Origin of the sequence: Parafrankia sp. EUN1f, from assembly GCF_000177675.1 — a bacterium.
Taxonomy (GTDB): Bacteria; Actinomycetota; Actinomycetes; order Frankiales; family Frankiaceae; genus Parafrankia.
Genome location: NZ_ADGX01000039.1, coordinates 1 through 57,671, shown reverse-complemented (window position 1 = coordinate 57,671; position 57,671 = coordinate 1). Strand labels below are relative to the sequence as shown.

The following is a 57,671-nucleotide window of genomic DNA, read 5'->3' as shown; positions in this document are numbered from 1 at the left end:
GGCAATCTGGACCTGGCCCGCTCGCTCGCGCTGCTGGCCCGACTTCCGGTGCCCCGGCTGGCGCAGTGGTGCGCGGTCTACCTCAACCACGAGGGCGCGAGCCCGACGCTGGAGGCGTTCGGGCACGCCGAGGAGTCCCAGACGGCCGCGCTCACCCGGGCCGCGGTCGACCCGGACGGCGCGCTGATGGCCGCGGTGCGCGCCGCGCGCGGCGACCAGGTCCAGATGGTGACCGCGTTCGGCGGGCCCGCGCTGGTCGTCGTCCTGCAGGCGCGGCGCCGCGTGCTCGGCGTGCTCGCGCTCGGTCGCGCCCCCGGCCACGCCTTCCTCGCGGACGAAATGGATCTGCTGGCGGACCTGGCCCGCCGGGCCGCGTTCGCGGTCGACAACGCCAGGCTGTACAGCCGCCAGGTCGAGCTCGCCGGCACCCTGCAGGCCGGCCTGCGCCCGCCCGCGCTGCCGGACATCCCGGGGATCGATCTCGGCTCCGCCTACGGGGCCGCGCAGTCCGCCGGGCTCGACGTCGGCGGGGACTTCTTCGACCTGATCCACGGTCCGAACGGCTGGACGGTGGCCATCGGCGACGTCTGCGGCAAGGGAGCGGAGGCCGCGACCGTCACCGGGGTCGCCCGCGCCGTGCTGCGGCTGCTCACCGGCCGGGGCGCGGCGCTGGAGGAGCTGCTGCTCGAGCTCAACCGCGCGCTGCGGGACACCGCCACCGCCGGGAACGCCCGCTTCTGCACGATGGCCGCCGCCTCGATGCTTCCGCTGGCGGGCGGCAACGCCCGGTTCCACCTGCACCTGGCCGGCCATCCCCAACCCGTGGTCCTGCACCAGGACGGATCAGCGTCCCTCGTCGGCCTGGCCGGCACCCTGCTGGGCGTGCTCGACGACGACGAGATCTCCTTCCCGGGCCTGGAGCTGCAGCTACAGGCGGGCGAGTCTCTCGTGCTCTACACAGATGGCGTCGTCGAGGCCAGGCAGGGGCGGGAGTTGTTCGGGGAGCAACGGCTGGTCGACGCGGTGGCCGGCTGCCATGGCCTTTCCGCACAGGGGGTGGCCGACCGGGTGCTGTCCGCGGCAGAACGGTTCGCGGGCGGCAATCTGCGCGACGACGTGGCGATTCTCGTCGCCCGGGTGGCCGACTGAAGCCTTCTCCATCGTCGCCGCTGCCCCTGCCCCTGCCCCTGCCACTGCCACTGCCCCCGCTGCCACCGCCCCCGCCGCCACTGCTTCTGAGCAAAAAATGAGGATTTTGGCTGCTTGAGCAGCCAAAATCCTCAGATCTTGCGGACCGTCAAGCGACTCAGCGTTTCCGCTTGCCCCTATTGCCCGAATTGCTGGCGCTGGGCGGCGGCGCGGGATCCCCGGTGGGTCGCCGTGCGACAGGTGGGCACGGACCGCCCGGCCACGATCGGTGGCCCCGGATCCGCCACTTTCTCGGGATCTTGCTACACGCTCGCAGAGGACCACGATCCTCGGATCCTGCCCGGCAGCAGACCCGGCCCTGACCCCGGCCCGAAGCCATAGCTCGAGGAGCCGGGCGTGGATGGTGCGATAGGAAGGCTCACTGACCCCGGGCGCCTGGATTGCGCTGCCGCCTGATGGGTAAACAGTGCGAGATGTCCCCGTTAAAGACGTGGTGATCGATGAGTTCTACGTCGGTTCCGATGAGTGTGGTCCAGCAGACGGGTTCGTGCCGTCCGCCGGCGACGCACATCGTCGCGGAGCTGCCCTACCTCCCGTCCGCCGTGCCGCAGGCAAGGCGGGTGCTGCGGGAGTGCCTCGGGCTGACCGACCTGCCGGACGACAGCCGGGCCACGGCCGAGTTGCTGGTGAGCGAGCTCGTCACCAACGCGGTCAAGTACGGCAGTCCGCCGGTGTGGCTGCTCGTCGAGCTACGGCCGGGCCTCGTCCACGCCTCGGTGTCGGACACGTCGACCACGCTGCCGCACCGCCGTGTGATCGACTCCGACTCCGAGGGTGGCCGCGGGCTGCTGGTCCTCGACGCGCTGGCCGGCAGCTGGGGCGCCGTCTCCGTGGAGTCCGGCAAGTACCTCTGGTTCGACCTGCCGGTCAACCGGTCGCAGTAGACGAGTCCCGGGCCGACCGATCCGACGCCGACAGATCCGGAGCCGACCGATCCGGAGCCGGCGGCGGCAGGACGATGCGGGCCGCGCGGGGGTGGCCGAGGAACTCGTGCATCGCGAACTCGTAGCCGTAGGCACCGGCCATCGGGAAGACCACGACGTCGCCGGCCCGCAGGCGGTCGACGGTCACGTCCCGGGCCAGGGTGTCCTCGGGAGTGCACAGCTCGCCCACCACGGTGACCGGGCCGGCGGCCACCTCAGGCCGGGGCCAGCCCACCGGCCAGCTCTCGCGGGGCACCACGGCGAAGTTGTGAACGATCTCCCAGGAGGTCGGCAGCTGAAAATGGTTGATACCGCCCCGAAGCACCGCGAAAGCCTCACCGTGCACCCTTTTGACATCGGTCACCTCGGCCGCGTACCAGCCACAGTCGGCCACCAGCATCCGGCCAGGCTCGAAGATCACTCGGACGTCCGTCGGCGGGCGCAGCCGGGCCAGGCCGTCACCGAAAAGATCGAGGTCGAACGGACGCTCGCCCAGCCGGTCCGGTTCAAAGGGCACACCGAGACCACCGCCGACGTCCACCACCCGCAGGTCGAAGCCGCCCTCGTGCGCCTGCCGGACGGCGAAGTCGAGACACCACCGCACGTACTCCAGGTGCGCGGCCGCGTCGAGGTTTCCCGAGACGGCATGCACGTGGAAGCCCACCAGATCAATCCCCGGCAGAGAGCGCGCCAGCTCGACCGCGCTCGGCACCTCCCGCTCCTCGATCCCGAAGGCGCTCGGACGCCCACCCATCCGCAACGAGCCGGCGAGCCCGACCCGGGCGGGGTTCACCCGCAGCGCGACCGCGGAACGGCGGCCGGCCCGGGTGGCCACCGCATCGATCCGCAACAGCTCCAGCGGGCTCTCCACGTTGACGACGTCGACGGTTCCCGAGCTCTCACCCGCGGCGGGGTCCAGGAGGGCCCGCAGCAGGCTCAGGGACTTTCCCGGGCCCGACGCCACCAGCCGGGGCCGGGACCGGGGCGGCAGCGGGGGCTGGAGCTGCGACTGCGACTGCCGCTGCGGTCGCGGCTGGGTTGGCTGGCCCGCGCGGGCCAGGGCATCGGTGGCGAGCGCGAGCTCACGCGCCGAGGAGATCTCGAACCCGTCGACCCCATGACCGCCGGCCAGCAGCGCGTCGAGCACCGGCGGGAAGGAGTTGGCCTTGACCGCGAAGTACAGGTGCGCCCAGGGCGGCAGATGGCGACGCAGGTCGACGGCGGCGCGCGCCGCCACGGCCGGCGCGTAGAGGTAAGCACTGAGCTCCGGCCCGCCACCGGGCTCCGGCCCGCCACCGGGCTCCGCGCTGACACCGGGCTCCGCGCTGACACCGGGCTCCGCGCTGACACCGGGCTCCGCGCTGACACCGGGCTCCGCGCTGACACCGGGCTCCGCGCTGACACCGGGCTCCGCGCTGATACCGGGCTGCGGCCCGTCACCGGGCCAGGCCCGCACGTGCTCGATCACAGCCGGGGGCAACCGGTCCAGACCGAGGGCGCGCAGCGGCGCCGCCGAGATCGGAAGATCCAGCACAGCCCGAAATGTACGACGCGGCGGCAGAACATGCGCGTTGCCCGAGCCTCGCCCGACCGGATCGCCAATCAGCCGTCATGCCCGGGCCAGGAGCAAGCACGCCCGGCGGCCCGACCGGGAAAAGAGGTCACGAAATAGAAATCGTGCCGAAACGATACGGACATCTCCGGAACCACTCCACTTCGCCCATCTGCGATCGTAGTATCACGGTGGGCAACAATCGCGCGCCGGGTCGAACGGGGAGCCACGGGCAAAGCCCGCACAGGAAACCCGCCGAGGAAGCCCACCCACACAAAGCCCACTCGGGGAACACGGCCAGCACCCCAGTCGCGCACCCGGCGGCCACGGAGGGGGAGCAACGGCCCGACACGAGGGGCCCACCGGAGTTCAACAGTGAGGAAGAGCTCGGCGCGTCCACTGGCCGGAGATCGGGACTCATTGAGGTTAGGCTTCCCTGATCCGGTCCCCGCACTCGAAGGGAAGTCGCCCTTGACGTCCTCCCCGTCTGAAGGCGGGGGATTCCAACTACACGAACAGGAGTTCGTGTTGCTGGGGTTCGCGGTTCGCGGGCAACCCCGACGGCGAGCCTCCCCGCGCAGTCACCGCACGTCCTGCGGCGATGTTGCGTGCTGCGTTGATGTCCGCGTTGGCCGTGTACTTCCGCCGGTCCGCCTCCCGGGCCTTCACTCGGGCTATCTGCGCTTTCAGCCGGGCACGCCGGTTCGACCCGCGTTGCGCCCTGGACAGACGCCGTTGCAGCCGGCGGAGCCGTTGCGCCTCGCCGGGCCGCAGACCCGGGCAGGTCAGCAGCTCGCCCGTGGACAGAGCGGCGGCCACCTTCACACCCCGGTCCACCCCGACGACTTCCTCGGTGCCTGGCGCGGGGATCGGGTCGGGGACGACGGCGAATGCCACATGCCGGGCTTCGGTCAGCTGCCGGTTCTGTTCGGCGTAGCCGGGTGCGGGGCCGCGGCGCGGGTTCCACCACGACTGCTGTTCGGCGGCAAGGTTCCAGACGTACCGGGCGTGCCTGCAGTGCACGAGCAGGGTCTCCTCCTGCCCCTCGTCGGGGTACAGCCGAAACCGGGTCAACCCAGCATTCTGCCCCTACATTGCGTCATGATCCGGTACACGACTGCGTATCCAGGACAAGCTATACGCCCAGGTCAAGGAGGCCACGACCCGCGATGAACGATCGATTCACGCTGAGAGCCTGTGGCTGGTCAAGCGCGGCCTGGCTGCCACAGACGGCGGTCCGCCCAGCGGCGAATCGCCCGCCCCTGCCCCGCTGCATGGGAGACCGGATCCGTCCCCGGCCTGAAGGCCGGGACATCCTCCGGAGTTACCCGTGACGACGATCTCACCGGCCGACATCGATGCCAGTACCGGCGAAGCAGGTCCCAACGATGCGGATCCCAACGCCGCGGCGGCGATCCTGGCGCGGCAGGCCACCCGTGAATCCGCCGCCCGCACCTACGCACGATCGCTCCCGATTGTGCCGACCCGCGCCACGGGGTCCTGGATCACCGGTGCAGACGGGCGGCGTTACCTGGACTTCCTCGCCGGAGCCGGCACCCTCGCCACCGGGCACAACCACCCGGCGGTCGTAGCCTCGATCGAGCGCGTCCTGCGTTCCGGAGCGCCCCTGCACGTCCTCGACATGGCCACCCCGCAGAAGGACGCCTTCACCGAGGAGCTGGCGAACACGCTGCCCGCCGGGCTGCGCGAGGACCCGAAGCTGCTGTTCTGCGGGCCGACCGGAGCCGATGCCGTCGAGGCCGCGCTCAAGCTCGCGCACACCGTCACCGGGCGCCAGAACGTCCTGGCGTTCACCGGTGCGTACCACGGGATGACAGCCGGAGCACTCGCCGTGACCGGCAAGGTGCCCGTCAAGGAGCCGCTGCCGACACCGTCATCGGTCGTCCGGCTTCCGTTCCCCTACCCGTACCGGTGCCCGTTCGGCGTGGGCGGCCCCGCCAGCGCGGAGATCTCCGCGCACTATGTCGAGCAGCTGCTCGACGATCCCTGCGGCGGCATCACGAGCCCGGCCGCGATGATCCTCGAGGTGGTGCAGGGGGAGGGCGGCGTCGTTCCGGCCCCTGACGGGTGGCTACGGGCGATGCGCGAGCTGACCAGCCGCCGCGGGATCCCGCTCATCGTGGACGAGGTCCAGACGGGTGTCGGGCGCACCGGCACCTTCTGGGCCTGCGAACGGGCCGGCGTGGTGCCCGACATGCTCGTGATGTCGAAGGCGATCGGCGGTGGGCTGCCGCTGGCCGTCGTCGCCTACCGCGCCGACCTGGACGTCTGGGCGCCGGGAGCGCACGCGGGCACCTTCCGCGGAAACCAGCTCGCGATGGCGGCGGGGCTGGCGACCCTGCGGCTGGTTCGGGACCACGGGCTCAGCGAGCGCGCGGCCGTGGTCGGTGACCGGCTGCTGGCCGGTCTGAACCACATCGCCCGGGGCACCGAGATCGTCGGCGACGTGCGCGGCCGCGGCCTGATGCTCGGCGTCGAGATCGTCGACCCGCACCGGGAGCCGGACCGGACCGGCGCTCGGCCCCCGGATGCCGCTCGGGCCGCGGCGATCAGATCCGCGTGCCTCGACCGTGGCCTGATCATCGAGCTCGGCGGCCGGCATGACGCCGTGCTCCGTCTGTTGCCGCCGCTGACCATCACGGACGAGGAGGCTGACCTCGCGCTGGAGATCCTGGCCGACGCCATCGCACTGTCCGGCTCGCCCGAACTGTCCGGCGCAGCGGAGAGGATGGGATGACGGGGCCGGGTCACCGGCCCGCGGACGATCTGCGCGCGCTGCTCCGGGTCACGCTGGACGCCCTCGACGCCGGCCGCCGGGACCGCAGCGGCCCGCTGCCCGCCGGTGGGCCGGCCGCCGTCCGGCAGGCGACGCTCGACGCGCTCGGGCCAGGGCCGCTCCTGCCCCGAACGGGCGACGGTGAGGCCGCGGCGCTCGGCGCGCTCACCCGCATGCTGACCGCGGGGTCGGCCGATCCCGCGGATCCGTTCTGCGCGGCCCATCTGCACTGCCCACCGTTGGCTGTGGCCGTGGCCGCCGATCTCGCGGTGAGCACGCTCAACCCGTCGCTGGACTCCTGGGACCAGGCCCCGGCCGGCACGACCGTCGAGCTGGAGGTGGTCGCCGCGCTGGCCGAGCTCGTCGGGTTCGACCCGGCGCACGCCGTGGGCACCGTGACCACCGGCGGCACCGAGTCCAACCTGATGGGTCTGCTGCTCGGCAGCCACACCACCGGGCAGGCGGCGGTCCGGTCGCGAGCCCGGGGCCGAAGCGGGCCGAGAGCCCACCATGGCCGGCCCGGGCCACGGGCCCACCTCGGGCGGGCCGGCCGTGGTGGCAGCACGGGTCCGGTTCCCGTCCTGTGCTCGGCGGCCGGCCACCACTCGGTTCGGCGCGGTGCCGAGCTGCTCGGGCTCACGAAGGTCGTGGCGGTCGCGGTCGACACCGCGTACCGCATGGACGTCCAGGCGCTGCGGGCCGCGCTGGCCCGGCACGACGGCCCCGTCCTCGTCGTCGCGACGGCGGGCACCACCGACGCCGGCGCGATCGACCCGCTGGCCGAGATAGCCGACCTGGTGCACAGCCATCCGGCACCGAGCTGGCTGCACGTGGACGCCGCGCACGGCGGTGGCGCCCTGTTCTCCCGCCGGCTCGCCGGCCGCCTCACGGGCCTGGACCAGGCCGACTCCGTCGCGCTCGACCTGCACAAGCTGGGCTGGCAGCCGGCACCCGCGGGAATCTTCCTCACCCCGTCACGGCGCGGCTGGAGCCGGCTGGAAGCCGAGATCGCCTACCTCAACCCGGCCGATGAGACCACCGCGGGATACACCAGCCTGCTGGGACGATCGCTGCGAACGACCCGCCGGCCGGACGCCTTCAAGATCGCGGTGACCTTCCGCGCGCTCGGCCGAGAGCGCCTCGGGGCGATGGTGGACGCCTGCCACGACCTCGCCGAGCACGCGGCGCGCGTCATCGCCGACCACCCTCGGCTGGAGCTCGCCGCGCCGGTCACCCTCAGCACCGTGCTGTTCCGGTACGTCCCGGCCGGCACCGGCGCCGGCACCGAGGAGGGCACCCGGCTCGATCGGCTGAACGCCGCGATCCGCAGCCGCCTGCTCGACGACGGCGCGGCGGTCGTGGGGCGGACGACCGCCGGCCCCGAGGCCGCCGTCCACCTCAAGCTCACGCTGCTGAACCCGGCGGCCACCGCCGCCGACGTCTCCGCGCTGCTCGCGCTCGTCGCCGCCACCGGAGACCGCATCGTGGCCGAGGCACAGCCTTGACCATCGCGAAGCGGCCGGTCGCCGACAGGACCGCCGAAGCCCCCGACCCCGGCCCGACCATCCCAGGCCCGACCAGCGTCGGCGCGGCCGGCCTCGGCGCGGCCGGCCTCGCAGCCGCGGGCCCTACAGCCGCGGACCCGGCCGGTGCCACGGCGGACGAGGCGGACGAGATCGTGACCGAGGTCCTGCTCCGGTGCTGGTTGAGGGAGCTGGGCGCCGAGGCGGCAGCGCCGACCGGCCCGGCGCTCCGGCTGCCGCTGCCCGCGACCGGCCTGGCACTGGCCCTCGACATCACCTACCGGTCTCCGACCGGCTGGCACCGCTTCGGCCCGCCGCGTCTGCACGGCACGCCGATCGACGCGGGCCGGCTCGACGCTGGCCTGCTCGCCGCACTCCTGACCCGGGAGGTGGCCGCCGGTGCGGCGCTGCCCCCCGGCGCCGCGCGCGGTGCTCTGGCACGCATCGTCGACTCGGCGGAGTGGATCAACCGGATCGTCGCCTTCCGCCGCGGTGAGCCCGCCGCCACGTCCGCGGCCAGCGCGTCGGTGGCCAGCGCGTCGGCGGCCAGCGCGTCGGCGGCCAGCGCGTCGGCGGCCAGTGAGCCCGCGGATCGGTCGGCCCGTGAGCCCGCCCGCGTGCCGGCCGGGGACGACGCGAACCGTGCGCCGTTCCTCGTGGCCGAACGTGCTCTGATCACCGGCCACCCGTTTCACCCGGCCGCGAAGAACCGGGGGGAGGCCTCAGCCGCCGAGACGGCGCGGTACTCGCCCGAGCTGCACGGGGCGTTCCGGCTGCACTGGTTCGCGGCGCATCCGGGCATCGTCCGCCACGGCGGACCCGACCCGGCCCGAACACTCGCGTCGCTGCGGGCCCAGACCGGGACGGAGACCGGGAACGGGAAGGGGACGGATACCGGCCCGGCGGCACCGTCCGGATACCTGCTGCTGCCCGCCCACCCCTGGCAGGCGCGCACCATCGGCGACCGCCCGGAGCTCGCCCGGCTGCTCGACGACGGACGGCTGGTGGATCTCGGTCCGTCCGGGCCGCCCTGGTTCCCCACGTCGTCGCTGCGCACGGTGTGGCGGCCGGACGCGCCGGTCATGCTCAAGCTCTCCCTCGGTATGCGGATCACCAACTCCCGTCGGGAGCTTCACACCGACGAGCTCGCCCTCGGCGCGGAGATGGCCCGGTACGCCCGGCTGGCCCTGGACGAATGGCTTGGCCGCCACCATCCGGACTTCCGGCTCCTTTCCGAGCCGTCGTGGGCCGCGGTGCTGCCCGGTGGGCTGGAGTGCGCGCTGCGGACCAACCCGTTCGGGGCCGGGGACCGGGCGGTGTGCGCCGCCGCGCTGATCGCCGACCGGCCCGACCTCGCCCCGGGGCGCCCGACCGGTCACGGCGGTCGATGCTCGCCGAGATCATCACGAGCCTCACCCGCCGCGGAACGTCCGCGACCCGCCCGGCCGCGACCCGCCCGGCGGCGGCCGGCTCGGCGCCGACCGGCTCGGCCGCGACCGGCTCGGCGGCGGCCAGCCACGCGGCGACGACGACAGTGGCGGGCGAGTGGTACGGCCAGTACCTGCGGGTGCTCATCCTGCCCGTGCTCGACCTTTACCTACGCCGTGGCGTCGGCCTCGAGGCGCATCTGCAGAACACCGTCGTCACCCTCGACGACCAGGGCTGGCCGGTCACCGGATGGTTCCGGGACAGCCAGGGCTACTACCTGGCCGCCTCCCGCGCCGAGGCCGCGCGGCACGAGGTCCCCGGCCTCGGGGACGGGCTGCCCGCCGTCTTCGACGACGCGCTGGTCGAGCAGCGCCTCATCTACTACACGGTGGTGAACAACGCCCTCGCCGTCATCGGCGCGCTCGGCGCCGCCGGGATCGCGAACGAACGCGCCCTGCTCGCACAGCTGCGCGCGGAGCTGGTCCGCGCCCGCTGCGGCCCGGGCGGGCGGGCACGGCGGGGCCGGGCGCTGCTGAACCGCCTGTTGGACGCCCCCACCCTGCCCTGCAAAGCGAACCTGCGCACCTGCGTCGACGGCCGCGACGAGCTGGTCGGCCCCGTGACCTCCCAGTCGATCTACGTGGAGATCCCCAACCCGCTCGTGGAGGTCCGTCCCTGATGTCACCCTCCGCCGCAGCCCTCGAGCCGTTCGATCTGCTCGGGGTGGGACTCGGCCCGTTCAACCTGTCGCTGGCGGCGCTCGCCGACGGCGTGCCGGACGTGCGGGCCGTCTTCCTGGAGCAGCAGGACGCCTTCCACTGGCATCCGGGGCTGCTGCTGGACGGCACGACGTTGCAGGTTCCCTTCCTCGCCGACCTGGTGACGCTGATCGACCCGACCAGCCGGTGGTCGTTCCTGTCCTACCTGCGCGAACACGACCGCCTGTTCCGTTTCTACTTCTACGAGCGGTTCCACCTGCCGCGGCGCGAGTACGACGACTACTGCCGGTGGGTCGCGCAGGCGCTCGGGTCCACCCGGTTCGGGAGCCGGGTGGACGCGGTGCGCTGGCGGCCGGGCAGCGAGCTGTTCGAGGTGACAGTCAGCGGCCCGGACGAGTCCGCGCCCCGCGTGCTCACCGCCCGCAACCTTGTGCTCGGCCTCGGCACCGAGCCGGTCGTCCCGCCGGCCTTCGCCGGTGCGCGCGGCCGGCGGGTGTTCCACTCGGCCGACTTCCGCGGGCAACGCGACCAGCTGGGCGGGGCCCGGCACGTCACGGTCGTCGGTTCCGGGCAGTCCGGCGCCGAGGTGTTCGCGGAGCTGCTGCGCGCCCAGCCTTCGACGGGGCAGTCGCTGGCCTGGATCACCCGCACCCCCGCGTTCGCGCCGATGGAGTACTCCAAGCTGGGCCTGGAACAGTTCACCCCGGACTACGTGCGCTACTTCCACGGGCTGGACCAGCCGACGAAGGACGCCACCGTGCCCGGCCAGTGGCAGCTCTACAAGGGCATCGACGCGCAGACCATCGGCGAGATCTACGACCTGCTCTACGAACGCAGCATCGGCGGCACCGACGCGGACGCACTGCTGCTGCCGAACGTGTCCGTGGAGGCGGTGAGCCAGCCCGGCGCGGATCACGCGCACGCCCTGCGCCTGCGGTGCCGACACCGCGCCCAGAACCGCGAGTTCACCGTCGACACCGACGCGGTCGTCCTCGCCACCGGCTACGCACCGCGCCGGCCGACGCTGCTCGACCCGGTCGGCGGGCTGCTGCACCTCGACCCCGGCGGCCGCTTCCGGGTCGACGACCGGTACCGCCTCGCGACCGCGGCCGAGGTCACGGGACGGATCTACGTCCAGAACGCCGAGCTGCACACGCACGGGGTGGGCGCGCCCGATCTGGGACTGGGCGCCTGGCGGGCCGCGGTCATCCTGGACGACCTGACCGGCGGTCGGGCACACCGGTTGCCTCCGCCCACCGCCTTCACCACGTTCGGCGCTCCCGAGCCACCGCGGGCCGCCGCGCCGGACGGAACGGACGGAGCACCCAACGGAGCGGCGGCCACGGGTGCGGTCCCCATCCGGCCCGTCCAGCCCTTCGAGGCCGGCGGAGCGGGCCGGTGATGGGCTCGACGCAGGCAGAGCCGACGCAGGCAGACCCGACGCAGGCAGAGCCGACGCAGGCGGAGCTGTGGCGCACCGCGGGCCGCGCGCTGCTGTCTCGGCTGATCGCCGAGCTGGCCTACGAGGAACTAATCGTCCCCACCACGCATGCCGCGCCACCCGCCGCCACACCACCCACTGCCACGCCACCCGCCGCGGCGCCGCCCACAGCTTTGCCGCCCACAACCTTGCCGCCCACAGTGGCCGTCGGGCGGGGCGCGCCGGCGCGTTACCGGATCGAATGCGGTCCGGTGACCTACACGTTCACGGCCCGGCGGGGCACGTTCGGCACCTGGTGGCCGGCGGCCGCGACCCTGCGCCGCGATGGTGAGCCGGCCGACGACCCGGTCCGGTTCCTGCTCGACGCGCAGGCGTTGCTGGGGTGGTCCGGCGATGTCCTCGCCGATGTCGTGCGCGAGGTGACGGCGACCCAGCGCGCGGATGTGGAGATCCTGCGCGGCGCGTTGCCCGCGGCGCGGCTGGCCGAGCTGTCCCACCTGGAGCTGGAGGGGCGCCAGGCCGGTCATCCCTGCCTGGCCGCGAACAAGGGCCGGCTCGGTTTCGGCGTGGCCGACGCGGCCCGCTACGCCCCGGAGTCGGGCGTTCCGTTCCGGCTGCGCTGGGTGGCCGCCGAGCCGGCTCTGGGGCTGCTCGTCACGCAGGCCGGGCTGACGCCGTCCGCCCTGTATGACCGCGAGTTGTCGGCCGCGACCCGGGCGGAGTTCACCGCGGTGCTCACCGCGGCGCTGATCCGCAGCGGGCGTGCCGGGGGCAGCGACCGTTCCGGGGGCAGCGGCCGTTCCGGGGGCAACGGAGGAGCCGGTTCCGCTGACAATGACGCCGCCGATTTCGACGCAGCCGCGGCCGCCACGGCCGGGACAGCCGACGCGCTGGCGGAGCGGTATGTGTGGCTGCCGGTCCATCCATGGCAGTGGGAGAACGTGGTGACCACGCTCTTCGCCGGCGAGCTGGCCACCGGGGCCCTCGTCGATCTGGGCGAGGCACCGGACCGCTACCTGCCGCTGCAGTCCGTCCGCACGGTGGCGAACATCGACACGGTGGGCGGGCGCGACGTCAAGCTCGCCCTGATGATCCGCAACACCCTGGTGTGGCGGGGGATGTCCGCGGAGGACGCGAAGGCCGGTCCCGTGGTCTCCTCGTGGCTGACGTCGCTGGCTCGGCAGGATCCGCAGCTGCGGGCCATGGGCGTGATCCCCCTGCCGGAGGTCGCCGGCGCGACCGTGGCGCATCCCGCCTTCGACGCGCTGGCGGACGCCCCCTACCGCCTGCACGAGCTGCTGGGCGTGCTCTGGCGGGAGCCGGTCACCGCCTTCCTCGCCCCGGGCGAACGGGCCCGGACGATGGCCGCGCTGCTCACCATCGGGTCGGACGGCCGGGCGCTGGCAGCCGAGCTGGCGCACCGGTCCGGGCTGACCGCCGCCCAGTGGCTCGCCGCGTTCCTGCACGCCCTGCTCCCACCGCTGCTGCACTACCTGTACGTGTACGGAGTGGCCTTCACCCCCCACGGCGAGAACGTGATCTGCGTGTTCGACGCCGACGACGTGCCGCGGCGCATCGCGGTGAAGGACTTCGGGGCCGACATCGACCTGGTCGAGGGCGACTTCCCGCAGCGCGCCGCCACAGACGGCGGTGCGGGCGCGCTGTGCCGCCACTGGCCGGCCCGGATGCTCGCCCACTCGGTGCTCTCCGCCGTGTTCGCCGGTCACTTCCGGTACTTCTCGGTGGTCGTCGAGGATCACCTCGGGATTGCCGAACCACAGTTCTGGGCGATGGTGCGGGAAGCCGTGCTCGACTACCAGCGGGCGCATCCGGAGCTGGCCGACCGCTTCGCGCTGATCGACCTGCTGGCCCCGTCGTTCGACCGGGTCTGCCTGAACCGCGAGCAGCTGTCGGGGGCGGGCTTCCACGAGCGTGCCGGCCGGGACGCTCAGTTCGACGTCCTGCACGGCATGGTCGCCAACCCGCTCGTGGCCATCGGCACATCCGGCGGCGGCGGACCGTCCGGCGCCGAGGAACCGCTCGGAGATGGGCGTTGACGATGGCCGGGAGTCCCCCGCCCCCTGCGCCCGAGGCGATGGCGCTGCTTGCCGACGGCAGCGTCGACGAGGTGATCGTCGCCGCACCCGACCTGCAGGGCAGGCTCCTCGGCACCGCGCTGTCGCCGGAGTACTTCCGTGAGCGGCTGCTGGGCGGCGACGGCGTCGGCGCGTGCACCTATCTCTATGCGGTCGACGTCGAGATGGAGACCGGACCCGGCTACGCCTACGACCCCTGGCAGGGCGGTTTCGGGGATCTGCGGCTGATCCCCGACCCGGCGACGCTGCGCCGCGCGCCGTGGCGGCCGCGGTCGGCGATCGTGATCGCGGACGCGCTCTGGCCGGACGGCTCCACCGTCGAGGTCGCGCCGCGAACGGTGCTGCGCCGGCAGCTGGACCGACTGGCCGGCCTGGGCCTGTGTGCGCTGGCCGGCACCGAGCCGGAGTTCCTGGTGTTCGAGGAGAACTACCGCGACGCGGCCCGCCGGGACTACACCCGGCTCACGCCGGCCAGCACCTACAACATCGACTACGCGCTCGCCGGCACCGAACGCCTGGACGACCTCGTCCGCTCGATCCGCACCGCGATGGCGGTGGCGGGCGCCCGGGTGGAGTCCGCGCGTGCCGAGGTGCATCCCGGACAGTACGAGATCGTCTTCGGCTACGACGAGGCGATGCGCACCTGCGACCAGCACGTGCTCTACAAGACCACCGCCAAGAAGATCGCCGGTGCGGCGGGCCGGGCTCTCACCTTCATGGCCAAGTACGACCAGGGCGAGGGGAACTCCTGCCACGTCCACCTGTCCCTGCGCACGACGCAGGGCGGTCTCGTCCTCGCCGCCGCCACGAGCGAGAGCGGAAGCGATAACTCGGGCGAACGCGGCGGCAGCGGCAGCGGCAGCGGCGGGATGTCGGAGCTGATGCGCTGGTTCGTCGCGGGGCAGCTGGCCTGCCTGGCCGAGCTCACCCTCCTGTACGCGCCGACCGTCAACTCCTACAAGCGGCTGGCTCCCGGCGCCTTCGCGCCGACCGGAATCTCCTGGGGGTACGACAACCGCACGTGCGCGGTGCGGGTGGTGGGCTCCGGGGGCTCGTTGCGGATCGAGCACCGGGTGCCCGGCGGCGACGCGAACCCCTACCTCGCCGTCGCCGGGATGATCGCGGCCGGGCTGTACGGCATCGAGCATCGACTGCCGCTGGAGCCGCCGCGGGTCGGGAACGCCTTCGCCGCGAACGACGTCCCCAGGCTGCCCACCTCACTGCGTGAAGCGGCCCGGGCGTGGCGGGAAAGCGCCGTCGCCCGGGCCGCCTTCGGGCAGCCGGTGGTGGATCATCTCGCCCACGCGGCGCAGGTCGAGCTGGCCGGCTACGAACGAACCGTCACGGACTGGGAACGCCGACGCTGCTTTGAGCGGTTCTGACGTCCTCCTCACCGGAGGGCGCCCGGTCGGCCGGGATCCGGTCGGAAGGCACCGTGGCGGTGCTGCCGGCCGGGCCGGCCTCGCTCAGCCCGATGCGGGCGTGCAGGGCGCGCAGCGGCTTCGGTGCCCACCAGTTCGCCTGCCCGGCGACCCGCATGAACGCCGGCACCAGCACGCCGCGGATCAGAGAGGCGTCCAGCAGGATCGCCAGCGCCGTGCCCAGCCCGAACATCTGCATGAAGCGGACCGAGGACGTGGAGAAGGCGATGAAGGTCACCGCGAGCAGGGCCGCCGCCGTCGTCACGAGGCGCCCGGTGCGGGCCAGGCCGGCGGCGACCGCCTCGGTGTTCGACGCGCCCGCGTCGTACTCCTCCTTGATCCGGGAGAGCAGGAAGACCTCGTAGTCCATGCTCAGCCCGAACGCGATGCAGAACAGCAGCACCGGCATCGACGTGTCGAGCGTGCCCGGGGTGAAGTCCATCAGCGAGGCTAGATGGCCGTCCTGGAAGATCCAGACGGCGACCCCGAAGACGGCGGTGAGCGTCAGCCCGTTCAGGACGATCGCCTTCAGCGGGAGCACCACACTGCCGGTGAACAGGAACAGCAGGACGAAGGTCGTCAGCGCGATGAGCCCGATGGCCAGCGGCAGATGGCTGGCGATCGTGGCCTTGCCGTCGACGAGCACCGCCGGCGGGCCGCCGGCCAGTGCCTCGGTGCCGGCCGGGGCGGAGAGATCCCTGATCTGGTGGACCAGCGCCTGCGCCTGCGCCGAATGCGGCTCCACCGAGGGCACCACCCGCAGGTAGGAGGCGTTCTCGGCCGAGTAGCGCTCGGTGGACGCACCCGGCGGCACCACGGTCCGGCCGTCGACCAGCACGCCGGCGGCGCTGTCGACCCGGGCGACACCGTCCATCTTCGAGATCGCGACCGCGTAGTCGGCGATCTCGTCCGGACCGGTGGCCTCGGCCGCGCCGGTCACCACCACCACGATCGCCCCGGCGTCGTTGGAGGAGAAGTCGCCGCGGATGACGTCTCCGACCGCGCGGCTGGAGTTGTCCGCGCGCAGCACCCGGTCGTCCGGCGTGCCGAACTCGACGTGCAGGAACGGGGCGCCGAGGACGAGGAGCAGGGCGACGACCGGCAGTCCGGCCAGCAGCGGGCGGCGCATCGTCACGGTGGCCACCCGCCGCCAGAACGGCGACTCGACGGTCTCCCGAGGCGCGCTTCCGGCGGCGGCACCCGCACCACCCGCACCACCAGTGGCATCCACGGCACCCGCGACGCCCTGGGACGTCCCGGCCGCCCGGCGGCGGCGCAGGAAGCCGAGCAGGCCGCCGACCCGCAGGGCGTTCACCTTCGGCCCGAGCAGCATCAGCACGGCCGGCAGGACGACCACGGCGGCGAAGACGGCGACCGCCGTGACCGCGATCCCCGCGTAGGCCATGGACTTGAGGAAGTAGGGCGGGAAGACCAGCATCACCGCGAGCGCGACGATCACCGTCGCGCCGCTGAAGAGGATGGTCCGCCCGGCGGTGCGAACCGTCACCGCGACCGCTTCGGCCCGGTCCCGGCCCGCGGCGAGCTCCTCGCGGAAACGGCTGACCATGAGCAGGGCGTAGTCGATCCCGAGGCCCATGCCGAGCGCCGTGGTGAGGTTCACCGCGAAGATCGACACGTCGGTGAGGCTGCCCACCACCGACAGCACGGCGAAGCCGCCCAGGATGCCCATGAGCCCGATGCCCAGCGGCAGCAGCGCGGCCACCAGGCCACCGAAGGCGATGATCATGAGCACGGTCGTGATCGGGATCGCGATCGACTCGGCCACCGCGAGATCGGCGCCCACCTGGCCGTTGATGTCCTCGCCGACGGTGGCCGCACCACCCGGGCGCACCGTGACCGGCGAGTCGGTGTCACCGCCGGGGACCCGGCCGGCCTCGTAGGCGTCCTCGTAGCGGGCGACCAGGTCGCTGGCATGGTCCTCGTCCACGCTGGCGATGACCAGCGCGGACCGGCCGTCATCGGATTTCAGCGGTGGCGCGTCGGTCCAGTAGGACGACACGTTGGTGACCCCGGGCTGGGCGGCCAGATCGGCGGCCAGCTCGCGCCCGGCCGCCGCCACCGCCGGATCGTCGACGGCCTGCCCGGTCTCGGTCTGGCCGCTCTGGGTCTGGCCGGTCTGGGTCTGGCCGGTGATGTCGGGACGGGCCGTGACGAGCAGGACGAGGTTCGGCTCCCCGCCGAAGCGCTCGTCGACGAGGTCGGCGGCCCGGCTGGAGGCGGACGCCGGGTCGTCGAAGCCCCCCGACTCGAGCTTGCCGAACGCGCCGAGGCCGAGCACGCCGGCACCGAGCAGTGCGATGAGGGTGAGCAGCAGGACGAGACGCGGCCGGCGAGTGACGATCTTCGCAACAGCGGTGAACACGGGACCCTCCCGAGAGAAGCGATCTCTTGAGAGAACAGTGTTCGCGAACACTGTTCTCTGTCAAGAGCTTCGTTCTCGAAAGTTGACACGGTTCACTGCCGGCCGCAGCATGGCGGCTGTGACTCGTCCACTCCCCCGTCGCGAGCGCCTCCGCCAGACGACGATCGAGGAGATCAAGAAGGCTGCCCACAAACAGCTGACCGAACACGGTGCGGCCGGCCTCTCGCTGCGGGCCGTGGCACGCGAGATGGGGATGACCCCGTCGGCGATCTACCGGTACTTCGACAGCCGGGCCGCACTGATCCACGTGCTGGCGCAGGACGCCTACAGCTCCCTCGCCGACGTGCTGGAGGCGGCCTTCGACGCCGCGCCGACGGACGACCACATGGTGCGCTGGCTGCTGGTCGCCCGCTCCCACCGGCGCTGGGCGATGCTGAACCCGACGGAATACACGCTGATCTTCGGCCCGCAGCCCGATGACCTCACCGACCCGTCGACCGCCGTGCTCGACGAGCTCGAACGGTCCGTCGCCGTGCTCCTGCGGTGCATGGCCGAGGCGATCGAGGCCGGTGTCTTCGACCCGAGCGGGTTGGAGGCCGAGCTGTCACCCAACCTCCGCCGGCAGTTCGAGGCGTGGGACTGTGACGACTCCGGCCTCGGCCCGGTCGCCGAGGCCGCCTGCATGCTGGTGTGGACCCAGCTGCACGGGCTGCTGGCGCTGGACCTGTTCGGCCATCTCCCGGAGCCGCTCAGGGGGTCGGGCGAGCTTTTCGACCAGCAGATGATCGGTGCGCTGGTGCGGGTCGGGTGCCAGATACCCGTCGACTTCGCCGAGGTGATCAACCGTGCCGACCGGGTGGCGGCCGGTATCGGTCAGGGCGCACCCGAACCCGACGCCGGCGCGGCACCGCCCGACCTCGGCGCCGCACCGCCCGGTGCCGGCCGAGCGGCGCCGCGAGTCCTCCCGCCCGCCTGATCACACCGCCTCGCGAGCGGCGCGGGCGGGATCCCTTCCGGCGGTGTCGCCACCGCCTGGCGACAGTGTCGCCACCGCCGGGTCAGACCTGCCGCCACCCTTTCAGGCGGATGTCCGCATCCTCCTACTCAGGGTGTCGAGGGCAGCACGGCGGGCGCTCTTGATCTCACCCAGCCGCGCCTGGTAGGCCGGCGAGGTCGCCAACGGCTGATAGAAGCCCAGCCGCGGAACAAAATCGGTCTCGTCGTACCCGGGTGGCCGGTAGAGCGGATAGGTACGGCCCGGAAATAGGAGGTCGTAGTTGTCGGCAATCTGCCAGACGGCGACATGCGGATCGAGGCGCCGCCGCTGGAAGTAGGCCTCGAGAACATCGATTGTGAAACTGATCTCATGGAACTGCTTGACCAGGTTGTGGTAGTGCTGACCAACCTGATACTTGATCGGCAGCTCGACCTGTAGACAGTCCGCGTAGTCGAGAAGGTCCAGAGCGAGAACCTTCAGGGAAGTCTCCACCCCGTAGCCACGGGAGAACGCGAGCGACGCAAAGACATCGGCGTCAATCACGAACTCCCCGATCAATGGCTGGATTGTCCGGGTGATGGACGGCACATGACGCGCGAGCTGCTTCGAGAGAAGCGAGCGCAGCATCTCGGTCGTACGCCCGCCGGGCTGCCCGTCACCGGTGACCCTACGCGAGCTTCCGTTCACGAAAAGCGGGGCGTTACCGGCGGTCGCCGCCGCCGCCAGAACGCCGACCGTGATCGGATCATAACTTTCAAGATCGGCGTCGTGAAAAATCAGCCGGTTACCGAACGCGAGGTACGCGAGGCTGCGCATGGCACCGGCCTTGCCACCGGCCGCGGCGTCCTCCGCCCCCGCGTGCCGTTCCATGACGGACTGGCCTCGGGCGACCCAGCTCGCCCCCGCCTCCGTCGCGATCCGCACCAGATCGTGCTCGTCACCGTCCGAGGACGGATCGACTATTACCCCGATCTCGTCGATGACGCTGCGTTCCTGCATCCACCGTTGCCGGTTGAGCGCGATGATGGTCCCGAGCGCCCGCGCCGCCTCAGGCCCGCGGGCGGGTATCAGCAGACTTAGCGTGACGCCTCTGTTGAGCTTGTCCACCTCGATCGCATCGAGGTCGAGGGTGGTGGGTTCGAGCGTTCGCACGGACGCCCCTCTCTCGAGACCTTTCTTGGCTTAAGACCCCCCCAGGTCCGACCACGCCCGCGCAGACGTGGCCGACATAACACCTGATGGTTCGCGTACCACGTGAACCACGTCAGGCGAAGCTTTCCGGGCAGGCGCTCCCCGGTCAACCGGACGCCGCTGGCGATCCTCCCTCTTCACACCTTTCCATACCTTTACCCGCGCGGATCCCCCTAGGACCGACCGCCGTGGAACACACGGCCGGCGTGCGGGGATCAAAGTATGGATGTTGCGCGACGGATCGTCACTCCCCCGGAGGAGTCCCCCAGAACATCACTTTCGGCCCGCTCGGCGCGCCGGCCCGGGCCAGGTTCACCGGCACCCGATCTCCCGGCCGCCGGCCGCCGCCCAGCCGGTGCGACGGGACACCAGACCCTTCGCCGGTGTACCCGGGAGCTGTCCGGACGACGCCCTGCGGGTCCGGACACGTCCGCGTGGATCCCGGCCGTCCCGGCTGGTCGGGCCCCGGTTGGGAAGGCCGGCTCGGCGACACGATGGCATGCTGAGGTGGTGGATGTCGTACTGGACCCGATGCGCCCGGACCTCCGGCTTGGCCGGACGCCGATCCCTGTCGTCGGCCGCGCCCGGGTCTATGTGTGCGGCATCACTCCCTATGCCGTCACACATCTGGGCCATGCGGCCACCTACCTGTGGACGGATCTGACAGCGCGGGTATGGCGTGCGGCCGGGGTCCAGGTGGAGCTCGCCCGCAACATCACCGACGTCGACGACGCGATGTTCACCGAGGCCCGCCGGCTCGGGATGCCCTTCGACCAGGTCGCGGCGATGCAGCGGTTCTCCTTCGACCGCTCGATGTCCGCGCTCGGGATCCAGCCACCGGACCACGAGCCGACAGCGCGCGCCGCGGTGACCCGGGTGATCGAGCTCACGACCGCGCTGCTGCGCGCCGGTCATGCCTACGAACGCAACGGCACCGTCTACGCCCGCACGGCCGAGGCCGCGGACCGCGCCGGCCTCGACCGGGCCGCGGCGATCACTCTCGCCGCCGAGTTCAACGACGACCCGCGGGATCCGGACCGTGACGACCCGCTCGACGTCGCGGTCTGGCGGGCCGACCCGGCCGAAGGCCAGCTCCCGAGCTGGCCCAGCCCCTGGGGGCCGGGTCGTCCCGGCTGGCACGCCGAGTGCGCGGCGATGGTGCTGTCGACCTTCGGCTCCAGTATCGATCTTCATGTCGGCGGCGCCGACCTGCGGTTCCCGCACCACGCCGTGGAGTCTCTGCTGGCCGAGCAGGCGACGGGCGTCCGGCCGTTCGCGCGGGCCTGGCTGCACCCCGGCACCGTCCGAGTGGGCGGGGTGAAGATGTCGAAGTCCCTGGGCAACCTCGCCTTCGTCGACGACCTGCTGACCCGGCACACGCCGGCCGCGCTGCGGCTGCTCTGCCTCGGCCGCGCGTGGGACGCCGACTGGGACTTCGACGAGTCGGCGTTCGACGCGGCCGAGGCGGCGCTCGACGGGCTCTATGCGGCCGCGGCGCGGCCCAACGGCGGTGGCGGTGGCGAGCGGGAGAGCCCGGCCGCGGCGGAGGTCGACGCGGCACTGCTCGACAACCTCGACACCGTCCGGGCACAGGCGGTGGCGTTGGAGGCCGGCGGTGACGCGGCCCGGCGCTTCATCTCCGTCCTGGGGCTGATCTGACAGCTCTGCGTTCCTGACAGCTCCGCGTCTCTGACAGCTCCGCGTTCCCGACAGCTCCGCGTTTCCGACAGCTCCGCGGTCGCGCCCCCCGGGACGGCCGCCGCCGGCAACGGCCACCATCACGGGCTGATCACCGGCTGACCGGGGAGCGAGCCACGACAGGACTGCGCACTCGCCCACACCGGGCGTACCGGGCCGTCCCCGCGACACAAGAATCAGACAAAAGCTCATACCCTGCGTCAAAGGATCGTGCACACTGAGCTACCATCAGGATGGTTCTGTTGTGGTTCAGGTCCGACCCAACGGGCTGAAGCTCTTCTGTCGGGCCATCTCCGGTACTCGGGCCATCCCGGGTACAAGGTGGCGTTGCGGGCCGCACCGGCGTCCCGGCTGCTGGGAGTGTGCCCGTCCAGCGTCTCCGGCGTTCGGATTCCGCGCTCCCCCGCACCACAACCCACGGACCCCGTTCCCGCGGACCCGCGCCCCTGCACCGGCGCCTCCGCAGCTTCAGGCATTCGTATTCGGAGACGCTGCTCATGCCCCGGTCGCTTCCGCCCGGCACCCGGTCGCCGGCGATTCCCGGTGATCGGTGACCGCACCCCGAGCCATGCGGCCATCGTCCGACTGCCGCCGGGCCTTGGCGCTGGGCGGCGGGATCGGCCTGCTGATCGTCTTCTGGGCGCTGTCGGCAGCTGGCATCCTGTCGGCCGGGCGCACCGCCGTCGAGCTGCTGGCCGGCGTCTGCGCCACGGCCGCGGTATGCGTGGGGGTACGCCGGCACCGCCCGGCGGCCACGCTGCCGTGGTGGCTGTTCGCCGCCGCCCAGGCCACGGCGACCCTCGGCGACTCGCTGCTCTACGGCATCGGGAGCCTGCTCGACCGGCACCGCTTCCCGGGGCTCTGGGACGTCTGCTACCTGGCCCAGTACCTACTGCTGGTGGCCGGCGTCGTCGTGCTGGCCCGCCGGTGTGGCCTGCCCGGTGGGCTCACCGACGTGCTGGACAGTGCGACCATCGGGGTCGCGGGGGCCCTCGTCGCCTGGGTCTATGTGATCGCCCCAGGTCTGTCGGCGGAGCATTCGTCCACGTTCGCGACCCGCGTCACCGCGCTGGCCTACGCCGCCTCGTTCCCGGCGCTGTTCGCGGCCGGCCTGCTGCTGGTGCTCGACCGCGGCCGGCGCGGACCGGCCGGCTACCTGCTCCTCACCCACCTCTCGGCGGTCCTGGCCGCATCGCTGCTCTACCTGCCACGGCAGATCGACGGGACGGACCAGAACGGGGGCGGCGCACAGCTCGTCGCCCTGCTCAGCGCGCTGGGGCTCGGCGGCGCCGCCCTCCATCCGAGCATGCGCGAGCTCACCACCGCCCGGAACCGGAGCACTGCGGTCCTGTCGACGTCCCGGCTGCTGGCCCTCACGGCGGCGGCGCTGGTCGCGCCGATCGTGCTGACGGTGCAGAGCGTTCGCGGCGAGACCGACGGCCTGGTGGTCGTCGCCGTCTCCAGCGGCGCGATGTTCGTCCTCATCATCTTCCGGATGGCGGGTCTGGTCGCGGACCAGCACCAGGCCGCGATCACCGACGGCCTGACCGGCGTGCACACCCGCCGCCATCTGGACGGTGAGCTGTCCGCGGCGGTCGACCGCGCGTTGCGGGAGGGCCACCGCCTCGGTCTGTTCCTGATCGACGTCGACCACTTCAAGTCGATCAACGACCGGTTCGGGCATCCGGTCGGGGACGACGTCCTGGTCGAGGTGGCGCGCCGGCTGCGGGCGGCGACCCGGCCCGGTGACGTGCTGGGCCGGTACGGCGGTGAGGAGTTCGCCGTCCTGGTCACGGACCTGCCCGAGATCGACCTCGCGGCCGTCGGGGAACGGCTGCGCCGCCAGGTCTGCGCCACGCCGATCCGGGTCGGCACCCGTTCGCCGGGCGGCCAGCTCGACCCGCCGGGCCGGCGCACCGACCCGCCGCGCCCGGGAGACGGGCCGCGTCCGGCCGGCGAGCAGCTCGTCGCGGTCACGGTGTCGGTGGGCGCGGCCGCCATACCGACCCATGCCGCGGACACGTTCGGCCTGGTCGCGGCCGCCGACAGCGCGCTGTACGCGGCGAAGAGCGCGGGGCGTGACCAGGTCGCGGTCAGCGGGACCATCGGGGCGCCCGCGGACGGCGACCAGCTCGCGGTCAGCGGAGCAGCCGAAGCACTCTGAGGCCCGGCACCGACAGGCCTGATGAGGCACCGACAGGCACCGGGTTTCGTCGGCTACGCGACATGACAGGCGTCCGACGTGCCGGCACGCGTCATCGCCAGGACGCACCTTGAGTGGTATGCGCGATTTGCCCGTTTAGGGCGCCTTTCGCAACGTAATCTCCGCGGAGAGCTCGAGCCTTCACCTCGAACGAAGAAACCTCGATCCTCCCACCGGCGTGTAGCGCCGAACACACCACCCCCCTCCCTCCCCGCGACACCCATCCGAGCGTCCCGCCCGAACAGTCGGACGAGGCGCTCTCGACGCCGTTCCCCGCTCCCCCGCTCCCTCTCCCCCGCAGGGGAACAGCGCCCAGCGGTGCACCACCCCAACGCCCACATCCACGCCCACGTCCACCGCCCACGTCGGCCCAGCGGAGTCGAGGAGGACTGATGTCCGGGTTGCTTTACCGGATCGGAGCTGCCGCGGCCACCCGGCCGTGGCGGGTCATCGGGATGTGGCTGGCCACCCTCGTCGTGGCACTGGGGCTCGCGGCCGGCTCCGGCGGCGAGCCCCACGACGACTTCAGCGCCCCGATGACGGCTTCGCAGCACGGGACGGACCTGCTGCGCGCGAACTTTCCGAACCTCGCGGGCGCCGACGCCCGGGTCGTGGTGCACGATCCCGACGGCGCCCCCCTGGACGCCGGCCTGCTGACGACCGTGCGAACCCGGCTCGCCGCCCTGCCGTCGGCTGTGGTGGCCAGCCCGCCCCAGCTTTCCCGGGACGGCGACACCGCCCTGCTCACCGTGAACTACACGGATCCGGTCGCCGACATGGACGCGGAGCAGGCGCTGGCGGACCTGTTCACGGCGGCCACCCCCGCCACCCAGCGGGGACTGCAGGTGGACGTCGGCGGCCAGATCTCGGAGAACCTGCAGAAGGTCGACGGCCGGGCGGAGGCGACCGGCGTCGTGCTGGCCCTGCTGATCCTGCTGATCGCCTTCGGGTCGCTGGTCGCCGCGGGAGTGCCGATCGCGGTGGCCATGATCGGCCTGGGGATCGGGGCGTCATGCATCACCCTGATCGCCGCGGTGACCACGGTGAGCTCGATCGCGCCGTCGCTGGCCTCGATGGTCGGCATCGGCGTCGGCATCGACTACGCGCTGCTGCTCGTCACCCGGCACGTGGAAGGACTGCGGGCGGGTCTGCCGGTTCGGGAGGCCGCAGGCCGGGCGAACGCCACGGCCGGCGCCTCAGTGGTCTTCGCGGGCCTCACCGTGATCCTCTCGTTGACGGGGCTGCGGCTCGTCGGGCTCAGCACCTATGTGACGACGGCGTTCACGACGGCCGCTGTCGTGATCGCGGTCGTGCTGGTCGCGATCACCCTCGTTCCGGCGTTGTGCGGCCTCGCGGATCTGCGGGTTCTGCGGCGCCGCAACCACGCCGAGCTGCTGGCGGCCCGATCCGTCGCCCGTTCGGTCGCCGCGGCCGGCAGCGGCGCGTCCTCCCCCGGAGCCCTCCTCGGCTCGGGTGAGCCCTCCGTCGCCGCGCGACGCACCCTGACCGCCGTCTGGGCGAGGCGCATCGGTAATCGGCCGGGCCCGTGGGCCTTCGGGGCGCTCATCATCCTGCTGGCACTCAGCGCGCCGATCCTGACGATGCGCACCTGGCCGCAGGACGCCGGCAGCCAGCCGGTCGACGTCACCCAGCGGCGCGCCTACGACCTGATCTCCAGCGAGTACGGGCCCGGCGCGAACGGCCCCCTGCTGCTGGCCGTCGACCTTCGGCGGATCCCGCCCGAAGCCCTGGCCGAGCTGGGCTCGAAGGTCGCCGCGGTCCCCGGCGTGGCTTCCGTCACACCGGCGGTCGTCGCACCGTCCGGTACCGCGGCGGTGATCGAGGTGGTGCCGACGACCGGACCGAGCGACGCCGCCTCGACCGAGCTGGTCAACCGGCTGCGCGACGACGTCCTGCCACCCGGCGTGGACGTCACCGGCACGACCGCGATCTTCGCCGACCTGTCCGCGCTGCTGGCCGAGCGGCTGTGGTGGGTCGTGGGCTTCGTGGTCGGCGTGTCCATCCTGCTGCTGACCATCGTCTTCCGGTCGCCGGTGGTCGCCCTCAAGGCTGCCGTGATGAACCTGCTGTCCATCTCCGCGGCCTACGGCGTGGTGACCGCGGTCTTCCAGTGGGGATGGGGAACCGACCTTCTGGGGCTGCCGCACAGCGTCCCGATGTCGAGCTGGCTGCCCGTCCTGATGTTCACCGTGCTGTTCGGGCTGAGCATGGACTACGAGGTCTTCCTGCTTTCCCGGATCAGGGAGGACTGGGTGGTCACCCGCGACCCGCGCGGCAGCGTGGTGCGTGGCCTCGCCTCGACCGCCCGGGTGATCACGAGCGCCGCCCTCATCATGATCGCCGTCTTCGCGGGGTTCGCCCTCGACCCGGACGTGACCGTGAAGATGGTCGGCGTCGGCATGGCGGTCGCGGTGTTCGTCGACGCGACGTTGATCCGCCTGGTGCTGGTGCCGGCCACGATGGCGCTGCTGGGCCGGGCGAACTGGTGGCTGCCGCGATGGTGTGATCGGCTGCTGCCCCAGGTCGACGTCCATGGTGAGCGTTTCGCTCCCGGACCGGCCGCCGCCGCGGTGGCGCCGACAGACCGCGCCGGCGACGGCAGGACGGCCGGCCACGCCACCGTCGGGAAGGCCGGCGCCGACAGGAAAGGCGGCACCGGTACCGATGCCAGTGCCGGCACTGGACGGAAGGCCGGGGCGGGCGGCGGGGAGCCGACCGGCCGCGGGTCGCTGGGCACCGGGGGTGGTCCGGCACCCGACCCGCCGCCCGCCGACGGGGGTGGCCCCGACTCCGGGACCAGCCCGAAGTCGGGTGGGACAGATCGCCTTAAACCTCCTTCCGGCCCGGCGATGGCCGGATCGGGCATCCCCACACAGGTCTCAACCGAGCCGATCGACCATTCGGCGAACGGCCGCGAACTGCACCGATGAGATTCCGTTTCCGCAGGTCAGAGCGGGTGTCGACAGCTGGCGGTTAGCACTTTCGATCGGCCGGCTAGCCCCGATCTGGGTGGCGGAATGGGGGGATCTGTCCTGATTAGCTGAGACGCCACAGGCAGAAAGTCGCCCCAGGCGGCCCGGCGGAAGAAGGCGACGCGGCGTGGACGAGCTCACCATGGACGGGCTCACCGTGGACGGGATCGCGATGAAAACGATCTCCATGGGTGGGTTCACCATCGACGAGATCACTGTCGAGCGGATCCTGCCGCCCGGTGCGCAGGGTCGGGGCGCGACCCCGGAACGCGACGACGACCCGGTCCGGATTCCGGTCCGGAGCCCGAGCGCCAGCCCCGCCCGCGGCGGATGGCTCGCGGCACACCCACCGGCGGGCGGTCTTGAGCTCGGCGACTTCACCTTCGCCGACCTCGAACCCGCCGGCCTGGGCCGGCTCGGCCTCGACCTGCGCCGCCTGGAACTGCTCGCCGGGTTCGACGCGGCCGAGGAGTGGCTGAGCGGTCGTGGGCTCGCCGGGATCGACGTAAGCCGCTTCGAGCCGGACGACGCCGCGGTGGACCTGGTCACCGACCTCACGGGCCGGCGGACCGCTGCGGCCGGCACCCGGCTCGGCGCCGACGCCAGGGCGGACACTGTAAGCGTGACCGCCACCAGCAACGGCCTTGACCGAGGAACAGACCTGTCAACCGGCACCGACGCCGGCCAGCGCGGCAGTGCCACGTCGCCGGCGCCGGGGTCGGGGTCGGGGTCGGGGTCGGTGCCGGCCCCCGTCCCAGCACCATGGTCTTCGAGCGGGCGGCCCACGACTACGACGCCGACGTCCACGGGATACCGTTCTTCCGCCCGCTGGGCCGAACGCTGGTCAGCGCCGCCGGCGTCCGGCCCGGCGAGGACGTGGTCGATCTCGCCTGCGGCCGCGGCGCCGTCCTCATCCCCGCCGCCGAGGCGACCGGGCCCACCGGTTCGGTTCGCGCCTTCGACCTGGCGCCGACCATGGTGGCGCTGACCGCCGCCGACGTCGCGGCCCGCTCGCTGCCCTGGGCGACTGTGGCGGTCGCCGACGCGACGAACCCTCCGGTCGAGCCGGCCAGTGCCGACGTCCTGCTCTGCGGCATGGGCCTGTTCCTGCTGCCCGACCCGGTGGGAGCACTCGCGCGGTGGCGTGGCCTGCTGCGGCCCGGCGGGCGGCTGGCCGTCAGCGTCTTCGGTGCCCCGGACCCGCTGTGGAGCCGGCCCGACTACCCGCTTCGCCTGGCGACCGGCCTGGGCGCGGCCGACCGCCGGCCCGGGCAGGCCATCCTGGCGGAAGGCGCGCTGGCCCGGGCGCTCACCGCGGCCGGATTCGAACTCACCCGGGACGATCTCGTCGCCACCGACCTGGTCTTCCGCGACGTGGAGCACTGGTGGCACTGGGCGTGGGGCACCGCGGTCCGCTCGATGCTCGAGAAGGTCGACAACGCCGACCTCCCGGCGATGATCGATGACCTCACCCGCTGGCACGCGCCGTCGGTGGACGCCGGTGGGCTGCACTGGCGTCCGACCATCCGGATCGTCACCGCGACGGTGGGCGCGCCCCGCGGCTGAACCCACCCGTCGCACGGCGCATCGGTAGCCCGGTAGGGAGAGTCCGAAGAGTCGAGGACTTCCGTCGTTCTGACGACCACGACCCTCAGATCCTGCTCGGCAGCAGCGGCCGGGGAAGGCCTCAGGCGAGGTAGCGGACCACCGTCTCGGCAACGCAGACCGGCTTGGTGGCGCCCTCCATCTCGATGGTGACCTGGTTGACCGCCTGGACACCGCCGGGCACGTCCTCGACCGTCAGGTTGCGGACGATGCCGCGGACCCGGGAGCCGACCGGGACCGGCTGCGGGAAGCGCACCTTGTTAAGGCCGTAGTTCAGCGCCAGCTTGATCCCGGTGACCTGCGCGACGTCAGCGGAGATCACCGGGATCAGCGACAGCGTGAGATAGCCGTGGGCGATCGTGGTCTTGAACGGCCCGTCCTTCGCCCGCTCCACATCGACGTGGATCCACTGCCAGTCGCCCGTGGCGTCGGCGAAACCGTTCACCTGCTCCTGGGTGATCTCCCGCCACGAGCTGGTGCCCAGCTCCTGGCCCTGCAGCTTCCTCAACCCGTCGATTCCGTCGATCGTCGCCATCTGGCGAGTATCTCGAAGCCGCGGCTGACACGCACCGGGAACGACGCGGGGCCGGGACGCTCACCACGGAGCGTCCGGGCCCCGCGTTCGGGCCCCGCGTTCGGGCCCCGCGTTCGGGCCCCGCGTTCGGGCCCCGCGTTCGGGTTCCGTGTCAGGCGTGCGCGACGAAGTTGAAGCGGTTGCCGTTGTCGAAGGTGCGGCGGAAGCTGCCGAGCGTGTACGGGCCGGTTCCGTCCATGTCGAAGATCCGCAGGCCCAGATCACCGTCGATCAGGCGGTACATCTCCTCCGCCGTGGTCCCGTACTTCCGGGCGGCGGCACCGAACTCGAAGATGATGTACGGGCGGTTCGTGGCGAGCAGCTTCTGCCCGCCCTTCAGCACGCCGTACTCGGCGCCCTCGACGTCGATCTTGATCAGGTCGAGGCGGTGCTCAGGCGGGAGGGTCTCGTCGAGCACCTCGACGACGACCTCGATCTCCTCGACCTCCTCGGCGCCCTCCGCCGTCCGCTGACGCAGCCCGCTGTACGCCGGCCGGCTGCGGACGTAGGCGAACGGGCTGACCCCGGACTTCTCCGCGAGCGCGGCCTGCTTCAGCGTGACGGTCGGGAACTCCAGGCAGAGGTACTCGAAAAGGTGCGGAAGCGGCTCGTAGGCGATGTGCTCACCGCGCGGGGCGTGCAGCACGATCGACTTGAGCACGTCGCCGCGGTGCGCACCCACGTCGATGCAGTTGGAGTCCTCCTGGAGCACGAAGGAGAGCAGCAGCGCGAGGTGTTGGTCATCGACCGCGTTGCGGCGGGCGCTGGGCAGCACGGTGCGGCGGACCAGCTTCAGCGCCGGCCCCAGACCCAGCTCGACCGCGGTCTGGCGGAGCTGACCGAGCTGTCTGTTCATCTGCTCCTGCATCGCGGAACGTCCCTTTCGCGAGCCATCCGTCCGGCGCGGGCCCGACGCCGGCTGCGCTTCGCTGCGCTGGCCGCCGGGCCGAGCCATCCAGGCTGGTTGTCCGAAAAATGCGCGGTCTGTGCTGTCACGCACAACACCGCGCACTTCGCCGTCGTGCCAATTGTGACAAGTCGCCCGGGAGGGCCCACCGCCACCCCCATCATTGGCCACAGTCCGGACACTGCGCCAGCTGCATCACCACGTACCAGCTCCAGGTCAAGGCCCGAAGGTGGTCAGAAACCGGACGGAAACCGGCCTGCCGCGGACCGGGCCTGACCTGGTCCGGACCCGGTCAGGCCCGAACCAGGCCCCGAACCCAGGCCCGAACATGCCCGGCGCACCGACCGGATCAGGCCCGGGCCAGGCCCGGTTCACCGACCGGATCAGGCCCGGGAGTCGAAGGCCTCCACCGGCGGGCAGGTGCAGACCAGATTGCGGTCCCCGTAGGCACCGTCGATCCGCCGCACCGGCGGCCAGTACTTCGCCGCCCGCAGCGACGCGACCGGGTAGGCCGCCACGGACCTCGGGTACGGGTGGTCCCAGTCGTCCCCCGTGACCATCGCGGCGGTGTGCGGAGCGTTGCGCAGCGGGTTGTCATCCCGCGGCCAGACGCCGTCGCCGACCTTGGCGGCCTCGGCCCTGATGGCGATCATCGCGTCGCAGAACCGGTCGATCTCGCCCAGGTCCTCGCTCTCGGTCGGCTCGACCATCAGTGTCCCGGCGACCGGGAACGACATGGTCGGCGCGTGGAACCCGTAGTCGATCAGGCGCTTGGCGATGTCGTCGACGGTCACGCCCGTCTCCTTGGTCAACGGCCGGAGATCGAGAATGCACTCGTGCGCGACGAGACCGTTGCGCCCGGTGTAGAGAACCGGGTAGTGCGGCGCGAGCCGGCGGGCGATGTAGTTGGCGTTGAGCACGGCCACCGACGTCGCCGCCCGCAGCCCGTCCGCACCCATGAGGCGGATGTAGGCCCACGGGATCATGAGGATGCCGGCGGATCCCCACGGTGACCCGGAGATCGGCCCGACCCCGGTCTCGGGGCCGGCCTCCGGGCACAGCGGATGGTTCGGCAGATACGGCACCAGCTTCTCGCCGACCGCCACCGGCCCGACCCCCGGACCACCGCCACCGTGCGGGATGCAGAAGGTCTTGTGCAGGTTGAGGTGACTCACGTCCGCCCCGAACCGGCCCGGCTTCGACAGCCCGACCAGCGCGTTGAGGTTCGCCCCGTCGACGTAGACCAGGCCGCCGGCGTCGTGCACCACCGCGCACGCCCGGGCGATGCCCTCCTCGTACACACCGTGCGTCGACGGGTAGGTGACCATGAGGGCCGCCAGCACCGACGCGTGCTTCGCCGCCTTCGCGGTCAGGTCGTCCAGGTCGACGTTGCCCTCCCCGTCGCAGGCGACCACGACCACCCGCATGCCGGCCATCGCGGCGCTCGCCGCGTTGGTGCCGTGGGCCGAGGACGGGATCAGGCAGACGTCACGCACCGGCGCGTCCGGCTCGGCGTGGTCACGGTGGTAGGCGCGGATGGCCAGCAGCCCGGCCAGCTCCCCCTGGCTGCCGGCGTTCGGCTGCACCGAGACGGCGGCGTACCCGGTGATCCGCGCGAGCCACAGCTCCAGGTCCCGGATCATCGACACGTACCCCGCCGCCTGGTCGATCGGGGCGAAGGGGTGGATGTCCGCGAAGTCGGGCCAGGTGACCGCGGCCATCTCGGTCGTCGCGTTGAGCTTCATCGTGCAGGAACCGAGCGGGATCATGCCCCGGTCGAGGGCGAAGTCGACGTCGGCGAGGCGCCGCAGGTACCGCAGCATGGCCGTCTCGGACCGGTGCGAGTGGAACACCGGATGCGTCAGAAAGGCCTCGTCCTCCCCGCGGACCAGCCCGGCCGGCAGCGCCGCCGGCACCGACACCGCCGCCCCCGCGGACGCGACCTCGGGCGCCGGGCCCTCGGGAGCACTCACGCCGAAAGCCGCCCAGACCGCACGCAGATCCGCCTCCACCGTCGTCTCGTTGCAGGAGACGCCGACATGGTCGGAGTCGACGAGCCGCAGGTTCACCCCGTGCGCGAGCGCGTCCGCCACGACCTGCCCGGCCCGCCCCGCCACCCGGGCGAGCACCGTGTCGAAGAACTCGTCGTGGACGATCTCCACACCGCCGGCACGCAGCCCGGCCACCAGCCGCACCGCCTGCGCGTGCACCGCGCCGGCGATCGCGGCCAGCCCCGCCGGGCCGTGGTAGACGGCGTACATCGAGGCCAGCACGGCCGGCAGCACCTGGGCGGTGCAGATGTTGCTGGTCGCCTTCTCCCGCCGGATGTGCTGCTCCCGGGTCTGCAGCGTGAGGCGGTAGGCGGGGTCGCCCGCCGCGTCCACCGAGACACCGACCAGCCGGCCGGGAAGCATCCGCTCAAGGCCGGAACGCACCGCGAGATAGCCCGCGTGCGGGCCGCCGAAGGACAGCGACAGTCCGAACCGCTGGGTCGTGCCGACCACGATGTCCGCGCCGAGACCGCCGGGGGCGCGCAGCAGCGTGAGCGCCAGCAGATCGGCCGCGACGGTCACGACGATGTCGCGTTCCCGCGCCTGGGCGATGAGGCCCCGGGGATCGCGCACGCCCCCGTTCGCGCCCGGATAGGACAACAGCACGCCGAAGACGTCCGGCAGGATGTCGGCCGGCACGGCCGCCGCGGCGGGCCCGGCTGATCCGTCCGACAGCGCGGTGGCTTCGTCCGCCGGGACGGGAGACTCACCCGGCGCCGGCGTCGGCCGGGGGGTGAGGCCGTCCCGGAGATCGGCGACGACGACGGTGATTCCGAGCGCCTCCGCCCTGGTACGGACGACGGCGATGGTCTGGGGCAGGGTGTCCGCGTCGATCAGGAAGGTGGAACGCTTCCCCCGGGTGGCGCGGTAGGCGATCTGCATCGCCTCCGCCGCGGCGGTGGGCTCGTCGAGCAGCGAGGCACCCGCGACCGCCAGACCGGTCAGGTCCGTGATCATGGTCTGGAAGTTCAGCAGAGCTTCGAGCCGGCCCTGCGAGATCTCCGGCTGGTACGGCGTGTAAGCCGTGTACCAGGCCGGGTTCTCGAGCACGTTGCGCTGGATCACCCCCGGCATGACCGCCGGGTTGAACCCCAGGCCGATCATGGAGGTGACGCGACGGTTGCTGCCGGCCAGCGCCCGCAGCTCCGCGAGGACCTCCGTCTCGGTGACCGCCGGCGGCAGATCGAGCTCGGTGTCCCGGATGGCGGCGGGTACCGCCGCGTCGGTGAGCGCGGTCAGCGAGCCCAGGCCCAGCTGATCGAGCATGGCCAACCGGTCGGCGTCATCCGGGCCGATGTGGCGGTCGACGAACCGTGGGATCGCCTCGACCACGAGCGCGGCACCCGACTCGGGCCGCTGCCGCGGGGGCGCCTGGCGCTCGGACGCGGCATCACGCCCAGCCGTCGTACCGGCGCCGTTCGTGGTCGAGGTGCCATTCGCGGTACTGCCGTCAGTGGTACCGCCGCCAGTGCCGGCGGCCTGAGCGGAGGAACCCGGCGGCGTCGCCGCAGTGGTGATCTCGGTGGTCATCGTCGCTTCGCTCCGGAGGTCGTGCGACGCCGAAGAGAGACCAACACCGAACGGTTACGACACCGGACGGCCGTGGTCCCCCGCCCGCGTCGCGGCGGGCCTCCCCCTCTGTCATGAGCCTGAGAGCTTCGCCGGCCACCACGCCCAGGGGGCACCCCGGACGCCAGCGGCCGACTTGCACCGTCGGCGGGACACAATCTCGTGTCCGCTTTTCAGAGTCGCCTGACCCGGCGGTCTTGAGCCTGAGAGTTTGCGGGGAGATCTTGCTCCTTCGGCGCTCCGAGGCTGGCCCCGGAGCTCTCCCGCACGGGTGTGAGCGGCGCGATGTGCAGTTGTGGATGTTGCCGGTGGCCAGGTTGCAGGTGGCCGGGTCGCAGACAGCGATGACGCGGGTGGCACGGGTGAGCGGTGACGCTGGTCGCGTCCCACAGATTAGTCGGCCGTGTCGCCGGCCGCCAAAGATCTTGCAAACCCGCTCAAGGTCCGCGAGGCCACCGTCTCCGGCCGCGACATCGCCGTCACCGCCCGCAAGCCCCGGGCGCCCCGGGCGCCGCCCAGCAACCGAACCGGGCCCGCCGCCGGATCGTGGCCCGCCGCCGGATCGTGGCCCGCCGCCGGATCGTGGCCCGCCGCGTCGGCGACCCATGCCCACCGCGCGCCGACCCACCCGGGGATCCTGCGCCGCCGCGCGGCATCCGCAATTCGCATCCATAGACGAAAGTGGGACACGGAGCCCCTTGGCAACCCGCAAGAAGTGCGGATTTCGGTTGCTGCAACAGCCAAAACCCGCACTTCTTGCTGAGAAGCAGCGGGTGGGCGGGGCGCTGGTGCGGCTCCTCCTCACTAGACGCTGGTGCGCTCGCGCTTGCCCGTCGGATGCGCGGTGCGGAACTTCGCGGCCTCCTCGTCGCTGCGCGCCCCGCCCCGCTCCCCTTCGAAGAAGGTCTTGGCGAGGCGGTCGTGCGACGTCTGGTCCGTCACCTGTCGGGCCATCTCGTCATCCGAAATGCCCTGCCCGGCTGGCTCCGTGTGCCGTCCACCCTTTACGACCTGGTGCGACATGTCCAACCTCCTGACATCCGCCGCCGTTGCACGCTCCCCGGACGATCCACCCGGCCGGTGGTTTCCGGCCCGGATCCCGCCCTCGATGTCGACATGCCCGGATCAGACCCTGGTCATCCCAACGGACACCGACAGCCAGCCCCCTGCCGGCGACAGCCGGACCCCACCGACAACCGGCCGTCCGCTGGCAACCGGCCGTCCGCTGGCAACCGGCCGTCCGCCGGCAGCCAGACGCTCGGGACGCAGCTCTCCGGAAGCGATCCGGGTATCGGGTCCACCCGATTCACCGGAACCATCCGGTACCGGTATGTTTCCTACCAGGAGCGATATCCGCCGATACCACGCATATAGCAGGCGACCTGGGTGTGACGTGCGCTATATCGCCGGATGTAGCGTCGCCGGAGATGAGCCGCGCCCGAGGAGCGGAAGCCAGATGATCAGCGGTTATCGGTTCCTCCGGGACCTCGGCCACGGTGGTTTCAGCACCGTCCACCTCGCCGAACAGGAGATCTTCGATCGGCAGGTCGCCGTGAAGGTCATGCATGCCGACCTGCGCGATCCGGACGCGCGGCGCCGGTTCGTCCGGGAATGCAAGGCGACCGGCCGGCTCACCGGGAACCCGAACATCATCACCGTGTTCGACGCCGGAACCACGATCGACCACCGGCCGTACATCGCGATGGAGTACTTCCCGGCGGGGACACTGCGCGACCGGGTGGTCGACCAGGGCCCCCTGCTCGTCCGGGAGGTGCTGGCACTCGCGATTCCGGTAACCCGTGCCCTGGATGCCGCACACCGGCACGGCATTCTGCACCGCGACCTGAAACCGGCGAACATCCTGCTCCGCGCTTCGGGCGAGCCCGTCCTCAGCGACTTCGGCATCGCCAGCGTCGCGGAAGGCCTCGACCCGGCGACCTTCTCGGCGGCATTCACCGCCGGTTTCGCGGCACCGGAGGTGCTGCTCGGCGAGCAGCCGGAAAGCACCTCGGACGTGTTCGGGCTCGCCGCGACGCTCTTCGCCCTGCTCACCGACCGCACGCCCTTTCCGGGGAAGACCCCGACCGAGATCTTCACCCGGATCCAGGCCGGCGAGATGCTGCCGCTCGATCGCCCGGACGCGCCGCCGGCGCTGGGCGATCTCCTTCGCCGCATGCTCGCCCGCACCCGTGACCAGCGGCCGGGCCTGGATGAGGTCACAGCGGAGCTCACCTCACTGCTCGCCGAACTGGAGCACGCCGACCCCTACCCCTCAGCGGGCTGGCAGGGCACAGGCCCGCGCGGCGAGGAGGACGGCGAGGACAGCACAGGTGCATCACTCGAACCGCCACAGCGCCCTCGGCCGCGGCGCCAGCGCCGGAGCGGGTGGCAGGTCGCGGCCATGGCCGGTTCGGCGGCGCTGCTGACGGCCGGGGCGGTCGCCCTCTCCCTGCAGCTTGCCCACCAGGGCGAACAGGATGACGCCTCCGAGCTCACGACCGGTACCAGCTCCACCGCGCCGCCGGCAAGCACGGCGGGCACGAGCCCCACCGCCCCCACCAGCCCCGAAACCGGCACGAACACCGGCACCGGCACCGATGCGGTGAGCACGAGCACGCCAGCACCCGCGATCACCCCCGCTGACACATGCGGCGTGCGATCCGAAGAGATCCGCGACTACAAGAATCGCGTCTTCAAGAGCCAGTACATGTGCCCGACGGACGTCGAGTCACCGGTCTACGCCAACATCGGCGCCGGTGTGACCGAGCCGCTCGACGACACCGGCCTGATGAGGAAGGGCGACGCGGTCTGGGTCGTCTGCCAGATCCAGGGGCGGCCGAATCCCACCGGCGGAACGGGTAGGCAGAGCACCTGGTGGCTGTACACCCAGGGCGACGTGCCGGCGGACAACAGCTACGGGTACGGAGACGCATGGGGATACCTGCCCGCGACGGCGGTGACCTACCACGACGAGGACACCTCCGTCCCCGGCGTCGAGCGATGCACCGAGCACCCCTGACCGGTTCCATTCGTGCGGCCCCATGGTGGACGGGCCCGACGATCAGCCCCGGAAGATGTCGTGCGTGCCGACCCGGGCCCAGATGATGTGCGGATCTGTCTGGAACGCGGCGCGCTGTTCCGGTCGCAGCCGGTGGTAGTCCGCGAGGAAGCGGGCGGCGGCCTCATAGGTGGGCACGCCGTCACCTTGGGGTGCTGGTCGTCAGATTTGGGCGTCGACACGACGGCCGCGGAGGATGCGGCCGATCTTCAGCAGGAGCGAGGCGTCAGCTCGCCTTCGTGTTCGTGCGTGGGTCGGCGGCCAGCTCTGCCAGCAGCGCGTCGAGGGCCTCCTCGGACGTGCAGATCACCGACCGGCCGGCGGCAACGTCAGCCATGGCCTCGTCGTAGGCGCGCTGCGTGCCGGGGTCGGGTACGTCGATCCACTCATGCGGCTCCGGAACCGGGTACGGGAGATCGGCAGCTTGCGTCACGGTCCGTCACCGTCCCTCAAGGATCGCCATCCAGGCAGGAGCGTTGGGCGGAACCTACCGCAGGGTTGCCCGACGGACACCAGAACATGCCGGCAAGTGCCAGCCATCAACACCGGAACATGCCGGGATATCCCAGGGATACAGGCCCGTGGTTGCCGGCCCCGACCTCGCCGGTATGCCCGGACGTCAGACGGCACAGCGCGGCGCGAATGTACCTCGGATCAGGACGAACCCGCCGGGGCGTGAGACAACACGCCAGGTCGCGCATGACGGCCGCCCGATCGGCATAGTCGGCAGCAAGGGATCCCCACCGGGAGCCGGAAACGAGTGCGCGAGGAGCGGCACGTGTCAGGACTCGACCGCGATGGTGACGTGTTCATCCTGGATCTGGGGGACGGGGAGAACCGGCTCAACCCGGATTCGGTGGCCGCCATCAACCTCGCCCTCGACGAGGTGGTGGCCGCGCCGGCACCGAAAGCCCTGGTCACGACCGCGTCCGGCAAGTTCTGGTGCAACGGGTTCGACCTCACCTGGATGACCGCGAACCCCGGCGAGATCGAGCCGTTCATCCAGTCGGTGCGGGTGCTGTTCGCCCGGTTCGTCACCCTGCCACTGCCGACCGTGGCCGCGGTCGGCGGGCATGCGTTCGGCGCCGGCGCGGCCCTCGCGCTCACCCACGACCAGCAGGTCATGCGGGTGGACCGGGGCTACTTCTGCTTCCCCGAGGTCGACATCGACATCCCCTTCAGCGGCGGGATCACCGACCTGATCCGCTCCCGGCTGCCAATCCGGACCGCCCACGAGGCGATGACGACCGGCCGCCGGTACGGCGGGGACGACGCTCTCGCGGCAGGGATCATCGACGGCGTGGCGGACCAGGACAAGGTGCTGCCGACGGCGATCGGGATGGCCCGTCCGCTCACCGGCAAGGCGGGCCCGACGCTGGGCACCATCAAGTCGAGGCTGTACGCCACGGCCGTCGCCGGGCTGGTCGCGGGCCAAGCCGTCGAGGTACCGATCTGACCGTATCGCGCCGGCCCGGTGATCGGTGATCGGTGATCAGGCGGGTGCGGCGTCCTGGGTGGACGAGGCCACCAGCCGGCCGTCCTGGCTGAAGAAGGACGCCCGGGTGAGCGTCCGGTAGCCGGAACCGGACGGGCTGTCCCGCACGACGAGCAGCCACTGGTCCGCGCGGAACGGCTGGTGGATCCAGACCGCGTGGTCGAGCGAGGTCATCCTGGCCGGATGGAGTGACCGGCCCGGGTCCGGATGCGGGTTCGGGCCCGGATGCGAGTCGGGGTGGGGGTTCGGCCGCGTTCGGGCGAAGGCCGCCAGCATCTGCCGGGCGAAGGCGGCTGTCACATGATCGGCCAGGTAGGTGAGCGCGCCGGCGTGCAGAGGCGGATCATCCGGGAGCGCCTGGCCCAGCCGTACCCAGGCCACCGGGCGCACCGACGCCCGTGCGGCGCCTCGGGCGTCACCATCCGCGACGACTCGCAGGTCTATCAGCCGGCCGGTGGCCTCGGACGGGCGGTCCAGATCCGCGGGCGGCGGGACGGCCGGAGCCCTCAACTGATGTCCCGTCCGCCCGTTTGGCCGGAAGAGCAGGGACATCACACAGACCACCTCACCGCCCTGGACGCCGGTGACCCGCCGGGAGGTCGCACCGCCACCGTCGCGGACCCGGTCGACGAGATAGACGATCGTGCGTCGCCCCTGCGCCGGCCGAGGGAAATGCGCGTGCAGCGAGTGGACGGGCTGACCGCTCGACACGGTGCGGGTGGCGGCGAGCTGCGCCTGCACCGCGATCAGCCCGGTGTGGACGGGTTCGTCACCGTCGCCGCGCCACCGGGCGCGAAAGACGTCGCGGTCGATGTCCTCCAGCGCGGCGAGCTCGAGGAAGCCCGGTCGTGGCCTCGGCCCCGCCGCCCGAAGCGGCCTGGTCGAAGGGCCGAGCGGAGGGCTGGACAGCGGTCCGAGCGGAGGGCTGGACGGCGGTCCGAGCGGAGGGCTGGACGGCGGTCCGAGCGGAGGGCTGGACGGCGGTCCGAGCGGAGGGCTGGACGGAGGGCTGGGCCGCGGAACAGCCGTCGGGGCCCCCGTCCGGAGCCGGTCAACGGTGAACCGGACGGGTGTCACTTCGACCGAGTGGACCACACCGGGCCCGCTCCGACGCCGCCGCAGCCGGTACGGAAGGGTCGGCCGGTCATCCGGGACGGCACCGGCGTTCGAGCCCGGGCTGCCATTCGAACCCGGCCTGCCGTCCGAGCCCGGCCTGCCGCTCGGGACCGCGCCGCTGCTCAGGCCCGGGCCGCCGTCGGGGACAGTGCCGCCGTCCGGGACAGTGCCGCCGTCCGGGACAGTGCCGCCACTCAGGCCCGTGCCGCCCGTGGCGGCGCGGGCATCCGCGACATCGCCGGTGGCGACACGCCCGGGGTCACGCCACCGAGGCAAGGCTGTCCCTGTCCGCGGCCCCCGTGGCCTCCGCGCCGGGGCGGCCACCCGCCGCGCTCGACGCGCTCCCGTACGGGGAATCCGGCGGGTTCCCGTGATCCCGCGGGCCACGCAGCCGCGACCACACCGTCCCCGGCGCCAACAGGCGGCGAAGCCTGCGGACCTGACGGAGCCGACGGAACCGTCGAGTCCGCAGGTCCTCCGGGTTCCGCGGGTTCCGCAGGCCGCGCGGCCGGTTCTGCCCGCGCGGCCCACGGCCGCGCAGCGCCCGCTCGGCCCGGTCGAGCTGGCGCCACGCCTCCTCGGCGGCACGCGCCCCGGCCGCGCCGTCCCAGTCCAGGGCTGTGCCTGGGGCGAAGAGCGCGATCGTCACCAGATCCGCCAGCCCGCGCAGGGCGGCCTCGACGGCCGGTCCCGCCTGCGCGGTGGCGGCGAAGGTACCGCCGAGATGGACGACCTGCACCGGGCTGGCCGCCGCCGGGACCGTGCACCCGGCATCGGCGAGCGCCTCCAGCGCACACTGCCAGGCACCGACCACACGCTCGCGCCGCTGGGCCGCGAACCGGAGCCTGCGGCGCCGGACACCGGACGCGACCAGGGCAACCGCGAGGTACAGGCCGGCCAGCGCGACCAGGATGAGGACGCCGAGGACCACGTTCTTGCACCAGGCACCCGTCCCGGCGGAGGGGCCCGAGTGCCCCCCGTCCGGGCCCCCGTCGCCGCCCGCCGTCGCGGGAGCCGCGGGTTTCGTGGCCGGAGTCGCCTCACCCGCGGCCACGGAGCGCAGCGCGACCTCGATCAGTTCCGCCTGTTCGGGCGTCTCGCCCTGGTTCGATCCGGCCACGCTCGCGCCCCTTGCCTCGGCGGACTGTGGGGTCGGGAAGAACGGCAGCCAGCCGACCCCGTCGAAGCGCACCTCCGCCCAGGCCAGCGAGTCCGAACCGTGCACGGTGCGGGTCTGGTCCGCGGCACCCGCTCCGTCGCCCGGGGCCGCGGGAGCTGAAGCTGGAGCGCTGAACCCGACCGCCAGCCGGGCCGGCAGCCCGAGCAGACGCGCGGCCAGGACGAAGGCGGTCGCGAACTGCTCGGACGTCCCACGCCGCGTATGACCGAGGAAGTGGTCGATGTGCCCATACGCATGCCCCGGCGGCACCTCGGGATCGAAGACGAAGTTCGCGCTCAGATAGGTGCCCAGCAGGGCCGCCCGCTCGAACGGCGTCCGCCCCCGGGCGGTTGCGAGCTCGGCCATCGACCGCAGGATCGACGGCGGGTCCGCGGGGACGGCCAGGTCAGGGTCGTTGTGGTCAGCCGCGGCGGCGCCAGCCGACAGGGTGGCGATCTGCGTCGGCTCGGGTCGAGGCTCCGGAACCGACGTGATCTCGAAGCGCGAGCCGGCGGCCAGCGGGAGGTCACTGCGCAGCATCCCGGTGCCCGGGTCGACCCGCACACCGGGCGGGCTGCTCAAGGGCAACCCGTTCGCCGGCAGCAGGTTTCCGCCCAGGCCCACGACCTCGATGTCCTGGCGCACCGACGTGGCCTGCCGCGGCTGCGCCGCCGCCGTCGCGGGCGGCACGATCGCGGCTCCCGCGGCGACGAAGCGCGCTGTGGAGCGCCAGCTCACACCGTCGTAGTCGTCGAAGACGGCCAACCGGAAGATCACAGGGGCAGCCGGGTCCGGCCCGGTGACCGCGGCGCGGAAGAGCACGTCGTCGGGGTGGGCGGTCCAGCCGCTGAGCGCGGCGAGCGGGCTGGTCTCGGTAACGTCGACCGGTGTCGTCGAGTGATGATCCCGAGGATCGACCGGATCGCCGAGGCGACCGCCGGTCACCGTCACCGCGGCCAGAACCCCGACGAGCAGGACCGCCAGGATCGCGACAAGCCCTCTGGCCGAGGAGCGGACCAGGCCATACCCGCCCGACCGGGGCATCCGCGCCACGAGGTAGCCGGCGGCCAGTGCGACGAGCACCCCCGTCTGGGGGAGGTTGTCACCCGGGACGGGCAGGGCCAACGCGGTCGCGGCCACCAGTGTCACGACCGCGGGCAGCACCGGCAGGAGCGCCGCCCGGGTTCGGATGGTCAGCTCGGCACCGATCGCCGCCGCGAGCCAGGTCGGAGCGAGGGCCACGATCAGCAGATCGGGGTCGGCCGGCGCCGGCGCGGCAACGTCGAGGAGCCGGGCCCAGCCGTCGATGACACCCGCGCGCACCAGCTCGAGCCTGGCCAGGAACCCGCCCGCCTCGGCCGCGACGGTGTAGCCGGTCCAGACGACGAATCCGACCATCCAGGCCGGCACGGTGAGGACCGCGGGCGCCGGCCGGCGGCCCCGGCGCGGCCCGCCCAACAGGGCCACCAGCACGACCGGCAGGACAGCGGCCACCGGCAGGGGGACCCACAGATCCCGAGCCGGGAACAGCCGCGTGAAGCCGCTCCCGCCGACGAGCGCCAGGGCCGCGACGAACGCCAGCTCGCCCGCGCGGCGCGCGGCACCCGGCGGCGTTTCCTCCATCTGCGCGGCATCCGCCGCCGTGCTGGTCGACGCCGCACCAGCCGACGTCGCAGCCGGGGCCGGGGCCGCAGCCGGGGCCGGGGCTGCAGCCGGCACACCAGCCGACGCCGCAGCACCTGGTGCCGGGCCGGCCGGCGGCCTGACAGCCGGTGGCAAGACGGTCAGGTCCTTCATGCCTCGATCAGCCCGCGGTCGTCGACGGCTACTGACATGGAGCTCGCCACGGGGCCTGACACCGCCCGACCGGGCGACGGCTCCGGCCCGGCAGGTGTGGCCGCGGCCGGGGGTGACGTGGTCTGGGGCGATGCGGTCTGGGGCGAGAGGGGCCAGATCTCCCCCAGCTCGGCGGCGGTTGCCAGGTGCAGAACCCGCACCTGGCCCGATCCGGTGGCGTTCGGCGCGGCCGCCGGTGGAGCCGTCTCGACCTCACCACGAGGACCCCGGCGATCCCGGGAGGCCCAGGGGTCCAGCCCGTCCGAAGAGTGGAGGATTCTGGTCGTCCCAGCGGCAAACGTCTTCCACTGTTCGCCCTTCGCCCGGTGCCGGCGCAGCCGGGCCCGGTCTGCCGGGGTCCGCCGGCCCCACGCGCGGGCGACGGCCTCGCTGCGCGGCCCCAGCCGCAGGACGATCACCTGGCCGAAGGCATGCGCGACCGGCGTCAGGGCCGTGATCGCGTCACGCCCGATCCCGCCGGTGACCAGAACGAGCGTGCCGACCGGGCCACGGCGCAGCGTCCGCAGCACCTCCAGGCTCGTGCCCTCGTCGGGCGCGACCGCCGCCAGCTGGTCGAGCAGCGAATCAACGTCCGCGGCACGGCGGCGACCCGTCATCCGCACACCGCCCGATGTGACCAGGCGGACGCCATAGGCACCGCGTGCACAGGCCAGTACCGCGGAGGCCGCGGCGTCGACCGCGTCCTCGAAGACGGCTGCCCCGACCGGGCCAGCGGGGTAGGCACACCGGCGGGTGTCGAGCACGACGGTGGAGGCGGGCTCGCTCGGATCCACATGGGTGCGGACCATGAGCGTGCCCAGCCGAGCACTGGCGGCCCAGTGCACCAGGCGCAGGTCCTCTCCGGGGGTGTACTCCCGCAGCATGTGGAACATCAGCCCGCCCGCCGTTCCGCTGCCGCTGGAGCCGTCGGGATCGCGGGCGGGCGCGGTCGGGGGCGAGACCAGCGCCTGCGTGCGGGGCCGCACCCGCAGCGTGACCGCCTCGCCCAGGGACTGCCGGCGGTGCGCCAGACCGAACGGATCACGCCGGTCCACCCAGCAGGGCCCGATCCGGCTGACCGCCCGGACAGCCGTGTCCAGCGGCAGCACGACCTCGTGGCCGGCACCGCCGCGAAGCCGACGGACGCCCACGACAGCCGGCCGCGCCAGCGGCCCGGACAGCACCCCCGGAACAGACGGCACCCCCGGACCGGACAGCACCCCCGGAACAGGCGGTGCCCCGGGGCCGGACGGCGCCCCCGGATCGGCGGGTATCGCGGACACGCAGAGCGTGAACGGGGGCGCCGTCCACCGCGAGTGGTTCACGACGGTGACCACCAGTGCGGCCTCCTCCCCGCGGCTGACCGCTTCGGCGGTGAGCCGCAGCCCGACGCCGACCCGGGGCGGTCGAGCCACCGACACCACGGCCAGCAGCAGCGCCGCCGCACCCGCGGCGGTGAGCAGCACCAGCTCGACGTAGCGCAGCAGCGACGCCGCGGCGCCGAGCCCGACCAACGCGGCGAGCAGCCCCCAGGCCGCGGGGGTGATCTTCGGTAGCCCTGGGGTGGTGCGCGTGCCCGCGCTCATGTGGCGACGAGACGGCGCGGCGACGGAACGGTGTCCAGGACCTCCGCGACGACGTCCTCCGCGGTGACCCGACGCAGCTCGGCCTCGGGGGTCAGCACCAGCCGGTGCGCGAGCAGCGGGCCGGCGAGCACTCCGACGTCGTCCGGTGTGACGAAGGAACGTCCCGTCGAGGCCGCGCGGACCTGGGCCGCCCGCAGCAACGCGACGCTCCCCCGCGGGCTCGCGCCGAGCCGCACCACGTCGCGGCGGGACCGCGTCGCGGCGACGACCCGCACGATGTAGCGCCGCATCTCGGGGGCGACGTGCACGCCCAGCGTCCGCTCGGCGTGGGCGACGACGTCCTCGGCCCGCAGCACCGGTCGGAGGTCCTCGACCCGCCGGCCGACCTGGCGCCCCTCGAGGATCTCCAGCTCCGCGTCCAGCGTGGGGTAGCCGATGCGCAGCCGCATGAGGAACCGGTCGAGCTGCGCCTCGGGCAGCGCGTACGTCCCGTCCATGTCCACCGGGTTCTGGGTGGCGATCACCATGAACGGCGCGGGGACCGGGTAGCGGGTGCCGTCGGCGGTGACGTGGCGTTCCTCCATCACCTCAAGCAGGGCGGACTGGGTCTTCGGCGAGGCCCGGTTGATCTCGTCGCCGATGACGACGCCGGCGAAGACCGGGCCGGGACGGAACCTGAACTCGCTGGTCCGCTGGTTGAAGACGTTGGTGCCGGTGATGTCGGCGGGCAGCAGGTCGGGCGTGAACTGGATTCGGTGGCAGCCCGCGTTCACCGACGCCGCGAGGCTGCGGGCGAGCGTGGTCTTGCCCAGTCCCGGGACGTCCTCCACCAGGAGGTGGCCCTGCGCGAACAGGCAGATGGTGGCTAGTTCCACCGCGGCCCGCTTGCCGCGGATGACCTGCTCGATGTTGGCGACGACGTCCTCGAAGGCGATCGCGAACGGGATGGCCCGATCGGTGCTGACCGTCATTGACGAACCTCCGCGTGTGGTGAGGCTTCGTGTGAGCCGGGTGGATCGTGCGAGGTGTACGACGTGTGCGAGGTGCGCGGGTCGTGAGAGGCGGGCCGGCCGGTCGAGGGGGAGCGACCGGCCGGCCCGCCACGGGCAGCGGGGGGAGCTGCCCGGAAACGGAACGGCCCCCGGCGCGCCTCCCACGGCCAGGCCGCCAGTGCCCACCGACACCGCCGGCCAGCACCACCAGGCGGTGTCGCTGGCGACCGTCACCGCAGCGTCGCTGCCACGGAGCCGAACCGTTCCGATGCGATAGACGACGGAGTCTCCCGATTCGTTGTCCCCGGTCCGGAAAATGTTGTCGAACCCGTGGTGAGGGGCACGCCGCCCACGCGTGCCGGGGGCGACCCCACCGGCCCGAGACATCACCCCGGGACGCCAGATGTGACGCTCCGACCAAGATGGGTCGCAACCAGTCGGCGCAGTAGCGCGTCAGACCTGTCGACGGACCACGACGGAAGGCCGGGAGCCCGCGGGGGCAGCCGCGGGCCCCTTCCGTATCACGACACACGGACCACATATGCCCACTTGATGTTGAGCTGCATTGTGTTCTCTTTGTTGTGTATGGGGTCCGTCACCGGCTTCCGCCCGGCTTTCCCTCCGGCCGGGCGGAAGCCCCCGGTGACCCGGCCCGCCGCGTCGCCGGGCCCATCTGATGGCTCCTGGCGTCTGGGGAGGTCGGACGATTCTCGGCATCTGGCGTCAACCGCCACCAGGACTGCCCGCACCGAGGCCCTCCGGGCTCGGCCCACGCCGTCTCGGCGCACGAGGTCCAGGCGCACGAAAGGCCGACGCACGAAAGGTCGACGCACGAAAGGTCGACGTACCAAAGGTCGACATACGAAAGCTCGCCGCACGAGGGCTCGGCCGGGTGGGGCAGCTCATCCCGGCGGCTCGCGTGCTCCTCCCGGGCGCGGCCATCGTCACCGCAGCCGCGCTGATCGGCGCCGCCGGCCAGGGCACAGCTCCGGTCCGGCTCGATCTGGTGGACAACGGGACCTGGCTGACCGACTCGGCCACCGGCACGCTGATTCACCTGAGTGGCCCCGCCGGCCGGGCGAACGCCGCAGTGACCGTTCCCGGCACGGCCGGCCGTGACCTGACTGTCACCTCGACCACCCACAAGATCGTCGTCGTCGATCCGAGCGCCGGTCAGATGTTCCTGGTCGACCCGGCACGCCTGGCCACTGTCGGCTCGGCGGCTCTCCGGCCCGGCGTGGCGATCACCTCGGCGTCCGGGATCACCTACGCGGTCGAGGCCGGAGCCGGGCGGGTCCAGCCGCTGTCCGCGGACGACCTGTCGCCCATCGGTACGGCCCTCGACCTCCCGTCGCCGCTCGGCGCGGCGGCCCAGAGCGACGACGGCACCCTGTGGGTGCCGCTGCGCTCCACCGGAACCGTCGTGGCGGTGCGTGACGGTGTCGCCGCGCCGGTCGCCGGCCCGGTCGCACCGCCCGGAAACGCCATCGACGTGGTGCTGGCCGGCGGGCGCCCGGTCGTCGTCGACAGCACCGCGCGCAGCCTGACGACGCTCGGCGGCCCGGGCGCCCCCGGCGAGTCGGGAGCCAGAGCCGGAGCGCGTACGGTCCTGCCCCTGTCTGAGACACCGGCTCCGGCCGGCCCGGAGCTGCTCGTCGCCCGCCGGACGGAGAGGGGCGTCGTCGGTCTGCTCGACCCGGTGGCCCGTCGGCTTTACCTGGTGGATGTCGATCACGGCACGGTGGCGATGTCGGAGCTCCCCGGCCGGGATCAAGGGCAGGGGCAGGGGCAGAGGCAGCCCGGCGTACCCGTGGTCCAGGCGGGCCATGCCTATGTGCCGGAATCCGCGCTTGGCGTCGTGCTCGACTACGACCTCGCCCACGGCACGTTCGGTGCTCCCATACCGGTCGCCGCGGCCGACGGGCACGCACGGATCACGGTGACCGTCGACGACGGCCAGGTGTGGATCAATGACACCGCCGGGCCCAACGCCGTCCTGATCAATGATCGTGGCCGGACTCCGATCAGCAAGCAGCCGCCGGATCTCCCCGGCCTGCCCACCGGCTCGGCCCAGCCGCTGCCTGCGGCCCCACCGCTGCCCAGGCCGCAGCAGCCGCGCCCCGACGGCGCCGCCCACGGCCAGGGCGCGGCACGGCCCACGCCGGCAGCGACGACGACCCGCACCCCGACCGCCGCCACGTCCGGTCCGGGCACCGGCACCCGGACCGGTACCGAGGCGGAGCACGATCAGACCACGTCCGAACCGACACGCACGCCGACCACCCCGCCGCCGCGGACACCGTCGCCTCCTCCGGTGACGACACCGCCGGTGACCACCCCGCCTCCGTCACCCACCACCGGCCCATCCGCCAGCCCGGACGGGCTCCCGATCGTGTGATCCGGCCGGGATGGTCGTCAACCAGCGAAGTCGATCACCAGGCGGTCGGGGTTCGTCAGCTCGAGGACCCGGAAGCCCGCCCGGGTGTTCAGGCCGGCGCCGACGTGCACGTAGCCCTCGAAGTCCCCGGCGAGCACGTAACTGGTCAGTACGGGTAGCCCGCCCCCCGTTCCGGGGGTGGTCAGCGTCGTCACACCGGCGTCGTCATGAGCCGCGGCGGGGGTCACCACGACCTCGAACATGACCGCACCCTCCAACGGCAGGGGCGCCCCGGAACCCGGACGGACCACCTCGTCGACGTAACCGGCGGTGTAACCGGGAAGACCTCCGCGAAACTCCAGCACCAGCCGGTCGAATCCCGCACCGCCCACCGTGTTGTGGGCCCCCCGAAGGGCGACCAGTCGTGCGGACGGCGCGAGCTGGCGCTGCGCGCTGACCGCACCGGCACCCCAGCTGGACGGCGGGCTCGAGACCACCGCGCCGACCCCGGTGCCGGTGCCGGTGCCGGTGCCGGTGCCGGCGCTGGCGCTGGCACTGGCCGCGGGGACCGAACCGCCCCGCGGGCTTGACCCGTCACCGCAGGCCACGACTCCGGCGCAGAGCAGGATCGAGAGGGTGGCGGCGCCGGTCGTCCGCGGCCGGTGGATGGGCCAGGCGCGGCGGCGGACGACAGATCGCTGCATGGGAGCCTCCGAGACGATGAGCGGATCAGCGGGAACAAGGCGATATCCGCAGTCTGAGCCGCGCGCCGTGAAAAGCAATGCCGCTTCGGGCGGCGGAAGCGGGACGCGCGGTAGGGTTCGCGCCGCGGGCCGGGTTAGCCGGTCGGAATGCCGTGGCCGGATATCCCTTCACCGTGCCCGGCCGGGCACGGGACGATGTCCGTACGACGGGGTCCAACGGCTAACGGCAGCCGTCGGGCGGAAACCGACGAGAGGGAATGCCGATGCTGCGCGATGCGCCAGAACCACGGTCGAGGCCCCGCGAGGCGGGGATGCGTCCGAGGCGGACCATGCGGGCGGTGCCTCTGACGGCCGCCTTGGCCGGTGTCGTGACGGCCGGTCTGCTCACGGCGTGCGGCGGCGGTTCCGGTACCGCTGTCGACCCGGCCGAAAGCCTGCGCCCGACCGCGCGGGCGGCCACCGCGAGCGTTGACGACGTGAACGGGGCGAAGGCCTCCGCCGAGTGCGCGGCGTCCGTGAAGACCCTGCGGATGTACGCGGTCGGTTCGCTCAACGACGCGGCGAAGTCCGGCAAGGCCTACATGGAGGCCGCCCATCCAGGGCTCACCGTGGAGCTTTCCGCCGACGCGACCGGCTATCCGGAGCTGGTGGCGCAGCTCAGCGCCGACCGCGCGGCCGGTCGCCCCGCGGACGTCGCCGTCGCCGGCTTCGACCTGCTGCCCACGTTCGCCGACGAGCTCGGCGCCCAGCCGCTCTCACCGAAGCTGCTGCGAGCCTCCTACGACCAGCGTTTCCTGCACCTGGGTGAGTACGACGGCAAGCTGGTCGCCATCCCGCAGCAGGTTTCGATGCTCGCCCTCGTCTACAACGCGGACGCCCTGAAAAAGGCCGGGGTCGATCCCGCGACCCTCAAGACGACCGCGGGTGTGCTCGCGGCCGCCGAGAAGATCAAGAAGTCGGGTCAGTCGATCCAGCCGATCGACCTGCCGACCCAGGGTTTCGGCCAGTGGTATCTGAGCACGCTGGCCAGTTCCAAGGGCACCCCGGTGCAGAAGGCTGACGGTCAGCCTGATCTGACGACCCCCGCGGCCCGTGAGGCCGCCACCTTCCTCGCCAAGGTGGGCACCTACGGACCACAGTCTGGCGACGCGACCAGGGAGGGCCTGCTGCGGTTCGGCATTCGCCGGGAAACCGCGATCAGCGCGGTCACCCTGCCCTCGATCTCCGGCGGGCTGAAGTACATCCACGATCAGGGTGCCGCCGGCTTCGAGGTCGGGGTCATGCCCTTCCCGACGCTTCCGGGCGGCACCATCCGCCCGGTCTCCGGGGGTAACGGCCTGGCGATTCTGTCGACGGACCGCTGCCAGCGGGAGATGGCCACCGAGCTGGTCGTCGCGCTGCTCTCCCCCGATGTGATCAAGGCGGGCACGGAGGCCTTCAGCTTCTTCCCGGTCGACAACACCGCCCGGACGCAGCTCGCGTCCTTCTACCAGGAGTACCCCGAGCTGACCCAGTTCGACGCGATCATTCCGTCGCTCGTCCAGGCCCCGCAGTGGGGTGGCACCCGCGGCGGCGAGGTCCATGACGCGATCAACGACGAGGTCGTGGCGATCATGACCGGCGCCGACCCGAACTCCACGCTGGCCGGCGCACAACGAAAGGTCACGGAGCTGGTGCGCTGACCCCCGAGCCGGCCGGCTCGGATCGACCGAACCGGCCGGCTCTGGTCGACCGGATGAAGGGATGAGGACCTTTTCGCCGGGGAGCCTGGACACAAGATCGCGGTGCGCGACCGGCTCTTGCCGACAAGAGTGCTCGGATTCTCGCCTGGGGGCAGCCCGCGGGGCGGTTGGCCGGGTTGCGAGTCCGCAAAATCTGTGGATTTTCGTCGTTCTTACGACCAGGATCCTCAGATCCTGGTCCCGAGCAACGGCAACGGCGGCAGCAGCAGGCCGGGGCTCGGGAGCCTCCGCCTTGGGCGGGTCCTCAGCCGATCGAGCGGACCGGGTCGCTGCCGTCCCAGTTCTCGGCCGCCGCGCGGACGAGACCGGCCATGCCCTCGGTGGCGGGATTGAGCTCCATGATCTCGATGATGGTCGCCGGACCCGCCGGCGGTTCGACGTAGGCGAAGCGGGTTCCCCCGTCGCCGCCGCCCGACCACACGACCGGCAGGCCGGCGGCCGTCACCGCGCTCATGGTCGCGTCGAAGTCCGGCGCCCAGAAGGCGAGCTGGTGGTAGCCTTCGCGCCCGGACTCGAGGAACTCGGTGTAGATGCTGGGCTCGTCGCCGTGCTGCGCAATCAGTTCGAGCTGCAGGTCACCACTGTTCGCGAACGCCACCGACACCGTCACCTCGCATTCCTGGCCGCGGTAAAGGCCGACCTGGGGACGCTCGCGCAGCACGTACCACGGGCCGATCCCCAGGCTCAACCAGGCGGCGATCGTGGCGTCGAGATCGCGCACGACGTACCCGTTCTGACGGACCACTCCCGGCAGGATGTTCGGATTGATCGAGATGGGCAGACCAGCGACCGGCACGGCGATGCTCCCAGGGTGCGAGGGGCTCCAGGTGCGACCCGAGCGGACGTCGGCGCGCTGTCCGGGCGTCCGGCCGGCCGCCGCTCAACGCTAATCCGGCAATTGAAATCGAGTCAACATTCTCGGACAGCGTTAGAATCGCGCGATGACCGCCGGAGGAGCCAGCACAGGTGCTGACCGTGGTCAGCGGCGCGCGTCCTACCAGCAGGCTCGATCACGCGAGACCAAGCGCGTGCTGGTCCAGGCGGCGCTCGCGCTGTGGCGCGCCAACGGGTACGCAGAGACCACGGTCGCCGACATCTGCCGGGCGGCCGGGGTTTCCAAGGGGCTGTTCTACTTCTACTTCCCGCGCAAGGAGGACCTGCTTTTCGAGATCAGCATGCAGTCCACCGACGCGGCCAGGGACACGGCGCGGGAGCTGTCCCACGGCCCCTACGAGATCTCAGCGGTCGTCACCGCGACGCTGAGCTCACTCGAGCGGTCGATGCGCCGGAACCCACCCGAACTGATCATGGAGATGGTCCTCGAAGGCCTCCGCTACGAGTACCGAGCCCTCACCTCCGGCGAGGCGGCCTCCCGATCGACACTGATCCTCGGCGAGCTCTTCGAGCGCGCGGTGGCCGCCGGCGAGCTGCCCCCACATGTCGACGCGGCACGGCTGGCACGGCTGGCGCAGTCCCTGATCAGCGAGGGTGCTCGCCACTGGGCCGCCGGCGCGTACGCCGGCAGCTCGTTCACCGAGGTCGTCTCCGCGGACATCGCCGTGCTTATTGCCGGATTCCGGCAACTGCCGCCAGCCAAGCACGTGGCGCCGGCCGACCACCTCGCCCAGGCCGACCATCTGGCGCAGGCCGACTGAGCCCCGCCCAACCCCTGGCCACGGCGGACGCCACCGCGGACGGCATCGCCCGACACGAGTTGATGTCGGGCGATGCCGTCCGCGGTGGACTCCAACAAGCCGTAACAGGTCAGACCAGGCCGAGCCGGAGAGGGTCCGGGTCAGGCCTCGCGGGCGCCGCTGTCGCCACGCGGGTAGGGCGGGGCGGGAACCGGATGCCGCGACAGGACCAGGCAGGTTCGCGTCAGGAAGACGGGCGTCCGGACCTTCGCGGGCGGACGGATCACCCGGCCCGCCTGGCCGCCCGCCTGGCCGCCCGCCTGGGCGCCCGGTCGGCCGCCGCGCAGGGACAGCGGCCTTCCGGCGCATCGCCCGACCGGGCTGGACCCCGAGCCGCTCATGCCGCGGATCCGAAGGCCATCAGACCGAGCATCCCGAAGGCGAGCGCGATCGTCATCAGGCTGGCCGTGGTGGCGAGCAGCGCGGACCTGCGGTCGGCGGCGTCCCGGAGCACAGGAGGCGCCGGGCGGCAGGCCCGGTCCGCGACCTGGGCGCGAAACGCCCGGTAGGCCCGGTCGGCCTGCCGGCTGCGGACGGGCCCGGCTGCCCGCCGCCGCGCGCTGTGCCGGCCGCTCACGCGGCACCCAGCTCAGGCCGCGGCCGCGGAGCACGGGATCCGGAGAACCCGCCCCTCACCCACCGCCACAGTTGCCCGTCTGTTGATGTGTTGTTCCTGGCTGCACGACACGGCGGGACAGCCACCACGCCAGCCCTGGCATCTCCGCCAGCACCCTGCCCATCCATCAAGGCCGCCTACCTCCCTGTTGTGCCGGGGCCCACACCCGCTGGCCCGCGACGCTCTGGCCGCCCCCTCCCCCGAACGGGGCGCCGGCGGCGTCCGGAAGGTGCCGGGAACACCAACACCGTCACCACCAGCCCCCGTTCGGGGTAGTGGAAACGTAGAGCTTTCCCCGTTTTCGGGTGGGACGTCTGACAGTCGGGCATGAAAGGTAGCCGCCGTGTTACGGCCAGATACCAGCCGGCGACGGGCCTCGGACGGCCGATTGCGGGGCATGCTGCCGCTTCAGGCGGATTCCCATGATCCACCACGAGATGTGTCGGCAACACGGGTAACCGCCACCACACCACCCACAACAGCCCAGCGGCCCGACAGCCGCCCGCCCGCCGGCCACCGACAGCGGCCGGCCGGACGGACGCCCGGACGGCTCGCACCCGGGCTCACCCTCCGGCCGCCTTTCGGCTCAACCTCGGCCGGGTAGCGCGCCGGTGTGGACCTCACGACGGTCTCGCTGGTGGGACTGATCGCGCTCGCGCTGCTGTTCGACTACACCAACGGCTTCCACGACGCGGCGAACGCGATCTCGACCGTGGTCGCGACGCGGGTGCTGCCGCCACGCTGGGCGGTCGCCTGGGCCGCGATGTTCAACCTGATCGCCTTCACGATCTTCGGCACCCTGGTCGCGAACACCGTCGCGGCAACCGTGAAGGAGCCGTACGTCAACCTCGCCGTGATCTTCGCGGCGCTGCTGGGGGCGATCACCTGGAACTACCTGTCCTGGTACGCCGGCGTCCCGACGTCGTCGTCACACGCGCTCGTCGGTGGCCTGGTGGGAGCCGGGCTGGCCGCCGCCGGCACCGACGCGATCCGGACGTCCAGCCTGCAGAAGACCGTGCTGTTCGTGGTCATCTCACCGATCGCGGGCCTGGTCGTCGGATACCTGTTGATGGCCCTGATGCGCCTGGTCCTCGCCCGGCGCGACGCCGCCCGCACCGAACGCGGATTCCGGGTCGCGCAGCTGGCGTCATCGGCGGCGGTCTCGCTCGGGCACGGCGGCAACGACGCGCAGAAGACGATGGGCGTGATCGCCGCGACGCTCGTCGCCACCGGTCACCTCGAGGGCGGCGATCATCTCGACATCCCGCTGTGGGTGGTGCTCTCGGCGCATGTGGCGATCGCCGCCGGCACCCTGTCCGGCGGCTGGCGGCTGGTCCGCACGATGGGCATGAGCATCACCGAGCTGCGCCCCGTCAGCGGGTTCGCGGCAGAGACGTCCGCGGCGGCGACCATCTTCGCCTCGACCGCGGTCGGTGCCCCGGTCTCGACCACCCACACCGTGGCCGGCGCCATCACCGGGGTCGGCAGCGCAAACGGGGGCGCGCCGGTGAACTGGTCGGTGTTCGGCCGGCTCGCCATCGCCTGGATCGTCACGATCCCGTTCTCGGCCGGCTGCGCGGCGGCCGTGTACGCCCTGACGACGATCCCGGTGCACCCGCTCGCGATCGGACTCGTCACCGCCCTGCTGCTGGCCCTGCTCGGCGCGCTCTGGCTCGCCCTGCGCAACGCGCCGCGGGCGTCCGACATCAGCGCCGAGCTCGCCGCCGGCCCGGGCGGCGAGACGGCCGTGCCGGTGCGACCCGGAGCCGGTTCGGTGATCGTCTACGGGCATGAAGGGGTCCGCGAGGAGGGCCGGAGCGCCTCCTCGCGGAGTACCGGCCGCGGCCCTCCGCTGTGAGCGATCGCGGCGCGGTGGATCAGGAGGCGGTCGGCGAGGGCACCGCTGCCGGGGCCGACGGAGACGGAGACGCGGCCGAGGCCGGGGCCACCGGGATGTCGGTCAGGGTCGCATAGCCCGCGTTGAACGCCGGCACCTCCTCGGCCGGCTCCGCGGTCGAGGCGCAGTCCTGCTTGGCGAGCGCGCCGCCGAGGTCCGGCAGGCTCGCCTGGGTGGGCAGCTGCTTGAGGCCACGGACCTTACCGCCGGCGGCGCAGTTCGGGATGTTGAGGTTCGCGACGCTCTCCTGCGTACGCGCGGACGCCTTCGGGTCGGCGAACTCCGCCCGGTGCTTGGTGATCCACTCGACCACGAGTGTCGCGCCGGCGCTGTAGTCGAAGGTGTCCCCGAACCCCATGCTCGACGCGATGGCCGGGATGCCTCGGGACGCCGCGGCGCGGGCGGCACCGACGGTTCCGGAGAGATCGACCACCGGACCCAGGTTCTGCCCCTGGTTGACGCCGGAGACGACGACATCCGGCTTGAGCCCGAGGACATCCAACGCCACCAGGACGGAGTCCGCGGGGTACCCGTCGACGGCCGTCGCGGGGACACCGCTGGCGGTGGTGGCGTCATGATGCGCGGGCGTCGGCTGGGTGGTTTTGCCACCGGTGCCGGACTGGTTGGCGGCCGGTGCGACGACGGTCACGTTCACTGCGGGCATCGCCTTCAGGCCCTTGACGACCGCGTCGATCCCGGGTGCGCCGACCCCGTCGTCGTTGGTCACCAGGATGTCGATGGGCGCGGGGCCGGTCGGGCTCGCACTGGTCGTGGCGGCCTCGGTCACCGGCGAGCCATCGGCTTTCTCGTCGCCGCCACAGCCGGCGGCGCCGGCGACCAGTGCCGCGAGCAGCACCACCGCAGCCTGCCGGCGCCCGCAGGTCGCCCTCAAGTCCCCACCCCACCGACCAGCACCCAGCACTGTGTTCCCCTTCGGTAACCGCGAACGTCAGTAGTCGCGAACGATGTCAACGCGAACGTGACCCCGCCGCCCCGCGCCGGCTCGGGCGAGCCCGTACATGCCCCTCCACCTGCGACGTTCGAGAGTATGGCCACACTTTTCGACTGAGTCACCCGATTCGACGGGATGGCGGCGGGTGGACGGTCGCCGTTCATCGTGCCGCCTCACGCTGTTGGCTACGTCGACGCCCTCGGGACGTCCGGGAGACCACCCAGATGGGGGACGACGGCGCCCGCACCCACATGTCCAGTCACCGATCCCGCAACGAGGCGGTCCGCTGGCCACTGGTCGACCGCCGCAGGTCGCGGGCGGGATGACAGCTCCCCCGTCGGCGACATCCGTCGCGGCCGATCACCGCCGCCAGGAACGGTCATCCGTGCACGGGGCACCAACGATCGGTGCCGTAGCCTCTAGTCAGCCTTTGCCACCGAGCCCGGTGATAGTTCCGGGTAGGCCGGCACCGGCCATCACGGTGAGGATGAGATGGACGAATTTTCTTTTCGCGACGGCACCTTGTGGTGCGAACAGACGCCGTTGCGCGAGGTTGCCGAGAAATTCGGTACTCCTACGTATGTCTACTCGGCCTCGACGCTCGTCGACCACTACGTCCGGTTCGCCAAGGCCTTCGAGTCGATCGATCCACTCATCTGTTTCTCCGCCAAGGCGCTGAGCAATGTGCACCTGCTCCGCATCCTCGGCGACCAGGGCGCCGGGATCGACACGGTCAGCGGCGGCGAGCTGCACCGGGCCCTGCTCGCCGGCGTCGACCCCGAGCGCATCGTCCTGGCCGGCGTGGGCAAGTCGGCCGACGAGCTGCGCGAGGCGGTGCGGCGTGACATCCGCTGCATCAACGTGGAGTCCGAGGAGGAGGTCGCGCTCCTGGCCCGCATCGCGCGGGAGGAGGGCGGACGTCCCCGGCTGGCCATCCGGGTCAACCCCGACATCGCCCCTGACCTGCGCACCCCGGCCCGGACGACCACCGCGGTCCGGGGCGTCAAGTTCGGGGTGGACATCGAGCGGGCCGCGGCCCTGTTCAGCCGCGCGGCCGGCGACGGTTTCCTGCGGCCCGAGGGCATCCACGTCCACATCGGCAGCCCCATCTTCGACCCGCAGGTATACGCGATGGCGATCGAGCGGGTGCTGGCCCTGGTCGCCGACATCGAGGCCGCCGGGAACCCGGTCACCACGATCAACCTCGGTGGCGGCTTCCCCGCCGAGTACACCGAGGGCAGCGCTCCGGGCTGGGATGAGTTCGCCGACGCCATCTGCCCCCGGCTGGAGGGCTTCGTCCACCGCGGCGGACAGATCATCTTCGAGCCGGGCCGCACAATCGCGGCCAACGCGGGTGTCCTGCTCGCCGCCGTCCGTTACCGCAAGCAGGCCGGCGAGCGGGAGCTCGTCGTGATCGACGCGGGTATGACGCACATCGCCCGGGCCGCAATGTATGACAGCTATCACTTCATGTGGCCGGTAAGCCCGGTAAACGGGGCGATTCCCAGGTCCCGCGACCAGAAATCCGTCGACGATCTCGTCGCGTATGACGTGGTCGGCCCGATCTGCGAGTCGAGCGATTATCTGGCGAAAGGCCGGGCGCTGCCGGCAATGGTGGCCGGCGATCTCGTCGCGATCTTCACGGCCGGTGCCTACGGAATGACGATGACGAGCAACTACAACAGCCAGCTCCGGCCGGCCGAGGTCCTCGTCCGGGGCGCGGAGGCGAAACTGGTGCGGCGGCGCGAGACCTACGACGACCTGGTGGCACTCGAGTTCCCTGACGACACCCCGCCGTCCCTGCCCTCCTAGCCCTCGCGGCCTAGCCCGCGAGGTCTGTCTGACCCGGGTGGGCCGGGCAGCCACCTGATCAGCCGGTGGCCTCCGACGCCGGGGCGGAGTCCGGCTCCGCCCCGGAATGGGTGTGCAGCCAGCGGAGCATCCGCCCCCAGGCGTCACGCGCCGCGGCCGGGTCGTGGGTCGCCGGGCGCTCCGGGGTGTGGAACGCGTGCTGGGCGCCCGGATAGCTCACCAGCTCGGTGGGGACGTGAGCCTTCCGGGTCGCCGCCCGCAGGGAACCGATCTCGCCGAGAGTGACCCAGGTGTCGTTCTCCCCGTACAGGCCCAGCCAGGGGGTGCGCAGCTCGCCCGCGACCGCGAGCAGCGGCGGTGCGTCGGCCCAGTAGGGCTCGCTGACCGCCCCGCCGTAGAACGACACCGCCGCCGCGAGGCGGTGCCGCGCCGCAGCCAGGAATGCGGCCGTGCCGCCCATGCAGAACCCGATGACCGCTGTCGCCGCCCGCGCGATCCCGGCCTCGGCCAGCCAGGTCAGCCCGGCCTCGATGTCCTCGTCGAGACCGCGCGCCGTCAGCGTGCGCATCCGCGCCGCACCCTCGGCCAGCGGCACCTCCGTGACACCGTCGCGGTGATAGATGTGCGGAGCGAGCGCGAGCCATCCCAGGTCACGGAGCTGCTCACAGACCGAGAGCACATAGCCGGTGACGCCCCGGGCATCCCCCACCACGATGACCCCGCCGTGCGGCGTCACCCCGGCGGCGGGGGCCGCCACGCTCAACGGCACGAACCCGACACGAACCGTCTTCACCGCCACACCGGACATCATTCACGGCCTCGGACATCACGCGACACCGACCCGGTCGACCAGTAGGGCTCAGGCATGCCCGCACATTGCCGGTCAGATCGGTTAGTTCCGACAGGTCGATTAGATCAGACAGATAGAACAGGTCGGACAGATCGGACAGACTGGAACCAAGCGCGCCTGTTCCGTGCCGCCGGCGGGTGAATCCGGGCAGCCAGGCCGAAGGGCTCGGTGGCCCGGATCCGCCAGCGACCGCAGCGCGAAGCCGCAGCGCGAAGCCGCAGCGCGAAGCCGCAGCGCGAAGCCGCAGCGCGAAGCCGCAGCGCGAAGCCGCAGCGCGAAGCCGCAGCGCGAAGCCGCAGCGCGAAGCCGCAGCGCGAAGCCGCAGCGCGAAGCCGCAGCGCGAAGCCGCAGCGCGAAGCCGCAGCGCGAAGCCGCAGCGCGAAGCCGCAGCGCGAAGCCGCAGCGCGAAGCCGCAGCGCGAAGCCGCAGCGCGAAGCCGCAGCGCGAAGCCGCAGCGCGAAGCCGCAGCGCGAAGCCGCAGCGCGAAGCCGCAGCGCGAAGCCGC

The 57,671-nt window shown here is 72.4% G+C and carries 40 protein-coding genes, 2 pseudogenes and 2 riboswitches (1 of these 44 running past the window's edge); of the genes and pseudogenes, 22 read left to right on the top strand and 20 right to left on the bottom strand.

Features of this window, described 5'->3' with window-relative positions:
• Nucleotides 1-1,149 carry the 3' portion of a SpoIIE family protein phosphatase gene (locus tag FREUN1FDRAFT_RS14245; protein ID WP_006540782.1) on the top strand. The gene continues 1,137 nt to the left of window position 1, outside the view, so only the last 1,149 of its 2,286 coding nucleotides appear in the window; the start codon falls outside the window, past its left edge; the stop codon is at nt 1,147-1,149.
• Nucleotides 1,150-1,649: 500 nt separating this feature from the next.
• Nucleotides 1,650-2,093 carry an ATP-binding protein gene (locus FREUN1FDRAFT_RS14240; RefSeq protein WP_035951575.1) on the top strand — a complete coding sequence of 148 codons (444 nt, stop codon included), beginning with the start codon at nt 1,650-1,652 and terminating at the stop codon, nt 2,091-2,093.
• Here FREUN1FDRAFT_RS14240 and FREUN1FDRAFT_RS14235 read toward each other — a convergent pair.
• Nucleotides 2,077-3,666 (bottom strand): diaminopimelate decarboxylase, encoded by a 1,590-nt coding sequence (locus tag FREUN1FDRAFT_RS14235; protein WP_006540780.1) that lies wholly within the window; start codon nt 3,664-3,666, stop codon nt 2,077-2,079. The genes FREUN1FDRAFT_RS14240 and FREUN1FDRAFT_RS14235 overlap by 17 nt on opposite strands.
• Before the next feature lie 525 nt (nt 3,667-4,191).
• Nucleotides 4,192-4,758 (bottom strand): transposase, encoded by a 567-nt coding sequence (locus FREUN1FDRAFT_RS14230; RefSeq protein ID WP_006540779.1) that lies wholly within the window; start codon nt 4,756-4,758, stop codon nt 4,192-4,194.
• Between the two features lie 256 nt (nt 4,759-5,014).
• Here FREUN1FDRAFT_RS14230 and FREUN1FDRAFT_RS14225 point away from each other — a divergent pair, with 256 nt between their 5' ends.
• From FREUN1FDRAFT_RS14225 to FREUN1FDRAFT_RS14200, 7 genes and pseudogenes are all read left to right on the top strand, one after another.
• Nucleotides 5,015-6,442, top strand: coding sequence for a diaminobutyrate--2-oxoglutarate transaminase family protein (locus FREUN1FDRAFT_RS14225; protein WP_006540778.1), 1,428 nt, complete (start codon nt 5,015-5,017; stop codon nt 6,440-6,442).
• Complete coding sequence (locus FREUN1FDRAFT_RS14220) at nt 6,439-7,986, top strand: pyridoxal-dependent decarboxylase (RefSeq protein ID WP_006540777.1); 1,548 nt, start codon at nt 6,439-6,441, stop codon at nt 7,984-7,986. Before FREUN1FDRAFT_RS14225 ends, FREUN1FDRAFT_RS14220 begins: the two co-directional genes overlap by 4 nt.
• Before the next feature lie 173 nt (nt 7,987-8,159).
• A pseudogene (locus tag FREUN1FDRAFT_RS47995) lies at nt 8,160-9,284 on the top strand (IucA/IucC family protein); the annotation flags it as partial.
• The gene (locus FREUN1FDRAFT_RS46280; RefSeq protein WP_369809795.1) at nt 9,200-10,111 is read left to right on the top strand and encodes an IucA/IucC family C-terminal-domain containing protein; all 912 of its coding nucleotides are present in this window, start codon (nt 9,200-9,202) and stop codon (nt 10,109-10,111) included. The pseudogene FREUN1FDRAFT_RS47995 and the gene FREUN1FDRAFT_RS46280, both read left to right, overlap by 85 nt.
• Complete coding sequence (locus tag FREUN1FDRAFT_RS14210) at nt 10,111-11,553, top strand: lysine N(6)-hydroxylase/L-ornithine N(5)-oxygenase family protein (protein ID WP_006540773.1); 1,443 nt, start codon at nt 10,111-10,113, stop codon at nt 11,551-11,553. The genes FREUN1FDRAFT_RS46280 and FREUN1FDRAFT_RS14210 overlap by 1 nt, the downstream gene beginning before the upstream one ends.
• Complete coding sequence (locus FREUN1FDRAFT_RS14205) at nt 11,553-13,649, top strand: IucA/IucC family siderophore biosynthesis protein (protein WP_006540772.1); 2,097 nt, start codon at nt 11,553-11,555, stop codon at nt 13,647-13,649. Before FREUN1FDRAFT_RS14210 ends, FREUN1FDRAFT_RS14205 begins: the two co-directional genes overlap by 1 nt.
• A 2-nt stretch (nt 13,650-13,651) precedes the next feature.
• Nucleotides 13,652-15,070 (top strand): glutamine synthetase family protein, encoded by a 1,419-nt coding sequence (locus FREUN1FDRAFT_RS14200; RefSeq protein WP_050795866.1) that lies wholly within the window; start codon nt 13,652-13,654, stop codon nt 15,068-15,070.
• Here the strand turns inward: FREUN1FDRAFT_RS14200 and FREUN1FDRAFT_RS14195 are convergent.
• Nucleotides 15,030-17,492 carry an MMPL family transporter gene (locus tag FREUN1FDRAFT_RS14195; protein ID WP_006540770.1) on the bottom strand — a complete coding sequence of 821 codons (2,463 nt, stop codon included), beginning with the start codon at nt 17,490-17,492 and terminating at the stop codon, nt 15,030-15,032. The two genes, FREUN1FDRAFT_RS14200 and FREUN1FDRAFT_RS14195, sit on opposite strands and share 41 nt — an antisense overlap.
• Nucleotides 17,493-17,601: 109 nt before the next feature.
• Here FREUN1FDRAFT_RS14195 and FREUN1FDRAFT_RS14190 point away from each other — a divergent pair, with 109 nt between their 5' ends.
• Nucleotides 17,602-18,468, top strand: coding sequence for a TetR/AcrR family transcriptional regulator (locus tag FREUN1FDRAFT_RS14190; protein ID WP_006540769.1), 867 nt, complete (start codon nt 17,602-17,604; stop codon nt 18,466-18,468).
• 102 nt (nt 18,469-18,570) lie between these two features.
• Here the strand turns inward: FREUN1FDRAFT_RS14190 and FREUN1FDRAFT_RS14185 are convergent, their stop codons facing one another.
• Nucleotides 18,571-19,641, bottom strand: a complete 1,071-nt coding sequence (locus tag FREUN1FDRAFT_RS14185) for a hypothetical protein (RefSeq protein WP_006540768.1) — start codon at nt 19,639-19,641, stop codon at nt 18,571-18,573.
• A 570-nt stretch (nt 19,642-20,211) separates the two neighbouring features.
• Here FREUN1FDRAFT_RS14185 and FREUN1FDRAFT_RS14180 point away from each other — a divergent pair.
• From FREUN1FDRAFT_RS14180 to FREUN1FDRAFT_RS14165, 4 genes are all read left to right on the top strand, one after another.
• The gene (locus FREUN1FDRAFT_RS14180; RefSeq protein WP_006540767.1) at nt 20,212-21,339 is read left to right on the top strand and encodes a cysteine--tRNA ligase; all 1,128 of its coding nucleotides are present in this window, start codon (nt 20,212-20,214) and stop codon (nt 21,337-21,339) included.
• A gap of 589 nt (nt 21,340-21,928) precedes the next feature.
• Nucleotides 21,929-23,542: a diguanylate cyclase gene (locus tag FREUN1FDRAFT_RS14175; RefSeq protein ID WP_232295189.1), complete on the top strand. Its 1,614-nt coding sequence runs from the start codon at nt 21,929-21,931 to the stop codon at nt 23,540-23,542.
• 431 nt (nt 23,543-23,973) lie between these two features.
• The gene (locus FREUN1FDRAFT_RS14170) at nt 23,974-26,532 is read left to right on the top strand and encodes an MMPL family transporter (protein WP_006540765.1); all 2,559 of its coding nucleotides are present in this window, start codon (nt 23,974-23,976) and stop codon (nt 26,530-26,532) included.
• Between the two features lie 804 nt (nt 26,533-27,336).
• Complete coding sequence (locus tag FREUN1FDRAFT_RS14165) at nt 27,337-28,140, top strand: class I SAM-dependent methyltransferase (protein ID WP_006540764.1); 804 nt, start codon at nt 27,337-27,339, stop codon at nt 28,138-28,140.
• Nucleotides 28,141-28,261: 121 nt separating this feature from the next.
• On the opposite strand, the gene FREUN1FDRAFT_RS14160 is transcribed toward FREUN1FDRAFT_RS14165, so the two are convergent.
• The 4 genes from FREUN1FDRAFT_RS14160 to FREUN1FDRAFT_RS14140 form a co-directional block, all read right to left on the bottom strand.
• Entirely contained in the window at nt 28,262-28,714 is a 453-nt protein-coding gene (locus FREUN1FDRAFT_RS14160; protein ID WP_006540763.1) for a MaoC family dehydratase, read from the bottom strand.
• 151 nt (nt 28,715-28,865) lie between these two features.
• A complete protein-coding gene (locus tag FREUN1FDRAFT_RS14155) occupies nt 28,866-29,609 on the bottom strand; it encodes an FkbM family methyltransferase (RefSeq protein ID WP_232295188.1) in 744 nt (247 codons plus the stop codon).
• 434 nt (nt 29,610-30,043) lie between these two features.
• Nucleotides 30,044-33,241, bottom strand: coding sequence for an aminomethyl-transferring glycine dehydrogenase (gene gcvP / locus FREUN1FDRAFT_RS14150; protein WP_006540761.1), 3,198 nt, complete (start codon nt 33,239-33,241; stop codon nt 30,044-30,046).
• Between the two features lie 106 nt (nt 33,242-33,347).
• A riboswitch (glycine riboswitch) is annotated at nt 33,348-33,459 on the bottom strand.
• Nucleotides 33,460-33,462: 3 nt separating this feature from the next.
• Nucleotides 33,463-33,557, bottom strand: a riboswitch (glycine riboswitch).
• A gap of 527 nt (nt 33,558-34,084) precedes the next feature.
• The gene (locus tag FREUN1FDRAFT_RS14140; protein WP_006540760.1) at nt 34,085-34,303 is read right to left on the bottom strand and encodes a hypothetical protein; all 219 of its coding nucleotides are present in this window, start codon (nt 34,301-34,303) and stop codon (nt 34,085-34,087) included.
• Nucleotides 34,304-34,736: 433 nt separating this feature from the next.
• Here FREUN1FDRAFT_RS14140 and FREUN1FDRAFT_RS14135 point away from each other — a divergent pair, with 433 nt between their 5' ends.
• Nucleotides 34,737-36,299 carry a serine/threonine-protein kinase gene (locus tag FREUN1FDRAFT_RS14135; protein ID WP_006540759.1) on the top strand — a complete coding sequence of 521 codons (1,563 nt, stop codon included), beginning with the start codon at nt 34,737-34,739 and terminating at the stop codon, nt 36,297-36,299.
• 42 nt (nt 36,300-36,341) lie between these two features.
• Here the strand turns inward: FREUN1FDRAFT_RS14135 and FREUN1FDRAFT_RS47400 are convergent, their stop codons facing one another.
• Complete coding sequence (locus FREUN1FDRAFT_RS47400; protein ID WP_006540758.1) at nt 36,342-36,476, bottom strand: hypothetical protein; 135 nt, start codon at nt 36,474-36,476, stop codon at nt 36,342-36,344.
• Nucleotides 36,477-36,564: 88 nt separating this feature from the next.
• Entirely contained in the window at nt 36,565-36,771 is a 207-nt protein-coding gene (locus tag FREUN1FDRAFT_RS14130; protein WP_006540756.1) for a hypothetical protein, read from the bottom strand.
• Between the two features lie 345 nt (nt 36,772-37,116).
• On the opposite strand from FREUN1FDRAFT_RS14130, the gene FREUN1FDRAFT_RS14125 reads away from it, so the two are divergent.
• The gene (locus FREUN1FDRAFT_RS14125; RefSeq protein ID WP_035951585.1) at nt 37,117-37,794 is read left to right on the top strand and encodes an enoyl-CoA hydratase-related protein; all 678 of its coding nucleotides are present in this window, start codon (nt 37,117-37,119) and stop codon (nt 37,792-37,794) included.
• 36 nt (nt 37,795-37,830) lie between these two features.
• Here FREUN1FDRAFT_RS14125 and FREUN1FDRAFT_RS14120 read toward each other — a convergent pair whose 3' ends face one another.
• The 4 genes from FREUN1FDRAFT_RS14120 to FREUN1FDRAFT_RS14105 all read right to left on the bottom strand — a co-directional run bounded on the left by FREUN1FDRAFT_RS14120 (nt 37,831) and on the right by FREUN1FDRAFT_RS14105 (nt 44,501).
• Nucleotides 37,831-39,225: an acyl-CoA thioesterase II gene (locus FREUN1FDRAFT_RS14120; protein WP_006540754.1), complete on the bottom strand. Its 1,395-nt coding sequence runs from the start codon at nt 39,223-39,225 to the stop codon at nt 37,831-37,833.
• Nucleotides 39,209-41,731 (bottom strand): DUF3488 and transglutaminase-like domain-containing protein, encoded by a 2,523-nt coding sequence (locus FREUN1FDRAFT_RS47675; RefSeq protein WP_006540753.1) that lies wholly within the window; start codon nt 41,729-41,731, stop codon nt 39,209-39,211. The genes FREUN1FDRAFT_RS14120 and FREUN1FDRAFT_RS47675 overlap by 17 nt, the downstream gene beginning before the upstream one ends.
• Before the next feature lie 170 nt (nt 41,732-41,901).
• Nucleotides 41,902-43,530, bottom strand: coding sequence for a DUF58 domain-containing protein (locus FREUN1FDRAFT_RS14110; RefSeq protein WP_006540752.1), 1,629 nt, complete (start codon nt 43,528-43,530; stop codon nt 41,902-41,904).
• Nucleotides 43,527-44,501 (bottom strand): MoxR family ATPase, encoded by a 975-nt coding sequence (locus FREUN1FDRAFT_RS14105; protein WP_006540751.1) that lies wholly within the window; start codon nt 44,499-44,501, stop codon nt 43,527-43,529. The genes FREUN1FDRAFT_RS14110 and FREUN1FDRAFT_RS14105 overlap by 4 nt, the downstream gene beginning before the upstream one ends.
• Nucleotides 44,502-45,414: 913 nt before the next feature.
• On the opposite strand from FREUN1FDRAFT_RS14105, the gene FREUN1FDRAFT_RS14100 reads away from it, so the two are divergent.
• Nucleotides 45,415-46,920 carry a hypothetical protein gene (locus tag FREUN1FDRAFT_RS14100; protein WP_006540749.1) on the top strand — a complete coding sequence of 502 codons (1,506 nt, stop codon included), beginning with the start codon at nt 45,415-45,417 and terminating at the stop codon, nt 46,918-46,920.
• 17 nt (nt 46,921-46,937) lie between these two features.
• Here FREUN1FDRAFT_RS14100 and FREUN1FDRAFT_RS14095 read toward each other — a convergent pair whose 3' ends face one another.
• Entirely contained in the window at nt 46,938-47,603 is a 666-nt protein-coding gene (locus tag FREUN1FDRAFT_RS14095) for a hypothetical protein (protein WP_006540748.1), read from the bottom strand.
• Between the two features lie 329 nt (nt 47,604-47,932).
• Here FREUN1FDRAFT_RS14095 and FREUN1FDRAFT_RS14090 point away from each other — a divergent pair, with 329 nt between their 5' ends.
• On the top strand, nt 47,933-49,285 hold the full coding sequence (locus tag FREUN1FDRAFT_RS14090; protein ID WP_006540747.1) for an extracellular solute-binding protein: 1,353 nt from the start codon (nt 47,933-47,935) through the stop codon (nt 49,283-49,285).
• Between the two features lie 304 nt (nt 49,286-49,589).
• Here the strand turns inward: FREUN1FDRAFT_RS14090 and FREUN1FDRAFT_RS14085 are convergent, their stop codons facing one another.
• Nucleotides 49,590-50,141 (bottom strand): VOC family protein, encoded by a 552-nt coding sequence (locus FREUN1FDRAFT_RS14085; protein ID WP_006540746.1) that lies wholly within the window; start codon nt 50,139-50,141, stop codon nt 49,590-49,592.
• Nucleotides 50,142-50,286: 145 nt separating this feature from the next.
• Here FREUN1FDRAFT_RS14085 and FREUN1FDRAFT_RS14080 point away from each other — a divergent pair, with 145 nt between their 5' ends.
• Entirely contained in the window at nt 50,287-51,000 is a 714-nt protein-coding gene (locus FREUN1FDRAFT_RS14080) for a TetR/AcrR family transcriptional regulator (RefSeq protein ID WP_083828685.1), read from the top strand.
• 140 nt (nt 51,001-51,140) lie between these two features.
• Here FREUN1FDRAFT_RS14080 and FREUN1FDRAFT_RS14075 read toward each other — a convergent pair whose 3' ends face one another.
• Together FREUN1FDRAFT_RS14075 and FREUN1FDRAFT_RS14070 are read right to left on the bottom strand one after the other, a co-directional pair.
• Nucleotides 51,141-51,380: a hypothetical protein gene (locus tag FREUN1FDRAFT_RS14075; protein WP_006540744.1), complete on the bottom strand. Its 240-nt coding sequence runs from the start codon at nt 51,378-51,380 to the stop codon at nt 51,141-51,143.
• Nucleotides 51,377-51,616 carry a hypothetical protein gene (locus FREUN1FDRAFT_RS14070; RefSeq protein ID WP_006540743.1) on the bottom strand — a complete coding sequence of 80 codons (240 nt, stop codon included), beginning with the start codon at nt 51,614-51,616 and terminating at the stop codon, nt 51,377-51,379. Before FREUN1FDRAFT_RS14070 ends, FREUN1FDRAFT_RS14075 begins: the two co-directional genes overlap by 4 nt.
• Nucleotides 51,617-52,268: 652 nt before the next feature.
• Here FREUN1FDRAFT_RS14070 and FREUN1FDRAFT_RS14065 point away from each other — a divergent pair.
• On the top strand, nt 52,269-53,513 hold the full coding sequence (locus FREUN1FDRAFT_RS14065) for an inorganic phosphate transporter (protein WP_006540742.1): 1,245 nt from the start codon (nt 52,269-52,271) through the stop codon (nt 53,511-53,513).
• A 19-nt stretch (nt 53,514-53,532) separates the two neighbouring features.
• Here FREUN1FDRAFT_RS14065 and FREUN1FDRAFT_RS39820 read toward each other — a convergent pair whose 3' ends face one another.
• Nucleotides 53,533-54,444: a 5'/3'-nucleotidase SurE gene (locus FREUN1FDRAFT_RS39820; RefSeq protein WP_232295187.1), complete on the bottom strand. Its 912-nt coding sequence runs from the start codon at nt 54,442-54,444 to the stop codon at nt 53,533-53,535.
• Between the two features lie 552 nt (nt 54,445-54,996).
• On the opposite strand from FREUN1FDRAFT_RS39820, the gene lysA reads away from it, so the two are divergent.
• Nucleotides 54,997-56,316 carry a diaminopimelate decarboxylase gene (lysA, locus tag FREUN1FDRAFT_RS14055; RefSeq protein ID WP_006540739.1) on the top strand — a complete coding sequence of 440 codons (1,320 nt, stop codon included), beginning with the start codon at nt 54,997-54,999 and terminating at the stop codon, nt 56,314-56,316.
• 58 nt (nt 56,317-56,374) lie between these two features.
• Here lysA and FREUN1FDRAFT_RS14050 read toward each other — a convergent pair whose 3' ends face one another.
• Nucleotides 56,375-57,124 carry a dienelactone hydrolase family protein gene (locus tag FREUN1FDRAFT_RS14050; RefSeq protein WP_369809796.1) on the bottom strand — a complete coding sequence of 250 codons (750 nt, stop codon included), beginning with the start codon at nt 57,122-57,124 and terminating at the stop codon, nt 56,375-56,377.
• A 210-nt stretch (nt 57,125-57,334) separates the two neighbouring features.
• Between FREUN1FDRAFT_RS14050 and FREUN1FDRAFT_RS46270 the strand changes: the two are divergent.
• A pseudogene (locus FREUN1FDRAFT_RS46270) lies at nt 57,335-57,671 on the top strand (hypothetical protein); the annotation flags it as partial.

What these genes read in the sequence shown, in the direction of transcription:
- FREUN1FDRAFT_RS14240 (WP_035951575.1), top strand. Translation starts at nt 1,650, where the DNA reads ATGAGTTCTACGTCGGTTCCGATGAGTGTGGTCCAGCAGACGGGTTCG.
- FREUN1FDRAFT_RS14220 (WP_006540777.1), top strand. Translation starts at nt 6,439, where the DNA reads ATGACGGGGCCGGGTCACCGGCCCGCGGACGATCTGCGCGCGCTGCTC.
- FREUN1FDRAFT_RS46280 (WP_369809795.1), top strand. Translation starts at nt 9,200, where the DNA reads ATGGCTTGGCCGCCACCATCCGGACTTCCGGCTCCTTTCCGAGCCGTC.
- FREUN1FDRAFT_RS14210 (WP_006540773.1), top strand. Translation starts at nt 10,111, where the DNA reads ATGTCACCCTCCGCCGCAGCCCTCGAGCCGTTCGATCTGCTCGGGGTG.
- FREUN1FDRAFT_RS14205 (WP_006540772.1), top strand. Translation starts at nt 11,553, where the DNA reads ATGGGCTCGACGCAGGCAGAGCCGACGCAGGCAGACCCGACGCAGGCA.
- FREUN1FDRAFT_RS14200 (WP_050795866.1), top strand. Translation starts at nt 13,652, where the DNA reads ATGGCCGGGAGTCCCCCGCCCCCTGCGCCCGAGGCGATGGCGCTGCTT.
- FREUN1FDRAFT_RS14190 (WP_006540769.1), top strand. Translation starts at nt 17,602, where the DNA reads ATGGCGGCTGTGACTCGTCCACTCCCCCGTCGCGAGCGCCTCCGCCAG.
- FREUN1FDRAFT_RS14180 (WP_006540767.1), top strand. Translation starts at nt 20,212, where the DNA reads ATGCGCCCGGACCTCCGGCTTGGCCGGACGCCGATCCCTGTCGTCGGC.
- FREUN1FDRAFT_RS14170 (WP_006540765.1), top strand. Translation starts at nt 23,974, where the DNA reads ATGTCCGGGTTGCTTTACCGGATCGGAGCTGCCGCGGCCACCCGGCCG.
- FREUN1FDRAFT_RS14165 (WP_006540764.1), top strand. Translation starts at nt 27,337, where the DNA reads ATGGTCTTCGAGCGGGCGGCCCACGACTACGACGCCGACGTCCACGGG.
- FREUN1FDRAFT_RS14160 (WP_006540763.1), bottom strand. Translation starts at nt 28,714, where the DNA reads ATGGCGACGATCGACGGAATCGACGGGTTGAGGAAGCTGCAGGGCCAG.
- FREUN1FDRAFT_RS14155 (WP_232295188.1), bottom strand. Translation starts at nt 29,609, where the DNA reads ATGAACAGACAGCTCGGTCAGCTCCGCCAGACCGCGGTCGAGCTGGGT.
- gcvP (WP_006540761.1), bottom strand. Translation starts at nt 33,241, where the DNA reads ATGACCACCGAGATCACCACTGCGGCGACGCCGCCGGGTTCCTCCGCT.
- FREUN1FDRAFT_RS14140 (WP_006540760.1), bottom strand. Translation starts at nt 34,303, where the DNA reads ATGTCGCACCAGGTCGTAAAGGGTGGACGGCACACGGAGCCAGCCGGG.
- FREUN1FDRAFT_RS14135 (WP_006540759.1), top strand. Translation starts at nt 34,737, where the DNA reads ATGATCAGCGGTTATCGGTTCCTCCGGGACCTCGGCCACGGTGGTTTC.
- FREUN1FDRAFT_RS47675 (WP_006540753.1), bottom strand. Translation starts at nt 41,731, where the DNA reads ATGGAGGAAACGCCGCCGGGTGCCGCGCGCCGCGCGGGCGAGCTGGCG.
- FREUN1FDRAFT_RS14110 (WP_006540752.1), bottom strand. Translation starts at nt 43,530, where the DNA reads ATGAGCGCGGGCACGCGCACCACCCCAGGGCTACCGAAGATCACCCCC.
- FREUN1FDRAFT_RS14105 (WP_006540751.1), bottom strand. Translation starts at nt 44,501, where the DNA reads ATGACGGTCAGCACCGATCGGGCCATCCCGTTCGCGATCGCCTTCGAG.
- FREUN1FDRAFT_RS14095 (WP_006540748.1), bottom strand. Translation starts at nt 47,603, where the DNA reads ATGCAGCGATCTGTCGTCCGCCGCCGCGCCTGGCCCATCCACCGGCCG.
- FREUN1FDRAFT_RS14090 (WP_006540747.1), top strand. Translation starts at nt 47,933, where the DNA reads ATGCGGGCGGTGCCTCTGACGGCCGCCTTGGCCGGTGTCGTGACGGCC.
- FREUN1FDRAFT_RS14080 (WP_083828685.1), top strand. Translation starts at nt 50,287, where the DNA reads ATGACCGCCGGAGGAGCCAGCACAGGTGCTGACCGTGGTCAGCGGCGC.
- FREUN1FDRAFT_RS14075 (WP_006540744.1), bottom strand. Translation starts at nt 51,380, where the DNA reads ATGAGCGGCTCGGGGTCCAGCCCGGTCGGGCGATGCGCCGGAAGGCCG.
- lysA (WP_006540739.1), top strand. Translation starts at nt 54,997, where the DNA reads ATGGACGAATTTTCTTTTCGCGACGGCACCTTGTGGTGCGAACAGACG.
- FREUN1FDRAFT_RS14050 (WP_369809796.1), bottom strand. Translation starts at nt 57,124, where the DNA reads ATGTCCGGTGTGGCGGTGAAGACGGTTCGTGTCGGGTTCGTGCCGTTG.